The sequence below is a fragment of the Adhaeribacter soli genome, assembly GCF_008727925.1.
GTDB lineage: Bacteria > Bacteroidota > Bacteroidia > Cytophagales > Hymenobacteraceae > Adhaeribacter_A > Adhaeribacter_A soli.
On the sequence record NZ_VTWT01000006.1, the window covers coordinates 288,357 to 346,027 of the forward strand.

Here is a 57,671-nt window from a genome sequence, read left to right on the forward strand (position 1 = left end):
TGGGAGTTTACCCGGTTTTTGATTTACTTTAAAGGATAAAGTTATTTACAAAAGACTGAAGATGAGTATTTTAAGGTTTAGCTGCTAATCCTTGAAACCTTCATTTTATGTCTTCCGTAAGTAAAAGATTTTTGAGTAGTGAAAAGCTTATTTCAGTGGCGTAAGCAGTAGGTGAAGGGTTTTTCGGTTTATTTTATATTAGCTTATGTTTATTGCCCTGAGTACGTTTACAATTGCCAACAACATGGCCCCCGAAGTAAAAAAAGCTTTTCAGGAAAGGCCGCATCTGGTAGATAATGCCCCAGGCTATCGGAAAATGGAAGTGCTCTGCCCCCAGGACGCTCCCAACGAAATCTGGCTCATTACTTACTGGACCGACGAAGAAAGTTACCAGGTCTGGCATAAAAACCACCTCCGCGAATCCCACTCCAATATCCCGAAAGGGCTGAAACTTGTTCCCCGCAGCGCCAAAGTTCGTTTCTTCACGCATATAGCCGATTAATTTAAAGCGTAGCAGAAATGGCGAATAAAAGAACTGCCGAATTGGTGTACGCTAACGCGGCCGGCATTGTAGCCGCAGCGGTAGAAATGCATTATAAAAAAGTGCCGGAGCTAACGGTACGGTATGGCCCGGCCGGAAAAGAAAAATGCCTGCAGGATGCCCGTTACCATTTGTCTTACCTGGCAGAAGCGATCTTATCTGAAAGCCCTTTATTGTTCCGCGACTACGTAGGCTGGGCACAGCAAATGCTGCAGGCCCGGAACATTCCGGCGAAAGACCTGGCCGTGAACCTGAACTGCCTGAAAGAAGCTCTGGCGCAACGCCTGCCCATTGAAAGTTTTGTGGTGGCCGCCAAATACCTGAACGGAGCCCTGAACCAGCTGGAAGAAGAACCGGCCAGTACCTTATCTTTCCTGGAAGTAGATAACGGCCTGAAAACGGTAGCGGAAGCCTATATAAAACTGCTGCTGCAAGGCAAACGCCACCTTGCCAGCGAACTGATCCTGAAAACGGTGGAAAAGGGTACTCCGGTCAAAGATATTTACAACCAGGTTTTCCGGCCGGCCCAGTACGAAATTGGCAGGTTATGGCAGTTAAATCAGATCTCGGTAGCCCAGGAGCATTACTGCACCGCTGCCACCCAGCTTATTATGTCGCAGCTGTACCGCCTGGTTTTCAATACCGAACGCAACGGCTACCGCCTGGTGGCTTCTTGTGTGGCCGGCGACATGCACGAGATCGGGATCCGGATGGTAGCTGATTTCTTTGAAATGGAAGGCTGGGACACATTTTATTTAGGTGCTAACACCCCCGTTGAAAGTATTCTTCGTACCTTGCGCGAGCAGGAAGCCAACCTGTTGCTGGTTTCAGCCACCATGGCCTATCACGTGCGGGCTGTAGCCGATCTTATTCAGGCGATCCGTCGCGATGCCGTTCTCTATAATGTAAAAGTGATGGTAGGCGGGTATCCGTTCAACACGGCTCCGGAACTCTGGAAAGCCATTGGCGCCGATGCGTACGCCAAAGATGCGGCCGAGGCTTTGGAAAAAGCTGCTAACTTGGTGCGGGCATAATTAAAATGTGGGTGTTTAAATAAAAGAAGAACTTGCAGTCGGAATTAATTTTAAGGTGCGATCTGCACGGCATGATCAGGCAGGTGGTTTCCAATACCACAGCCTTCGATACCGCCACATTTTTAAACAATTCCATTATGCATTGCCTGGCAGTTGGTTCTATCGATCAGGGATTGCATTTACTGCACGATGTACAACATTTTGGCCGCGCCGACAATCGTTACCTCGATTTTCTGCTGGACGGGACCGACACCTGCTTTTTGTTTTCGGGAGCCCTGTTGCAGCATACCATTATGCTGGTTGGCACCACCCACTCAGGAATTACCGTGCTGCCGGACGTAACTATTCCGGAAACCAGCAAAGCCCAGCAGTACGATCAGAATCTGAAATTACACCAGGCCCTGCTGGAAACCCAGAACCTGGAACTGCTTGAGGAAATGAGCCGGCTAAACAACGAACTCATCAATACCAAGCGAGAGCTGATCCGGAAAAATCTGGAACTGGAACGACTTCAGCGGGTAAAGTAATGGGTAGGGTTTTAGGCCAGAAATTCAGCAGCCAACCTTTTGGTTCAATTCCGGGCTGTTTACAGTTTTACCTCGATCTGCTTATTTCGCTTCAATAGTTCCTGCAACTATGTTTCCTGGTTTTCCAGGGAAAGGTAAATATCGTCGAACTTGTTGTATTACAGTACAAAGCCTTGTGCGCCCAGCGCCGGTTTCATACCCCTTAATATTTTATTTTTCTTTCGATTTTCCGGATTTGGTCAATTCGTATGCTACCTTAAATTGGGCCGGAATAATTATATAAGTGCCAAGAACCAAGGCGGTAACCTGTATGGAACCATTCCCGGAAAAGGGTTAGATTCGTGATAAAACGCAGGATCGTAATTGTACAGCTTGCTCCATTTCCGGTTGTTCTGAAAAATATTCAGCAAGGCTCAAAGCAGCATTATTAAAGCGGTGCCCCAGATCACAACGGCAGTCCGCCAGCTTTTTGCCGATCTAAATTCCATAGCGTCTGAACCCTTCATAGGGAAAGATAAGTAAAAACCGTTTTAAGGGAAAAACAGCTTTATGTTTGGCCATTGCCGAAAGAGAATCGTAAGGGATGTGTTCCAGGCTTTGAAGTGGACCGATGGTAACGGAATAAGCTTTTTCCAAGCTTACCTAATCTAAGGAAATCATTATAAGACCTGCAAAGCGGCCTATGGCAGAGAAAGGAAATACGATCTGGACGATCGGGCATTCGAACCGGACAAAGGAAGAATTTTTAGAAGCGCTGCTATCCTTCGGGATCGAAGGACTGGTTGATGTTCGTCGGTTTCCCGGTTCGAGGAAACACCCGCAATTTAGTGCGGAGGCTTTGCAGGAATATTTACCTCAGGCTGGAATTACCTATTATCCCTGCCTCGAACTTGGTGGCCGGCGCAAACCGGTGGAGGGCTCCACGAATACTGTCTGGAAAAGCAAATCTTTCCAAGCCTATGCCGATTACAGCCAGACACCGGATTTTCAGAGAGCCATTCATCAGTTAACAGACTTAGCGACTGAAAAGCGAGTTGCCTACATGTGTTCCGAAGCGGTGTGGTGGCGGTGTCACCGGGCCATAATTTCCGATTATCTGAAAGAACGAAACTGGCAGGTTATGCATATCATGGAGGCCGGCGTCGCCAAAGAACATCCCTTTACCACAGTTTACCGGGAAACCCATCAAACGTAGCATCGCTTCCTTTTGAAAGTACCCTGGATATATTACTAGGAGTTATCTCATAAATCAAAATTTCTCTATAGCTCTGTAGCGTAGGGTTTAAACCCTACGCTACAGAGCTATAGAGAAATTCTTTAGCCGAAAGGCAATTTCAAAAATGCACTGGGTATTTTTGAAATGACCTCTAATAAGGGAAAAACAAATCTGATCCTGATATACCGGAACCCTCCAGTGCATTTTCCAGATCAAATCCAGAAAAAGGCTGTTGCTTCTATTCAATTGATAATCTCCATCCTGTTTTTATCGGCAGGAGAACAAATGCAGAAGAAAGAGGTTATCAATAGATATCAAATTTTTATTTGTTTCAATTTACGGCTATTTACGGCTATCAACTTGAAGATTAATTCACCGGTTTTCCGGATCAAAACCATACCGAATTACAACTAACCATGGCGCCTAAACTGACAGATTATGCCTTGATCGGGAATTCGCGGGCGGCAGCGCTGGTGAGCAACCGGGGGGCTATTGACTGGTGCTGCCTGCCGGAGTTCGATTCGCCCAGTATTTTTGCCTCAATTTTGGATCAGAAAAGGGGTGGCTATTTTGCAATTCAGCCGGTTTCAGAATTCCGGTCCACCCAAAATTACCTAACAGATACCAACGTAGTAGAAACCCGTTTTACTTGCGGAACGGGAGAGGCAAGGCTACTGGATTGCTTTGTCGCCTTAACGGAAGAAGCTAAAACAAAAACGCTATTCCCCGACCATGAAATCCTCCGGGTAATAGAAGGGATAGCCGGCGAAATTAATTTCCGGATGGAATACGTACCCCGAACGTACTACGGAAAAAATGCCGCCGAACTCCGTGATTTCGGAAAGTTAGGGATCCGGGTTTACTTCAAGGAAAATATTTACACCCTGCTGAGCACCCTGGAGGAAGGGAAGCTTTTGGTAGCAGATTCCAGGCGCGCGGCATTTGCCGAATTCACGGTTAAGGCAGGGGAGAAGGTGATTTTTTCCTTAAGTTATTCCAACCAAAGCCCTGCTATTCTTCCGGAGTTAAAAGAAACCGCCCTGAACCGCCTGGACCACACCCGGGCTTATTGGGAAGAATGGATCGGCAGGTGTCAGTACAAGGGCCTTTATGAAGAGTGGGTGAAAAGAAGCGCCCTTACCCTTAAGCTGTTAACGCACGCTCCTTCCGGCGCTATTATTGCCGCACCCACCACCTCGTTGCCCGAAAAGCCGGGTGGGGAACGGAACTGGGATTACCGGTATTGCTGGTTACGCGATGCCTCTTTCACTACCCGGGTCCTGGTTAAACTGGGGTATGAGGAAGAAGCCCAGGCGTATATGGATTGGATCCTGCACGCTACCCAACTAACCCGGCCGGAACTGCAGGTAGTGTATTCCGTTTTCGGCCATGCCCGCTTAAAAGAAGAAGAACTTACCTGGCTGCAGGGATATGAAAATTCCAAACCGGTCCGGGTCGGTAACGGGGCGCACCAGCAATTTCAGTTAGATGTTTATGGCGAAGTATTGGATGCCGTTTTTGCCTATGCGCCGCTCGTTAAATCTTTCGGCAACGATACGAAGAGATTCCTGCTGGGATTGGGGGAAATTATTTGCCGGCAGTGGGACCAGCCCGACAACGGCATCTGGGAAGAGCGTTCCGCCAATACGCACCATACCCATTCAAAAGTAATGGCCTGGGTGGGGCTGGACCGGCTTATAAAACTGGCGGAAGTTTACCACTGGAAACGGGCGCCGCTGCAAAAGTTTCAGGACGTAGCCGCAAAAATTTACCGGGAAGTTGAACAACACGGCTTTAATCCGGAGCTCGGCTCCTACACCCGCGAATTTAACGGTACCGATCTGGACGCCTGCCTGCTGGTATTACCTTTGGTAGAATATTGTGATCCTGCTTCTCCCAGAATGATGTCTACCACCAGACTAATAAAGGAGAAGCTATCGAAAAATAATCTGGTTTACCGTTACAAGAACATCGATGATGGCCTGTCTGGCAGTGAAGGAGCCTTCGGGATCTGTAATTTCTGGCTGGCGGAAAGCCTGGCTAAATCCGGGGCTTTAGCGGAGGCGGTGGAAGTTTTCGAAGCTACGCTCAAACTGGCCAGCCCGGCAGGATTGTTATCGGAAGAAATGTCGCCGGAAACCGGGGAGCTGCTTGGCAACTATCCGCAAGGGTTTACGCACATTGGCCTTATTAATGCCGCCTTTACTATAAACGAAGCCTACCTAAACGAAGAAAAACGGAAATGAACTTCGGCTACCTGATCTTATGGGGATTTGCAGCTACCATGGTATTAACCGTGATAATGGCCGGTTCCCGCCCCCTGGGCTTTACCAGAATAGACCTGCCTTTTTTACTTGGTACCATGTTTACGGCTAACCGGAACAAAGCTCCCTGGCTGGGTTTTCTGGTGCACATTGTAATAGGTTGGATATTTGCCTTTATCTACGGCGCTGCTTTCGAAAGTTCCGGTCTGGCTACCTGGTGGTTCGGAATCGCCATCAGCCTTGTGCACGTGGCGGTTGTTTTGTCGATAGGCCTGGAGATCGTGGCCTATTTTCATCCCCGAATGGCCCGACCCTACCAGGGACCAACCCCCACCAAACAACTGGAGCCGCCTGGTTTTTTCGCACTGAACTATGGCCGCGGAACACCGCTGGTAACCATAATCGGGCATTTGATCTATGGAGGCATTTTAGGGGCGTTCTACGTTTTATAAGCAGATTGTAGAGCCAGACTGGTTAACCATTTCTCCTTTCAACCTTACTGGAATTTAAATGCAAATTCTTAATTTCAATTTTAGCGCTTTAATAAGTTAAAATTTCAAAATCTTATTTTGCGTAATCGTCTTTATTTTCAGGAAGCAATAGTTGAAAAAAAAGCCCTTCGAAGGTGAAGGGCTTTTCATTTGGAATTATCTTGGTCTTGGCTTGCCGGTATTATGAATCAATTCCATTATCTGTACCGTTTTCTCACTGTCTGGGGGAAGATCGCCCACGATTGAAATCAGAGCTTCGCGCATTTCCAGGGCATAGCTCATAAGAACGGCATCGCCTTCCGCAAATTCAGCAGGAGAAGTAACGGTGCAGATCCGGTGTTCCTCACAAATTACCGCGAAGCCTCCATCTGTTTCCTTTAAACCCCAGGGAGCTGGTGAATGGGCTAATTCTTCAGTTTCCTCCATTCCGGAGGCTGCATTGCTACTTAATTTTGTTACTGACATTTTGTTTATAGGTTAAGATTATGAGATGAATAAGCTAAATGTATTAAAACAAAATGTAAATGCAAGGTATATGGGTAATAAAATTTGTTATCTAAAAAGGTGCCGTTTGGAAAAAGCCAATCAATCAGTTCTAACGGCTTGTTTTAGGGAGTTTGGAAGCGAAGAATTGAATTCCGGGAAAGATAAAATATTATCACTATTTAAACTCCTTGCTACCACTTTTTATCTCATGTAGCTTTGGTCCTTCGGAGAAAAATATTTAAAATATTAGTTAAGTATTTAACTATTTTTTCTTTACCTTTGTTGTGTCATCATGAAAGCTGAAATGCCGCAGGTAAAAAAAGAAAATCTGATCACGTTTGTAAGAGAAATGGCGCGGGTAAACCTGTTGCTGAAGGCATTTATGCGCCAGAAGTTCAAGGAACACAACATCGATCTTACTTCCGAAATGATGCAGGTGATGATGACCTTGTGGCGGAAAGACGGCATCAATCAGCAGGAAATTGCCAACATTACCGTAAAAGACAAAGCCAGTCTCACGTACCTGATCGATAACCTGGCGCGGCGTGAGCTGGTGCAACGCACCGAAGATGAAAACGACCGGCGCAACAAACTCATCACGCTCACGGCCAAGGGCTGGGAGTTGAAAGAAATGGCCGCGCCCTGGATCGATGAAATGTTTGAGCTGGTGGGAAAAGATATTGCTTCTGAGATCGTAACCAAAGGCATCACGCTTTTAGAAACCATGGCCACGAATCTGGAAAATCAGCACGCGAATCTGGCGGAAGATTAGGTGAATATCCCGACTTTTTGAGCCTGAAACCCTGGCGTTTTTAAACCCAAAACTTTCATTCCACTTTACTCAACGAAGGAAAATTTCCTTCGGGCGGCTGGTGGGTTTTTATTTGATAAATTAGTTAAACAATTAACTGTTAAGTTCTTTATGAATTTTAAACCTTTTGTAGTCAGTTGTTTACTGGTGTTTTTTGCCGGCGCAGTATTTGCCCAGGAACCGGAAACCCGCAAACTGACCATCGATGAACTTTTTGCGTTGGCGGAACAGAACAGTCCGCAGTTGCAGGTTTCCAAAGCCGGAATGGAAATTGCCGACGAACGGAAAGCCCTGGCCCAAACCCAGAAGCGGCCCAACGTATCCGCTTCGGCCGCGGCCAGTTATATCGGCGACGTAGCCATTCTGAATCCTAATTTTTCGGAACTGCAGCACGTAAAGATGCCGCACTTTGGCAACTCGTTTACGGTGCAGGCCAGCCAGGTAATTTTTAAAGGCGGCGCGATTAACAAAACCATCGAAAAAGCCGGCCTGGAACAGGAAACCGCCCGCCTGAGTTTCGACAAAAATAGAGGCGATATTAAGCTTTTACTGGTGGCCCGTTATGCCGATCTGTACCGTTTGGCCAAACAGGAAGCGGTTTATAAAAAGCACATCGAACTTGCTAAAGTCCGGCTTAAAAATATTAATAATATGTTCCGGGAAGGCATGGTTACGCGCAATGATCTGATCCGGAGCGAACTGCAGATCACGAACCTGGAACAGGCACTGATCGAGATCAAAAACAACCTGGCCATAACCAATCAACAGTTGCGGGTAATTGCCGGTTTGCCTTCGGGAACGACGATTATGCCGGATTCCAACTTTCTGCAAACCAAACGTCCGGACCAAAGCTATGAGCAGTATCTGGAGCTGGCCTTGAGTAATTACCCGGAACTGAAGGCTTCGCAGGTAAATTCAGAAATTGCCCGCAAAAACCTGGAGATCAGCAAAGCGGAACGGTTGCCAACGGTAAGTTTACAGGCCGGAAATTCCCTGGCGCGGCCCATCGTAAGTGCAAGCCCGGCCATGGATCTTTATTCACGCGGCTGGAACGCAGGGGTAAGCATCAGCTATAATATTTCGTCGCTTTACAATTCCAAACATAGTATTGGCGTGGCCGATGCGCAGTTAAATCAGCAACAGCAACTGGTAACACTGCAGCGCCAGAACCTGGAAACTGACGTGAATACCGCTTTCATTAAGTATAACGAAGCCCAGCAGCGCAGCGCAAGTTTCGGCAAAGGCGTGCAACTGGCCAACGAAAATTACCGCATCGTTTCGAAAAAGTACCTGGAACAACTGGCCCTGATCACGGATATGCTGGACGCAAGCAACGCCAAACTGGATGCTGAACTCCAACTGACCAACGCCGACGCGACCATCATTTATACTTATTACCAGCTGCAACGCCTGGCCGGAAATTTATAAAAAACGCTAGGGTTTGGGGTTGAAAAAGTCGGGGTTAATATCGGAATCTGTTTCATAAATGGTTATTCACGACCAGTAAACAAGTCCCCCTTCGGAGGGGGTAGGGGGAGGTCTTCACGCATTCCAGAAAAAAACTCAAATACCTTGAAAATCCTCCCCCAACCCCTCCAAAGGGGGACAAAAACCGGACAAAATAAAATAAAGAATACGCTTTTTAAAAAAATAAAGAAATGTCGAATCATACTGCACCAGAAAAAGAAGTTAAGCAGAAAAAGAAGAAAACCGGCCCGCTGGTCACCAATATTTTGTTGCTGGGGGTTATCGCTTTTGGCTTGTATTGGGTGGCCAATCTGTTTTTCAATTTCAGCAATACTGAAGTAACCAACGACGCCCAGGTAGAGCAATTCATTACCCCGATCAACGCGCGGGTAGGCGGCTACATCGAAGAGATACGGTTTACCGAGCACCAGAGAGTGAAGAAAGGCGATACGCTGGTAGTTATCAATCCGAGCGAAATTAAGATCCAGCTGGCGCAGGCCGAGGCCGCTTATTTAGATGCCGTGGCGAGTAAAAATGTGACCAGTTCCAGCGTAAATACGGTGAGCAATAATGTAGCCGTATCGGAAGCGAATATTGCCGAAGCCCAGGCCCGTTTGTGGAATATGGAACAGAACTACAAGCGCTACGCCAACCTGCTGAAAGACGAAGCCGTTACGCGCCAGCAATTCGAGCAGGTAAAAACCGAGTTCGATGCCGCCAAAGCCCGCTACCACGGTTTGCTGAAAATGAAACAAACCACTCAGCTTTCTACCAAAGAAGTAAAATCCCGCTTAGCCGTGAACGAGGCCAATATTAAACGCGCGGAAGCAGCCTTGGAAATGGCTAAACTGAACCTGAAATACACCGTAATTACCGCGCCTTACGACGGGGTAGTGGGCCGGCGCACCATTCAGGAAGGACAACTGCTGCAGCCCGGACAAGCCTTAGTGGCCATTGTGCGCAGCGGACAGGTGTGGGTAGTGGCCAACTACAAAGAAACCCAGACCGCTAATTTAAGCATCGGGGAACCGGTAGAAATAAGCGTGGATGCGGTAAATGGTATCGTTTTTAAAGGAAAAATTACCGCCATTTCCGAAGCCACCGGCGCCAAATTTTCGGCCGTGCCAACCGATAATTCCACCGGTAATTTTGTGAAAATTCAGCAACGCATTCCCGTGCGTATCGAGTTTACCGAAGCCAATAAAAAAGCCGACCTGGAGAAACTCCGCGCCGGCATGAACGTGGAAGTAAAAGCAACCATATAAGATGTCAGAATTAAAAAAAGGCTTGTTTCACGACTGGGTTCCCAAGCCCGTCGGACTGCTGGTTTTATTTGTCTTAACCCTTACGGTTTTAACGTCCAACGGCCTCTACACCGCCAACATGACCGATATGGTCGGCGGCCTGGGCACCATGACCGAATACCTGACCATGGCCAATTACGCGGCAACCATCGGGATGGCAGCTGTTTTTCCGTTCCTGATGCAGCTTAAAGGCGCTTTCACCACCCGGCAGTTGCTTTTGGCTACGCTCAGCGGCCTGGCGTTCTTAACGGTTTTTTGTGCCCTTACCACTTCCCCGGAATTATTGATCCTGGCCAGTTTCCTGATGGGTTGTTTTAAAATGCTGGCCATGATCGAAGTCATTATCCCGATCATGATGCTGGTAAGTCCCAACGGCGACCGGCCGCGGTTTTATGCCATTTTTTATCCGTTCAGCATTTTAATGGGGCAACTTTCGGGCTACCTTTCTACCGAACTAGCGTATGATTTTGGCTGGCAATACATGTACTGGTTTATGCTGCCGCTGTTGCTCATATCGCTGCTTTGTGCGGTCGTTTTTTTTCACAACGGCCGCGCCACCGAAGCCCGGCCCGTGGGCCAGCTGGATTGGGTGAGTTTCTTCCAATGGTCGGGCGCGCTGATGCTGCTGAACTACGGGTTGGTTTTTGCCCGGGTAGAAGATTACTTTGATTCTGTAGCCATTCAGGGAGCATTTATTGGCTTTGCAATCTTGCTGCTGCTTTTCATCCGGCGACAACTGAATCTGGAAAAACCTTACCTGAACTTGCAAATGCTGAAGATCCGTAACGTGTGGTCCAGCCTGATCCTGATCTGTTTTCTGGGTTTATTTCTGGCCGCGGGTGCGGTGCAAACGGTGCTAACCACTTCGGTGCTGAAATACAGTCCGCAAACCAATTCCGAACTTAGTTTGTGGATGGTACCGGGAATTATTGTGGGTGGCATATTCTGCTTTCTCTGGTACCGGAAAAAGCTGCCGCTTAAGTACAACATCCTGCTGGGTTTTGCCGCATTTCTGGTGGCGCAAAGCTTGCTCTTATTCAGGATCCATCCGGGAATTGGCATGCAGGACCTTTACCTGATCAACGCGCTCCGGGGCTTTGGCATGGTAACGCTTTTTGCCACCATCGGCGTGTACATGGCCGATAAACTCGACCCCTTAACCATGTTCGCTTCTTCGGCTTTCCTGATGATTTTCCGTTCGTTTATCGGGGTGGCTTTTTCTTCGGCGCTGGTTTCTTACGGTTTGTACCACGGGCAGCTCGAAAACGTATTCCAGCTCGCCCAAAACATGGATGCATTAAACCCGAATGTAGCCGCGCGTTTGCAAAGTTCCGGAACCATGGGCTTGTATGGCACAGCTCAGATTCAAGCCATGCTTTTAAGCGCGCAGGAACTTTCCGGCTACATTATTGAGGCGGGTTTAATAATGATGTTGCTCGTAGTTTTATTCCGTTTCCGGCCGCTAAACCGGCGGAAGTTGGTAAAATGGCGCCGGCGTTTAAATGGTCTGGAGTTTCTGTTTCGGCCGTGGTCTTATAAAACGAGTCAGGCTTTAAAGTAGAAACGTTATTATTAAAAAGTTTCTAGTACACTGTCAATTTAAATTATAGAATTTGCTTGACGGGATTTGTAATCCCGTCTTATCCCGAGCCCTGGGATTTGTAATCCCACATTCTATAATTTAAACCGCATTCTATAATTTAAATTGACAGTGTACTAGTTTCTTCCGTTGCTGAATGAATACTGGCTAACCTCACCAGCTCATGGAGATAAAGTATCAGGGCAGATTTTCACTCTCCCTGATACAGCACTTGCTGAAGGTTTGTTAGCGATTGAATTATAGATGATTAGCATTGAAGAATAAATTAAAAGAACTAATGGCGTGTAGAGGTTGATTCTCCTTTAACTTCTCCATGGGTAAATTTTGACTTCTCCAATCTGGGGAAATATTACATTTGAATAAATTTACTCAGCTCCTTTTTTCGAAAAGTGGGGAAATTATTTCCGGAGGATTTTGAAGCCTACCTGACTTACTTCGCTAACTTTTCCAAGTACTCCTTTACTTCTTTCGTGTCATAATCCGCCATCCCATTGTGGCGAGTGGCTAACTTGCCATCCTTACCCAGGATGAATGTTGCAGGTATGGATTGGGTTTGAAAGACAGCAGGAATATTGCTCGCAGGCAGGTATACCGGAAACGTGAAGCCTTTTTTCGCTATGAATTTTTTTACTTTTTCCATGCCGTTCTGATCTACCGAAAGCATTACAAACGCAATGTTCTTATTGCCTTTTACCTTGTCGTACAAACGTTGAATGCCGGGCATTTCGGCTACGCAGGGCGGACACCAGGTTGCCCAGATATTCAGGAAGATAACCTTGTTTTTAAGGTTGCTGAATTGAACCGTATTTCCCTGCAGATCCTGTAATAAAAAGTCGTTGGCAGCCATTGCATCCGGGAAGGTTTCCGCTGAAACTTTATCATCCATGGCAGGTTGGTTTGCCGGGATTTCCGGAAGCGCTGGTTCCATGATTCCGGTTGCCAGCAAAACCCGCTGTACCTGGCCAATTGCTTCTGTATGGAGGCCGCTCAAGTAAAGAAAACCAAAAACCACCAGGGTATACACCCAGCCAGGAATGCTCTGAAAAGAAAATTTATTTTTAGTCATGATTTAATCGTTTTGAATGTATTTGTTAGAGCATGTTCAAATTTCATTTTTGCAAGCGAAAGTTTTCAGTACCGGGTTCTGAAGAAGGCTTTTTGGAGCAGCACAGCAGCGCTATGGTGCGGGAAAAAGACGAACGCAGGTTCCGGTAATGGAAGTTGGCAGCGCAAAGATGAATTTTAAACCTACTCTTAAGTATGCTGCAAAGGTATTGCCTTAAAACGCCGGTTATCGTGACCAAAGTTACTTGGCCGGAGTTTTAAAGCTTGGAATGTTACCGTTTTATAATTCAACCGTGGTAAATCCTTCCTGCTGCAGATCGAACATGTAGGTTAAGCCATTAGGGACAATGGTGGAACCTTCCATTAACGCTTCGGGGGCAATCTTAAACTTTTCCAGCGACATGCCGCAAACCGTAAACGTTACCCCGGCAGCTTTACCGGCTTCAAAAACCGCCTTCAGGTCGCTGTCTTTTTTAAAGGCCTCTACCGATTTCGAGCAAGCCATTACCACAATTTTACCGGCGTTGTATTTCGCTTCCTTTCGCATGGTTTGGGCGGTATTTACGGCTGCTTTCAGGTGGTCGGGCTGGCTGATCAGGATGCCGTAATTTTTTTTGCCGGTAGACTGAGCCTGGTTGGAAGAGGTGGAAGAAACGTTTAAGCCATTGGTCGAAGTGCAGGAACTAAACAATATAGATCCTGCCAGCACCATTATTGCTGATCCGGCGGCACTTCTCACATTTGGGGTTAGCGTTTTTTTACCGGCCAGGTACTGATCCAGGCCATAGGCCACCGCGCCATTCGCCATGAAGAAAACCAGCATTCCCATAATGGCAATGTTCTTGAAAAGCGGCCCCATGGTTGCGGCGCTGCCCATTTGAATGGTTATGGTAATTGGGATTAAGATCAGCATTAAAAGCAATGCGGCAAACCGGGTCTGAAAACCAGCCAGTAACGCAAGGCCACCGGCCACTAACCCAACTCCCGATAAAATAACGAGCAATTCCGGATTGGCCAGCGAAGTTGCCAGAAAGCCCATTTTCGCTTTTTCGAGTCGGGCAGCTGCCTGGGCTGTTTGGAATAAATGGTTTAAGCCTGCGGTAATAAAGATGAGGCTGCCCATTACGCGGAGCGCCAGGAAAGAGAATTTATTTAAAGTTGTTTGTTGCATGATTTCTAAAATTTAAAGTGTAAAAACGCTATGTTTTTGAATGAAAAAGTCAGGGTTTTAAAAGATTAGCGGAACACATAATCTACGTTTGGCACCTGTGAAAGCACCGGCGAAGGCAGATCAAGAACTTTAGCGCGTCCGTCGATTTTGGGCGCTACGGTACCTTTGGTTTTCAGGTATTCGGTTATGGCTTCGTGGGCGGTGTAATCCAGCACCTGTGGGTTCCTGGCGTTGGGCATCCGGCAAAGCATGTGGTCGGGTTCGCCCCGGCGTAAACAGGCCGCTACTTTGTATTCCTTTTTCAGATCCAGCTGCTTCCCGCCAATTTTAATGGATTGTACCCGCTGGCCCTTCGGTGCATTGGCATTAAAAGTCATTTCCATTCCGGAAAAACGAATCACCCAGCCACCGAAACGTTCCAAAGGCTTTTCGGAGAAGACGTTGTGCAGTTCCTTTTCCATCCAGTCGTGCAGTTGCTGGCCGGTAGCAAGGCCGGTTTTTACGTTCTCGTTCACCGGCAGCATGTTCCAGAGATCGCCGTAGGTGATGGCTGCTTTGCCTTTTGCATCCGGAATGATTGGATTGCCGAAGCGGAAACCGTTGGAAATGGCCACGTCGGCGCCGGTTTTCCAGCGCAATGCATCGGTTATCATGTTGTCCATGGCATTTTCCACTACCAGGTAGCGGTAAAGCGGTTCCGAAGTATAGCCCAGCACTTCCGCGATCTGGTTTTGGTAGGGCGCTAACTGGGTTTCTACTATTCGTTGCACTTCCGGATCGGCGGGATATTTTTCCGGGTCCACGTCGATCAGTTCGTAGCGTTGGCCCACAATTTTGCCGTCTTTCATATCCAGGTCCAGCCGGCCGACAAACGAAGCGAAAGCGCCGGGTTCCAACACCTGGGCGTATTTGCGTTTGATCGGTTTGCGGATGCGTTCGTGGGTGTCGTTACCGAGGATGAAATCAACCCCCTTGATGTATTCCTGGTCTGCCAAATGAATCTGCTTGGAAATGCCGATGTGCGTAACCAGGAACAGGACATCTACCTGTTGCTTTTTCTTCAGTTCCTGAATAAGCGCTTGCAGGTTGTCTTCTACCTGTTTAAAAATAAGGCCTTTGCTGAACGAAGGATTCTGCCGGATCGGAACTTCAGGATCATTGTACGAAATAAAGCCCAGCTTGACGCCGTTCGCTTCCTTTACAATGTAGGGCGGGTACAGCATCCGGGTGGTATTTTCGTCGTAAATGTTGGCGCAAACCACCGGTTTCCCGAAAGCTTGCAGCACTTTTTTCATTTTATCCGGACCGTACACCACTTCCCAGTTTCCCGGGATCAGGAAATCGTAGTCCATAGCTTGAATAATGGGCCCGAACGCTTCGCCTTCCGTAAGGGCGGCAATGGCACTGCCCTGGATCAGGTCGCCGCCATCCACGATAACCGTTCCGTTCGGGTTTTCGGCTTTTACCTGCTTAAAAATGGTTTGAATGCTGGCTATGCCGCCCCGTTTTTTGAACACGAATTTACCGTCTTCCACAAAGAATTCCTGGTGCGGTAACAGTTGCCCGTGGATGTCGGCGGTTTGGAGAATGGTAACGGTTTTTACGGCATTTTCGGTAGCGTTTTGAGTAGTTGCGGTGGCTTGGTTTTGCTTGCCACTCTGGCAGGAAGCCAGGAAAATACCGGCTGCCGGAAGCGCTGTGCGTGCTATTATCTTAAGGATAGGAATCATGTTTAACTGGTTAAAGGTTAGGGCTGAACGGTTAAATAGTTGTTGGCTTGCAATTGAAAAATGCGGAGGTAGCCGTTGGAAATTATGGTGGCCGGTGCCGGTAGTTTTTGCTTATCGGCCTGCAGTTTTTCCAGGGCCATGTCACAGACGGTAACTTTAAATTTTCCGTCTGATCTTTCGGTTACCAGTTGGTGCAACTCCGGATTTTCGGTTAGGCTTTTAGCCAGTTTTCCAATCACCACCACTTCAAAATTCCGGACCGGAATACCGGCTTCGGTAAGTTGCCGGTAGGTAAGCCAGGCACCTTTCAGGTGTTTATCTTCTTCGGCCAAAAAGGCGTAATTCCGGTGGTTCTTCAGGTCGTTCTTTTCCTGTTTGGTAAGTGGGGTAGGGGCTTGGGCGATGGTTTTGGTACTGCTAAACGTGAACAGAAAAACCACTAGCAAAGGCAGCACCCATGCAAAAGGTTGCTTCATTTGTTTTAATGCTTTAAGTGAAAATTGAGGAAAACAGCATGGCTGCCAGACACAGATCAGGTTGAAAGAATCGCCCGAAAACCAAGCAAAACTGCAAAGTAGTTTAGAAATGAAGCGGCCTCAAGGTGTTGAAACCCAGTAAATAAAAACAGGTTTCAGCAGCTTAAAAAGCCCTCCGGTTCAGACAGCAGAAAATGGAAAATTAAGCGAACCTTGGAGGATCAGGTTCTTCGGATGTAAAAAGGGAATGGTAATAAACTGGTTGAAACGGTGCTGTTTCAGGTTTGGTAAATAGTGGTAATACCGCCAGGGAAAGAGCTAACGGGGGCGGCGCTAATTTGCTGAGGCAGACCTTCACTTCAGGAGCAGGTTGGTCGGTTTCGCCGGAAGCTGGTAAGGAAAGTTGCTGTTCGGAATTTTGTGGTTTCTGAGCAGCCAGCAAAGTAGCCCGGGTTTCCGAACGAACACATTCCTTTTTAAAAACCACGTACCCGGTGCTGGCCGGGGCAACCTGCAAGAGGGCCCAGGCGCCAAGATGGATCAGTAACATCAATCCGGATAATATGCGCAGGTGGTCTTTCAAATGACGGTGGTTTTCTGCTTCAAAAGTATAGCGTTTGCTTTAGTAAGTATGTGATAAAGGTTACACACACTGAAAAGGGCATTCGTTTCTTTGTAACGATTTAACAAGCCCGAAAGTATTTTTTGTTTTCTGAAACACTGTTCCTAAAACAATAGGCTTTACAATGCTGAAAGTAGTTTTTGCAAAACTGCAAAAATTCCGGCAGGGCCTTGGTGACTTTTATCACTGAAACTGGCAGGAGAATTCCGGTAATTACGCTTTTTATATATTAAACGAGAAACGCATGAAAAATCTGCTCTTATATTTTCTGGTTGCCTTCACTTTTGCCTTTAGCAGCTGCGTCCAGAACCCTTCGGCTACAAACCACAACCTGACCGCTCCCGCAGTAAAAAACCTGGTCCAAACCAACCCGGAAGTAATTATTCTGGATGTGCGGACACCGGAAGAGTATGCCGCGGGTCACGTGGCCGGGGCCGTGAACCTGGATTATTACGCCCCCGATTTTGCGGAGCAACTCGACAAACTCGACCGCCAGAAAACCTATCTACTGTACTGTGCTTCCGGCAACCGGAGCGGAAAAGCGGCAGCTATTTTTAAGGAAAAGCACTTTCCAAAATTTTATAATTCCACCGCCGGCTTTACCGGTTTAAAAGCCGAAGGCGTTCCGACCAATTAAACCGTGCCTGAATCAAAAAACAAAATTTTAAGATTAACCCTTTTCTGGGTGTTCATTATCCTGGTTTTGCTTACGGAAATTATTAGTGCTCCCCTGGCCTTGCTGGCCGGCATTTTATTGGGATTAACTTTAGGAAATCCGTACCCGAAGCAGCTGGGAAAGTTTACGAAGTATGCGCTGCAGGTTTCGGTAGTGGGGCTGGGCTTTGGCATTAACCTGAACCAGGTAGCAGCCACGGGCTTGTCCGGCTTTTTTTATACGGCCATTTCCCTGGCGGCTACCATGGTTCTTGGTTGGTTTTTAGCGAAGGTCTTTGGGGTAGAAAAAAAGCTAAACCATTTGATTTCGGCAGGTACCGCTATTTGCGGCGGCAGCGCCATTGCGGCCGTGGCACCGGCCCTGAAAGCTTCGGAAAAAGAAATCTCGGTGGCCCTGGGCATTGTGTTCATTCTGAATGCGCTGGCCTTGTTTATTTTCCCGGTTATCGGCAAACAGCTGCAACTTTCGCAGGAACAGTTTGGGGTGTGGGCAGCCATCGCCATTCACGATACCAGTTCGGTAGTGGGAGCCGCTACTAACTTCGGCCAGGAAGCGCTGGAAATTGCCACTACTTTAAAACTAACCCGGGCTTTATGGATCATGCCCATGGTGCTGCTAACCGGTTATCTGTACAGAGCGGAAGGCAAAAGTGCCGCTTTCCCGAAATTTATCTTGTTTTTCGTGGCCGCTTCGATAGTCAATACCTTTTTGCCGGACTTGGAAACCGTTTACCACATCTTAACGACCCTCGCCCGGAAAGGCCTGATCGTCAGTTTGTTTTTAACCGGCACCGGCATCAGCTTGTCCTTGCTGAAAACCATCAGTTTCCGGCCATTTTTGCAAGGCGTTTTGCTTTGGGTGCTGGTAGCAACCGGTTCGCTGGTGGCAATTCTGTATCTGATCCCGTAGAGAGCAACCTGAATTAATTGAAGCAAGGAAGCGGATGGCAAACCGCAATATGCCAGAGCAGTTTTTTGGTGCAGGCGATTCGTGTTTCCTTTAAAATATTTAAGTTGCCAGGCAGAGAAAAACAGGCGATTATCAGGGCAACATTTGCGGGCGGATAAAACATTTCAGAAGTTTCATACCTCTGACTTTTCAGGGGCAATTGATTTTAGTTTGCATTCAAAAGCCCGCCTTTAATTAATAAGGGCGGGCTTTTGAATGCATAATTGTGCAGTTATTTTTTAGTGAATTACCCTGCCATTTTCCCGTATTAATGCGGAAGTTTGTTCTGAATCAGGCCGTAAAAATAAGTGCCGGCAATGCCGCCGAAGATCGCCACTAAAATAGGCCAGTAGCCGTGCCCCAGGTTCACGAACAGCGGCCCCGGACAAGCCCCGACCAGGGCCCAACCCAACCCGAAAATGGTACCGCCAACTAGGTAACGGGTAATGGATCTTTCTTTGTTTGTAAAAATGATCGGGTTGCCTTGGACATCTTTTAACTTGTATTTTTTAATGGTATAAGTAAGCACGGCTGCCAGCGTAACTGCGGTGCCAATTATGCCATACATGTGGAAGGACTGGAAGCGAAACATTTCCTGGATGCGGTACCACGAAATGGCTTCCGATTTGCTCATGACAATGCCGAACAGAATGCCGGCTACAATATATTTCAGAAATTTCATCGTTGCTTTTGTTTAATTATAATTACGGTCGAAAGCCTTAAAAAATGAAGGGCAGGAAAAGGTGCGTCATCAGCAAGCCACCAATGAAAAAGCCGACAACGGCTATTAAGGAAGGCAGCTGCAGGTTAGATAATCCGCTGATAGCATGGCCCGACGTACAGCCCCCGGCATAGCGGGTACCGAAACCGATCAGGAAGCCGCCGCCCAATAAGATCAGAAATCCTTTCAGACTGAACAGCGCTTCCAGGCTGAACAATTCTTCCGGCTGCATGCCTTGCGGCGCTGCAAAACCTATTTGAGCCAGATCCTGAATTGTAGCCTGCGAAATTTGTACGGCCTCGCCGTTGCTCAGGTATTCCGACGCTATAAATCCACCAATAATGGAGCCCACCAGAAACATCAAATTCCAGATCTGGGTTTTCCAGTTGAAATCGAAAAATTTTACGGTCCGTCCGGCCCCACAGGCCGCGCAAATGGTCCGGAAGTTCGACGAAAATCCGAATGATTTCCCGAAGAATAATAGAATGGCCATTACCAGGACGATCACGATTCCGGATGTGTACCAGGGCCAGGGTTGTTTTAGTATTTCAAGCATTTTGAGTGCGGGTTTGTTTTTTTGTTTAGTCGTATTTCTAAAGTTTCAGGTGGTTTTCTTTTGCTGGTTTTTTAACCACCCCCAACCCCTCCTTGAAAAGGAGGGGAGCTGATTTCTGCTATATTTTAATAGTTTCGGTTTTAAGCAGGCGGTAGAAATGGTATGGTTTACAGCAGAAAAAGTCAAATAAAAGCAATGCTGTAAAAGCTCCCCTCCTTTTCAAGGAGGGGTTGGGGGTGGTTACTAATTTAAAGCAATTACCACGGCCAGGAAGCAATGCCACCGGCTAAGTTATACACTTTAAATCCCTGTTCGGCCATTAATTTACAAGCTGAATCGGAACGGCTGCCGCTGCGGCAGAATACGAAATATTCCTTGCTTTTATCGAGCTTGTTCAGGTTGGCCTGCAATTCACCGGTCATGATATCGAGGTTGCGGGAGCCTGGGATGGTGCCGCCCTTAAATTCATCGGCTGTGCGTACATCCAGCAATTCGGCCTGGGCTGCCTGGGTGAATTTTTCTTTGAAGGCTTTACCGTCCAGGTTTTCGTAATTTTTCGGGGTTGCCTTAAATAAATTGAACATGCTATTTTCTTATTTTAAATTAACATATCTAATCTGTTCTCCCGGCTGGGGGTACTGCATTTTAAGTCAGTTTGAGAGCCCAACCGGAAGTCCAGCATTTTTTTGCCCTTCAGCCTAGCGTTTTTTAGCCGCTTTGGAAAGACGATACTAAGTTCGGCAGAAAGGAAAGGGTGTTCAGTGACTTTGGTTACACCGGCAATTTTTATAACAATATTTCTTTCAGGATAATATAAATGCCCATAAACAAGACAAACCAACCAAAGCCGGTCTTTAGCTTATCTCCGTGGATGCGATGGGATAGGGCTGAACCTGCAAAGATTCCAATTACCGAAAGCGAAGAAAAAATTAGCAGGAAGCTCCAGTCGATGTTGTAATTGAAAATATCGCCTACAAATCCGAACAGAGAATTAGCCGCAATAATAAGCAGGGAAGTACCTACCGCCATCCGCATATCCAGTTTGCTGAAAAGCACCAGTGCCGGAATAATCAGGAAACCGCCCCCGGCGCCTACCATACCAGAAATAAGCCCCACGCCAATTCCCTGGCCTAGTAATGCCGGTATATTGGGGGTAGGTGTTTCTTCATCGCTAGCCGCGTATTTCTTTTTGCGGATCATGCTGATAGAGGCGAAAACCATTAGTACCGCAAATAAAGTCATCAGCAATAAGCCTTTTGTTAATTCAAACGTGCCAAAATTTGCAATATGCTCCGGAATTGCCGGCACGATGAACCGGCGCGTAAGAAAAACGGTAATTAAAGAAGGTATACCAAAAATCAGGGCCGTCCGGAAACTCACCAGTTCTTTCTGATAGAATTTATAACTGCCTACCAAACTCGTAGTGCCTACTACAAACAGCGAATAGGCCATGGAGATCACCGGATTCAGGCGCATCAGGTAAACCAGAATGGGCACCGTAAGGATAGAGCCGCCGCTTCCGGTCAGGCCCAGAGATAAGCCTATGAGCAAAGCGGCAACGTAACCAAGTATTTCGAGAATTTCCATAGGGTTTGAATGAATTACCCTGCAAAGTTACCGCAACCGTTTGCGGCAGTCAGTGACTATTATCACGCTGCTTTTTTTGAAAATAAAAACTCAAAAAAATAGCCCCGAAGGGCCATATTTCTAAACCTTTTCAAGGTCGTGAACTTCGATGTAATTGCGGTGAAGGGTAAGAGCTCCGGTTTGTTCCAGTTTTTTAAGTAGGCGGCTGATCACTTCCCGGCTGCTGTTCAGATCGTCGGCGATTTGCTGGTGCGAGAGTTTTATTTCGGGGCCGCTTACCTGTACGTGGCGTTTCAGGTAAAACAGCAGGCGTTCATCCAGGCTCTTAAAAACAATGCTATCGAGGGTTTGCAGTAGTTCTTCGAAGCGGTCCCGGTAGGAAGCGATCACGAAATGGTGCCAGGTTTTGTACTTGGCCAGCCATTGCTCGGAAAGTTGCTGCGGAATTAAAACCACATCGGAAGGCTGCACGGCTTTGGCTTTTACCTGGCTGGTTTCGGACCGGGCAGTACACATGATGGAAAGCGCACAGGCGTTGCCGGGCTCCAGGTAATACATTAAAAATTCGTTCCCATCGTCGTCTTCCCGGTACACTTTCAGCAAACCCTTCAGCAACAAAATATTAGACCGGATGTATTGTCCGGTTTCGATCACTGAATCGCCGGCCTCCAGGTGTTTTACCACGCTTTCCTGCGAAATAGTATCCAGTAAGGGTTGTTCGAACTGCGGGAATTGTTTGTGGATTGCTTCTTTGTTTGGGTTTTCCATTCGGATTTTTATTTTGAAGATACGAATGTTTTGGAACCTTCGGCTTAAAATAAAAACCCAAGCCGGCCCTTTTTAAAAGAACCGGCCTGGGTTTTTGGGCCTTAAAGCTACCGTTTTACTTTTTAAAATTGTTTACCGCTTCGCTTAGGTCCAGGACCTTGGTATCAGGCAAGGCTTTTTCCAGAATACTGCTTCCGGCAGCTGAGCGGTAACCGCCGGCGCAATGTACCACTACCGGTTTATCGGCAGGCACTTCCTTTGCTCTTTCCCGCAACTCCGGCAGCGGTATGGTTAAGGCGTTTTCGAAGAATTTACCGGTTTTCGTTTCCGATTCGTTCCGGATATCCACGATGGTGTAGTTGTCCGGGTTTTGGAGGAAGGCGTTCAGGTCAATTTCCGGGGTGATAGCAGCGGCTGCTTCGGTTTGTACAAAGGCGCCTTTTATCAGTTGCTCGTACCCGATCTTGGAAGCTTTTTTGATCAGATCATCCAAATCCGCTTCGTTTTCGGCAATCAGGTAAAACTTCTCTTTCGGCGAAACAATGCTGCCCAGCCAGGTTTCGAATTTACCGCCGTTCTGAATGTTGATGGCTCCCGGCAAATGACCTTTTTTGAACGTTTTCTCGTTGCGGGCATCTACCACCAGTGCGCCGGCTTCGGGCTTAAAGTTTAAACCTAAACGGTTTACGCCGGCAATACTGGTTTCGTAAGCCGGAGCGCCCTGCTTGTTCAGGCTTACATCGTAGCCAAAGTATTTCGGAATAAACGGCTGGTCGGACGTGATCAGTTTTACGAAAGCATCTTCCGTCATTTCGGCCAGGGCATAATTGCCGATCTTCTCGGCACCAATGGTGCTGCTGTTAGCATTAGAAAGCGATTTGCCGCAAAGCGAACCTGATCCGTGGGCCGGATAAACCAAAACATCATCAGCTAATTTCATCAGTTTTTCCCGGGTGCTTTGGTACAACTGACGGGCCAGTTCTTCGCGTTTAGCCGTAATACTACCGGCATTTTCGCGCAAATCCGGCCGGCCAACGTCGCCGATAAACAGCGTATCGCCGGTGAAAACCGCTTTATCTTTGCCTTCGTGTTCCAGCACAATGCTGATGCCATCGGGCGAGTGACCCGGTGTGTGCAGCGCCTTCAGTTTAATTTTACCGAATTCCAATAATGCGCCTTCGTCGAAAGCCTGGTGCGGATAATCGGCGCCTACCAGGCTATGCGTGTAAATGGTCGCTCCGGTTTTCCGCTGAATTTCCAGGTGTGAGCTTACAAAGTCGGCATGCGGATGCGTTTCGATTACGCCGATAATTTTAGCGCTGTGTTGTTTGGCAAAATCGTAATACGGTTGCGGGTTCCGGGCCGGGTCGATCAGGACCACTTCTTTCGCACATTCACTTAAAATGGCATAGGCATAGTGGGCTAAACCCTTGTCTTCAAACTGTTCGATTTTCATATCTTTTATTTTTTAGTTTCCGGTTTCCGGTAGCTTTTAAAGGCTTCCGGTTAATTATATTACAAAGGTACGGCGGTGAAAAAGGGCTTACAGTGACCTTTATCACATTGGTGATTTTGGAAAATTTGTGGCCTCCTGTGGCGCGCAGGGTTGTTTCATTCTAAACTAAATGCGTTTTTTTGGATATTTTTATCCGAAAACTTCCTGCCGCGGATTTATTGATCCCTGGACTGTGGCATGAAAATGGTCCATGCGGGTTAATAAACCCGCAACAGGATACTTCCGGATCGATAGATCCGAAAGAGCAAACAGCTTATTAACTTAGACCAGAAACCTAAACCAGCATTCTTGAGAATAAAACAGCCCTGCTTTGGAGCGGGAGGGAGTGTTTATCTGGATAATGGGTGCATTTCCAGGTGAGCCATCAGGTAAGCAAAAAAATTTATGACCTTGGCTGAAACCTCTGTGAAATCTACCGGGATCATTCCTTTGAATTTGGTATTCACTTGTCTAAGGTTTGCAAGTATTTGCAATTTTTGTTAAACTACCTGGCAAAGGTGGCAAACGGATCAAGCCCGTTCAGTGACAAGAGTTACAGAAGGAAAGGAGTTATTGATTTGCCGCATGAAGCGATAAAACTCAGGGTGTTCTTAGGGTCTGTGAAAAAGTATTTAAGAAAAATAGTAAAGGAGGTGTCTCGTCCTGAAATAAGTTGACGTGTTTTAGACGAAATTACTTTTAAATTTTAGACCTCCAATGCTTTAGTATTGGAGGTTTTCTTTTTCCACTTTTTTACCTGAAGTTTACTTTGCCGGTGCATCTGCTCGGGTGTGAGATAATGGCATGAAAGATGCGGTCTTTGGCTGTTGTAAATGCCTACTGATTCGCTGATCACAGCCACTGCTTCCAGGTGATGGGCAAAACCCCGCTCCAAGTCGAACTCATCTTTTAAGATGCCATTCACCCGCTCAGCTACCGCATTCTGGTAAGGATCATATTTTTCAGTCATGCTCGGCTTTATCTGCGCCCGCTTCAGCAGCAGCTGGTATTCCTCAGAGCAGTACTGCAGGCCCCGGTCGGAATGATGGATCAGCTCATAGCCATTCTTCCTTCTTCCAAAGGCCAATCTTAAAGCCACCACCGGGCCGTCTGCCCGCAAATCTGCCCATGATCTTTTTGGAATAAGCATCCGTTACCAGCGAAAGGTAGCTTTGGCCGCTAAAGGCAGGAATATAGGTGATGTCTGAAACCCAAACCTGCTCGGGGCGGTGGAGGGTAAGGGCTTCCACCAGGTTGCGGTGCTTTTTCATCCAATGCTTTGAATCGGTGGTTCTATGATAGCTTTTCTTTGGCTTTACCAAAAGGCTCATGTCCCGGAGGATGGAAAAGTGCTTGTCGCGGCCCACCTTCATGGTCTGGCGCTGCTCACTGAGCAAGTAGTGGAGCTTACGGGTGCCTAGGCGCGGCATGCGCAGGCGAATCTGCTGCACCATCTCTACTACCTTCTCTTTGAGGGCCTGTCCCTGCCGGGTCCGTTGCTGGCTTTGGAAATAGGCTTGACCGGAATAGCCAAACAATCTGCAGGCTTGAGCAAGGCTCATGGCTTTCTCTTTACGGAGCTGGCAGACTGTTTGGGCAAAGGATTTTTTCGGATCTGGATGCCCATCTGGCCATCGGCTACGGCAATGGTAGTGTCCAGTTGTTTAGCTTTAAGCTCGGCTTTCTGGAGCTGTATTTGGGTCGCGGCCAGCTGCGCTTCGAGCGCTTTGATGCGCTGGTTTGGTGTCTGAGACATTGCTGTTGTGTTTAACTGCCAAGTTAAGCGACCGTGCTTACGAAGCCAAACCAAAACTGTGCTCCGGCCCTGGATACCGTACTTCCGCTGGGCTTGTTTGTAAGTCAGATCTCCCCGCACTACCTCCGCCACAACGGCCAGTTTAAAGCCTAAGTTGTAATCCCGCTGACTGCGCTTACTTTTTTTCTCTGCTAGTTTTTCCATGAAAAGCTGTTTTTTATGTCAGCCTATTTTAGGATAAGACACAGTCTTAAATAAAGGCGCAAATCTGATTTATTTACGATGGCATATTCAATCGTCTGACTGGTATTTAATGGGTTATAATCGTAAATATTGGAAAAACAAACCGGTTTTAACAATTGTTTAAGGTTGCAGCTCTTTCAGATACCGTTTCCGACTTTATCCGTCCAATACTTTAAAGCGGAACTATTAGCGTTTTTCATACGGCAGAATCCAAGATTTCAGGCCTTGGGAGTTATAGGTTTTTAAGTAAAATTAACTTTTCAGGGAATTAAATGTTTTTTGATTTTCCGCGGCATATACGTTCCAGGATCTGTGATGCAGTAGTTTATCCTTACTGCGATCGCAAGTTACTTTTCACAGCAGCTATTAATTGTTTTCAAATGCAATACATCAGGTATTTCAGCCAAATAAGCCGGCACGACCTCGAAAAGGTTGGCGGTAAAAATGCCTCTTTGGGCGAAATGTTTAATCAGCTTGCTGCCGCCGGCATAAAAGTGCCCGATGGTTTTGCGACCACTGCAGAAGCTTACCAAACATTTCTGGATCGGAATAATTTACGTGAACCCCTGGAAAATATTTTTGCAAACCTGGATTTGGAACAATTTAGTAATCTCGGGGAAGTAGGGCAGCAGGCGCGCAATTTATTGCTCAATTCCCCATTTTCAGCTGAACTCGGGGAGGAGATCCAAAAGGGGTATGATTTACTAATGGAAAAGTATGGGAACGAAATTTCTTTAGCGGTAAGGAGCAGTGCTACTGCCGAAGATCTGCCAAATGTCAGTTTTGCCGGGCAACAGGAAACTTTTCTGAATGTGAGGGGCCACGATAATCTGCTTCGCGCGTGTCAGGCCTGCTTTGCTTCCCTTTTCACGGATCGTGCTATAAAATACCGGGTTGATAATGGTTTCGAGCATATGAAAGTAGCGCTTTCGATTGGCGTACAAATTATGGTTCGTGCCGATCTGGCTAGCTCCGGCGTAATATTTACCTTAGATCCCGAAACCGGTTTCGACAAAGTGGTAGTAATATCCGGAACCTGGGGTTTAGGCGAAAACGTGGTGCAGGGTTCCGTAATTGCCGATGAGTTTATTGTTTTCAAACCTACGCTGGAAACTGCTAAGCAGCCCGTTATCAGCCGTCGTTTAGGTTCCAAAGCAAAGACCATGATCTATACCGAAAATAATGCAAATGCGTTAAAGAATCCGCGCGAAGCAGTATTAAACCTGGATACGCCCCTGGAAAAACGCAAACAATTTATTTTGAGGGATAATGAGGTTCTGCAGCTGGCCAGGTGGGCAGTTATTATTGAAAACCATTATGGCCGGCCAATGGATATTGAATGGGCAAAAGATGGAAATACCGGTGAGTTTTTTATAGTACAGGCCAGACCGGAAACAGTGCAGAGTCAGCGGAAAAACCGGGCCGAGTTCGTTCATTATACGCTTAAAGAAAAAGGAAAAGTTCTGTGCTCCGGGGTGGGTTTGAGTAACCGGATCGTGTCTGGTACTGCCCGTATTTTAAATTCTCCTTCCTACAGCGAAAAACTTCAGCCCGGCGAGGTGCTGGTAACGCACCGCACGGATCCGGATTGGGATCCGATCCTCAAGAAAGCCGCTGCCATAATCACCGACCAGGGTGGCCGCACCAGCCATGCAGCCATTGTGGCCCGGGAGGTGGGCGCGGTGGCGGTAGTTGGCACCGGAAATGCCACCAGCACCATTCAGGACGGACAAATTGTAACCGTTTCTACGGCAGAAGGTGAAGCAGGATTTGTGTATGAAGGTGCTTTGAAATGGATTGAAACCAAAACCGATCTTGGCCAGATTCCGAAAACCAAAACGAGGGTAATGCTCATTCTCGGCGATCCTGCTCAAGCGTTTAAATATTCTTTTCTGCCTTCCGATGGGGTAGGTCTTCTGCGCATGGAATTTATCATTACCAGTGCCGTACAGATTCACCCGATGGCGCTTAAGAATTTTGATAAATTGCAAGACCTGGAAGTTAAAAAAAAGATCGAAGAACTTACGTATAATTACCCTGACAAGGAAGATTATTTGGTACAGAAACTAGCCGAAGCTACTGCCATGATTGCGGCTGCTTTTTACCCAAAGGATGTAATTGTGCGAATGAGCGATTTTAAAACAAACGAGTACGCCAACCTGATTGGTGGTAAACAATTCGAGCCCGACGAAGAAAACCCGATGATCGGTTTCCGGGGGGCTTCCCGCTATTATCACCCGCAATACCAAGGCGGTTTTGAACTGGAATGCCGGGCCATGAAGATGGTACGCGAAGCTATGGGACTTACCAATGTGAAATTGATGATTCCGTTTTGCCGGACCGTAAAAGAAGGTATAAAAGTAACGGAGCTAATGGCAGGGTTCGGGTTGAAAAGGGGGGAGAATGATCTGGAAATTTACGTAATGGTGGAAATCCCGAGCAATGCACTCCTGGCCGAAGAATTCGCGCAGCATTTCGATGGTTTTTCGATTGGCTCCAACGACCTGACCCAACTGACCTTAGGCGCCGATCGCGATTCCTGCCTGCTTTCAGATATTTTCAGTCCCTTCGATCCGGCGGTGCAGCAAATGATCGTAATGACCCTGCAAAAGGCTAAGAAAACCGGCACTAAAACCGGCCTCTGCGGGCAGGCGCCTTCCGATTATCCGGATTATGCCGCCTTCCTGGTTGAAAATGGCATCGGCAGCGTTTCCTTTAACCCAGATGCTTTATTTACCGGGATCAAAAATATTTACGAAGCGGAAAAGAAACTGGAACAGCAGCGAAGCAATAATTCACTGGATAAATCTGAGGAAAGTCATGACTTTCCGGGTTGAGTTTCAGGTAATTTACCAAATTTATAGCTGAGCAGCAATTCAGTGTTTTATTTTAGGATCAAAAATATAGCGTTTTTCAGGCAGAATGAACGAAAATGGATTGCCGGATTTTGGCTTCTGTAAAGGATTTGTTTAATGGGGATTGTGGCTGAAAATTACCATTTTTCTTTAAATATAAGCACTGAAGTGTATCTTTTAACTTTGCAGATATGAATCCAAATAATACGAATGGCAGCAAGTGCGGTCTTATATTAATTTCGATTTAATTGTAGATTTTAGCAGGATTCTTCAGTTTAAAATCATTTAATGCCTTCTCCCTGATTATGGTAAAGTGCTGCATAGAGCTCTCCCCGCTGCAGCAGTTCTTTATGTTTGCCTTCTTCGGCAATTACGCCATCATTTACAACTAATATATTGTCAGCTTTGGTCAGGTTGCAAAGCCGGTGCGTGATGGTAATAACCGTTCGGCCTTTCATGAGATTTTCCAGCGCATCCATCACATTTTTTTCAACTTCGGTATCAAGCGAGGCAGTAGGTTCGTCCAGGATCAGGATCGGGGAGTTGCGCACCACCGCCCGGGCAATGCCAATGCGCTGGCGTTCGCCGCCTGAAAGCGTTAGCCCTCTTTCGCCTACCAACGTATTGTAGCCTTGAGGCAAGTGGCTTATAAATTCGTGGGCATTGGCTTTTTGGGCGGCAGAGATAATTTCTTTTTCTGTTGCTTCGGGCCGGCCATAAGCAATATTTTCCTGGATGGATCCATAAAAGAGAACGGTTTCCTGCAGCACAAAACTGATCTGCATGCGCAGTCCTTCTAAATTATAGTCTTTTATATCCACCCCGTCTATCAGAATTCTGCCGGCATCCGGCTCATAAAAACGGGGAATTAGGCTGGCAATGGTGGTTTTACCACTTCCGGTAGGGCCACAAATACCGATGTGTTGCCCGGCAGCGATCGAAAAACTGATGTCGCGCAGTACTGGGCTATCAGGAGTATAGGCGAAGGCTACATTTTCGAACACAATGTTCCCTTTTAGTCGGCCGGGATCGAAGGCCCCCGGTTTCTGTTTGATGATGGCATCGGTTTCCAGGATCTGCTGGATGCGTTCCAAAGCCACTAAAGCCTGCGCAATGTTGGTGGTCATCTTTGCAAGGTCCTTTACCGGGCTGAAAAATTTATTCAGGTAAGAAAGAAATACGGTTAAAGATCCGATTGTCATAGCACCTGCTATAACTAGGTTTGCGCCGCGCCAGAGTACAAAAGCGGTGCAGACAGAAATAACCAGGGTAATAACCGGCGAAATGATGGATTTTACTTTTCGGGCTTTCAGTGCGGCCGTAATCGTTTCAAAACTAACCCGTTTTAATCGGTCTTCTTCTAGGTCCTGGCGGCCGAAAGCGTTTATGGCCCGCACCGATTCTAAACCCTGCTGTAGTACCGCTACCATTTCGGCCTGGTCTTTCCTTACTTCGTGGGTGGCCTTTTTTACGGCCGTTTTAAACCGGATCACAAACAACAGCAGGAACGGCGAAATGCCCACCAGCATAAGGGTAAAGTCCCAGTTGAGGTAAAACATTAATCCCAGCATGCCCATAATGGTCAGCGCATCTATGAGAATGCTCAGCAAGGTTTCGGAAGCAAAATCCTGGATGGTAGAAACATCGGAAGTAATGGTGCTGAGCAGTTTGCCTACCTGGTGCGTGTCGTAATAGGAAAGGGAAAGCCGGAGCAGGTGGTGGTACATTTTCCGCCGAAGATCGTTGGCCACATACTGGGCTACGCTTTCGGTAAAATAATTATTGGTATAACTGGCAAGGCCGCCTAAAATAGTAAACACGATCATGGCAATGGCGGCCAGCGCAGCCAGATACATTTTGTGTTCATTTAGCGATATCCCCTTAATCCAGGCCAGCCAAGCGGGCAAGCGGTGGTCGGCGATCACATTATCTATAATTACCTTAAGCGGCCAGGGGGTTGCCAGGCTCATGGCCGTTTCGGCCAGCATGGCGGCAAAAATGATGAGGAGCCATTTATAGTAAGGTTTTACCAGGCCAAATACCAGCGTGGTCAGGTTCCGGACAGGAGGCAGGGGTTCCGCTTCCGGTTTGGGGGTATTTTGTCTGTTTGGGGAGTTTTTACTCATAAAACCTACCGTTTTTATTGAAATGGCCGGTTGCCTTGTTAGCAATGGGGATTTGCGATTTCAAGCGATTGTTTGTGTATACGTTTTTTATAGGAGCCTGGCATATCAATTAAATTTCCGGCAATTCATTTTGGGGCCTTCACCAATCAGAAATTAAGGCATTGGCAGGTTAAAAATTTGAAATCAGGAATTGGGGGCTACGCAAGCAGAATTGTATGAACCCGGTTTATCATTTAAATTGATAGACAGAACTTTATTTCCCCGAAAGATTTGCGAACCTAGCTCGGGCAGCAGTAAAAATGCTATGGTTTCAGGCTGAAAAAATGCTTAATTTAGGTATCTACCTTCCTTTATCAGCGCTTTTTTTTAAATTTCTTAAAGCTGGAAGCCCGGAAAAACCAGCGTTTGAGAAGTTCGGCGGTAAGGCCGTATAGCAGCACAATCCCCGCGATGGCCAAAGCTTCATTAACGTGGGCAATGGTAAGACTAAGTGAGGCAGCAAACGGAGAAAACGGCAACCAAACGGTAAATGCTACTGCCAGCACGGCAATCAGGAAAAGTAACCGGCCGGGCCTGCTTTTATAGATGGGTTTCCGGGTCCGGATAATGAAAATGATGATCAGTTCGGTAATGATCGACTCCAGAAACCAGCCGGTCTGAAAAGGGGTGTCTCGGAGGTTAAAATAAGTATGCAGGGTTAAGAAGGTTGCAAAATCGAAGAGGGAACTGTGCAGGCCGAAAACCAGCATGAACCGCTGAATTAACCGGATATTCCATTTCAGCGGTTTGGTTAATTGTTCTTTGTCTACCCGGTCGTAAGCCACGGCCAGGTAAGGAAAATCGGTTATGAGGTTGGTAAGCAGGATTTGTTGGGGAAGCATGGGCAGAAAGGGTAGCAGCAGCGAGGCGCCGGCTACGCTGAACATGTTGCCGAAGGTAGCGCCGGTGGTGGCAAAAATATATTTCATGGAATTGGAAAAGGATTTCCGCCCTTCATGCACGCCATCGGCTAGCACTGCCAGGTCTTTTTCCAGCAACACGAAATCGGCAGCTTCTTTGGCAACATCTACGGCATTGTTCGTAGAAATTCCGGTATCGGCGGCATGGATTGCGGCTACATCGTTTATGCCATCACCCAGGTATGCCACCCGGAATTTTGATTTTTTCAGGGCCTGTACGATCTGCTCTTTCTGGTAAGGTTCTATTTCGGCAAATACTTCGGTCTTCCTGGCTTTTACCACCAACGCTTCCGGCGACATACTGGTCAGTTCCGGGCCGCTAATAAGTTTTAAAGGGTTAATACCTAGTGTTTTGGCTATATGCATGGCCGCATACCGGTTGTCGCCGGTAATGATCTTTACCTTTATGCCCATTTTTTCCAGCCGGTCTATAGAAGTTATTACGTTTTCTTTCAGGCGGTCCTGCAGAAGGATAAACCCGGTAAAAACCAGGTCTTGTTCATCTTGCTGCGTAATATCGCTTTTGGGAGTAGCTATACAGGCAAGCCCCAGCACCCGGAGGCCTTCCCGGCTATAGCTTTCCAGTTTTTCCTGAAATTGCCGGCGTTGCCTTTCTTCCAGTGGTTGCTGCCTGCCAGTTGCGTCTTCATAGAAGCTGCAAACTTCCAGAACATTGCGCAAAGCGCCCTTGGTAATGAGCAGGTATTCTTCTTTATGTTTAACCAAAATGGTAAGGCGTTTCCGGATAAAGTCGTAGGGAATCTCATCGGCTTTTTCGTACCCGGCAGCATCTTCCTGCATGGCCATTACTGCTTCGTCTATCGGGTTGGTGAAACCGTTCTGAAAAGTAGCATTCAGGTAGGCCAATAATTTTACCTTTGCGGAAGACTTTCCGGCTGGATCTACCATATCAAAGACCTCAACGGAGCCTTCGGTTATAGTGCCCGTTTTATCGGTGCAGAGCACATTTACTTCGCCAAAGTTAAAAATGGAGGAAAGCCGTTTTACGATCACTTTTTTATCGCGCATGCGCCGGGCGCCGGCCGACATGGCAAAAGTCATGATGGCTGGCAGCAGTTCGGGCGCCATGCCAATGGCCAAAGCCAGCGAAAACATGAGCGAGGTGAAAAAGGGCTTGTGAAAATACAGGTTCGTAACCAATATAAAAGCCGAAAGCAGCACCGTGATGCGGAGCAAAAAATAGCCAAAGCTTTTAAGGCCGGTTTCGAAGGCGGTAGGAGCGAACTGGGTAAGGCTGTGGGCCATTTGCCCGAAAATGGTATTGTTTCCGGTATAAACAGCCAAACCCCTGGCGGTGCCGCTTACAATGCTGGTTCCCTGCCACAGGCAATTGCTTTTCTGACTCAATGCGGTTTCTTCTGGAAGAATGCCGGTCGCCTTGGCTACGGGAAATGTTTCTCCGGTCAGGGTGCTTTCGTTTACGTGCAGTTCGTTGCTTTCTAAAATGCGGCAATCGGCCGGGATCAGGTCGCCGGCGTTAAGCTCCACCACATCGCCGGGCACCACTTCATGCACCGGCACCGTTACCGCTTGCCCTTCCCGGATAACCTTGTGCTTAACTTCGATGATCTGCAGCAGTTTTTCCACCGCGCGGCCGGCGTTTAGTTCCTGGATAAAACTCAGCAGGCCGGTAATAAGGAGAATGAAAAAAACGATAAGCGCATCGGACGTTTCGCCCAAAATAGCAGATAAAACCACCACAATAATCAGCAAAAGCATAAGCGGATTGCTGAATTGCCGGAGAAGCAATTTTAATTCGCGCCGGAACCTGCTTTGGATATTGGCACTGCTCTTTTGTGTAGCTACCCTTTGCCTGGCCGTGGCGGCAGAGAGGCCCATGGCACCGGAGTGAAGTTGTGCAAAAAGTTGCTCTGGGCTGTCGGAGGAAAGATTCACAGCTACATATATTTATTTTTTCGGTGAATGCTGAAACCGGGATAGTAGATGGATTTATCAAGCCATGATCTGCACTTGGTTTTTCTGGTTTTTTGTCTGCTGATCAGGGGTTCTTTATGCATACCTGCAGCAGCTTCAACCTTTTTTTCAAAAAGCAGCATTCATGAAATATTTTTCGCTCAATTCCTGCTGTTTCTTAAGAACAAATAGTTTTTCTTTTAGTTATTAACCACAAGAAGCATCACTAAACTCATCTTCGGAATAAAAAACACAGCGGAAATTCCCCGAAAAAATTTTGAGGACTGGAGGATTCTGACGTGATCTATTATACTTTTTTTCTTAAAACTATACCGTTTCTGCCAATGGAAATACCGGAAAACATGCAGGCCATGGTGCTGGAGAAGCAGGGGCAGCCACTGGTTTTTAAAACGGTTCCGGTACCTGTGCCGTCGGCCCGGCAGGTATTAGTAAAAGTGCTGGCCTGCGGAGTTTGCCGCACCGATCTGCACGTGCTGGATGGCGAGCTTACCGACCCGAAACTCCCCCTGATCCCAGGACATGAGATCATTGGAAAAGTGGTGTGCAAAGGTCCGGAAGCAAGCGGATTGCAGGAAGGCGATTTTGTGGGAATACCCTGGCTTGGCTATACTTGTGGCACCTGCAAATATTGCCGGAAAAACCAGGAAAACCTGTGCGAAAACGCCAGGTTCACCGGTTATACCCTGGATGGCGGTTACGCCGGATACACCGTTGCCGATGCGCGTTATTGTTTCCCGATTGATGCTGCGTTTGCCAATGCCTCTTCAGCGCCCTGGCTTTGCGCCGGACTGATTGGTTACCGTTCATTTAAATTGACGGGCGAACAAACGGAAAGTTTAGGGATTTATGGTTTTGGGGCTGCCGCGCATATCGTTATTCAGCTGGCAATTTATCGTCAAAAGAAAGTCTTTGCTTTCACCCGCGTTGGGGATGTTGCCACGCAAAGTTTTGCTTTAAAGCTGGGGGCTGTATGGGCCGGCAATGCTTCTGAAACCCCGCCGCAATTGTTGGATGCCGCCATTATTTTTGCGCCGGTAGGCAGCCTGGTTCCCAAAGCATTGAAAGACGTAGATAAAGGCGGAACGGTAGTTTGCGGCGGCATCCACATGAGCGATATTCCGGGGTTTCCTTATATAGACTTATGGGGAGAGCGCATGATCCGTTCCGTAGCCAACTTAACCCGGCAGGACGGGGTGGAATTCCTGGCGCTGGCGCCCAAAATACCGGTAAAAACGGAAACGCATTTATTCCCGCTTTCACAGGCCAACGAGGCTTTGGAAGCTTTACGGAACGGCAAATTTCAGGGCGCTGCGGTGCTGGTAATGGAGTAATTTAATGGAAGGTGTATTTAATTCCGTAAGAAGCATCCTTCAGGTCTTTAGCGGGCCTCTCAAGCGCTTTGCTTAAGCCGAAATAGAATTATGGTTCCAGCCGTAAAACTGCTAATAAATTCAACTGCTAATAAATTCAACTGCAAATAAATTCATTTGGTCTTACTTTGTAGCGCCCGCTTTTGGCAGCCGGCACTGGCTAAGCCGCCTTGATGTTTTACGTAAGGTATTTTTTGCATGCACCGGTCTTTTTAGTTTTTAGCAGAAAAATCATAGCGTTACTGAGCTACCCAGCCGCCGTCTACTACCAGAGCATGGCCGGTGGTAAACGAGCTTGCATCGGAGCAAAGCCAGATAGCGGCTTCGGCAATTTCTTCGGGGTTTCCGCTGCGCCCAATCGGTTCGCCGCTGATCATGGCTTCTTTGGTAGTCCTGTTTTTTTCCACGAAACGGTCGATCATGGCGGTCTGGATAACGCCAGGGCAGACAGCATTTACCCGCAAACCGGTTTTGGCGTATTCCAGGGCAGCCGTTTTGGTCAGGCCGATAACGCCGTGCTTAGATGCTGTATAAATTGGGATACCAGGAAAACCAATCAAGCCGGCAATGGAGGAACAGTTCACAATGGCGCCTTTGCCGGTTTTAAGCATTTCCGGAATCTCGTACTTCATGCAGAGCCATACGCCTTTCAGGTTTATGCCGATCACCTTGTCGAAATTTTCTTCGGTAACGTCAGCGGTAGGTGCTGATTCGCCTTCGATGCCGGCGTTGTTGAATGCATAATCGAGGCGGCCGAAAGTTTTTACCGTTTCCGCTACCATATTCTTTACATCGGCATCTTTCGAAACATCGCATTTAATGAAAATGGCTTCGCCGCCGGCAGCTTTAATGGTATTCACGGTTTCCGGATCTTCTTTCCAGTCTGCTACGGCCACTTTGGCGCCGCGCTGCGCAAACATAATAGCGGTAGCGCGGCCAATACCGAAACTGGCGCCGGTTACAAGGGCTACTTTATTTTCGTATGGTTTTTCCATGATGGTTCAGGTTTCGTGTAAGAGCACAGTATGAAGAACAATTTTAATTCCGAACTGTTTTTGTGATAAGCTTAAAATGTTAGGAATAATATGTAAAGTGTCCTGTTCAGGAGCCCATTTTAATTGTATTTTCCGGAATCCCGCTGTTTTCTTTCGGTTCTAAATCGGGATATAGATTTTTCCTGTAAAAACCTGCTTTCTGGAGCTATTAACTTAAAAACCTGCTGAGCTGAAAATATTCTGCTGTTTCGCTACTTTATCAATTTAGCAGGGTGGTAAACAGACCAGTACATTCAACTCCCGCACCCATTCATTTCTGGCAGTTCCGTTTTTTTTTTCAAATTTTTTACAGCCCGGCCCAACGGTTCATTTAAAAAACAGGAAGAGTAATGAAGAACACAACCCCAGTTCCACCGGGCATTGCCTCACCCGATAAGGTCGAAACCCGCCTTGGCACACTCAACTTTTTCGACGGCTTCCCTGACGATGAAAGCGTGAAAAAATTGTACGACAGTCTCGACTTCCAACGTGGGGTCCAGGCGTATTTGCTGGGATTGCCGGCGGTTAGCCAGGTTGCCGCGCGCAAGGCGCTAACCCAATGGGGACCTGCAAACACCACTATGCTCATCTGGGAGAACATGATCACTCCCCGTACCGTTGCCCTGACGGCAAACAACAATACGCCTTACTTTTTTATGTGGATCGATCTCAAAGAGGGGCCGCTCGTGATAGAAGTCCCTCCTAAAGTACTCGGCGTCATTGATGATATGTGGTGTCGCTGGGTAGTGGATGTAGGCTTCCTGGGAGTTGACAAAGGTGAAGGGGGCAAGTACCTTTTCGTTCCTCCGGGCTACGAAGAAGAGGTACCCGAAGGCTACATAGTAGTTAAGCCCAGAACGTTCGGGATGTACATGTTTTGGCGGAGTTTCCTAAACGAAAAAGGAGACCCTAAACCCCAGGTACACCTCATTAAGCAAACGGCACGCGTTTACCCGTTCTCCAGGGCCGATAAACCTCCAACGCTTACCTTCATCGACGCGACCGACAAGCCCTTTTGCCAGGTACCCCCGGCAGACTACACCTTCTGGGAATACCTGAACGAGGTTGTGCAGGAAGAGCCCTCTAACTCACTCGATACGGTAACTCTAGGCTTCTTTCGATCGATAGGCAGCAAAAGGGGAGTGCCTTTCGCTCCGGATGAGCGAATGAAAGCCATTCTCAGGGAAGCGGCAGCGGTAGGCCATGCAACTGCAAGAGCAATCACCTACCGGTTGCGGGAAAAAGACGCTTACTTTTATGAGAATAGCGCGTGGCGAAGCTTCTTCGCCGGCGGCTATGAGTTCCTGGATAATGGCGCCCTTATTCTTGACGCCTACGTGCAGAATTTCTTTCACGTCACGGGCATATCCCCGGCCGAGGAGCAGAAAATGATAGGCCAGGGTTCGCAGTACGCGGAGGCTTATGTAGATGCAGACGGCAGGCCGTTCGATGGTTCCAAAAACTATAAGCTCCACCTGCCGCCCAACATCCCCGTCAACAATTTCTGGTCAGCAATTATCCACGATACCCAGACCCGTTCCCAATTGCAGACCGACCAGCACTGGCCGGCGGTAAGCAGCCAGGACAAGAATTTCCGCCTGAACGAGGATGGCTCTGCTGATGTCTATTTCGGGCCGCAGCCACCTGCAGGCAAGGAAAACAACTGGATACAGACTATTCCCGGCAAAGGATGGTTCATCATGCTGCGCTTGTACGGTCCTCTGGAGCCGTGGTTTAATAAGACTTGGCGTCCGGGAGAGATCGAACTGGTTAAATAGCGGGAAGGTGGCGTACAGACCATAGCTGCCAGGCTGGGAAAGAGCTAATTACCTTTTGCCTTAGTAAACAAATTTTATAAAATAAACCGGAAGAGCAAATGAAAAATACTACCCCAATTCCGCCGGGCATTGCCTCTCCTGACAAGGTCGATACCCGCCTTGGCACACTCAATTTTTTTGACGGCTTTCCCGACGATGAAAGCGTGAAAAAATTGTATGACAACCTGGACTACCAGCGGGCGGTCCAGGCATATTTGCTGGCCTTGGCTGCCGTAAGCCAGGTAGGCATGAAAAAGGCACTCCTTCAGTGGGGGCCCGCAAACTTTACCCTCCTGATCTGGGAAAACAGGATCACGCCCAAAACAATTTTCTGGATGACCCAAAACGTTACCCCCTACAGCAATGTTTGGATCGATCTTAATGCGGGTCCGCTGGTTGTTGTGATCCCTCCTAAGGTACTTGGCATCATAAATGATATCTGGGCTCACTGGATTTCGGATGTGGGATTTACCGGACCAGATAAAGGGGATGGCGGTAAATACCTGTTGCTTCCCCCGGGCTATGCAGATGAAATACCCGAAGGCTACATCGTGGTAAGGCCAAAAACCTTCGGGATGTTTATCTTTTGGCGCAGTTTCCTGGACGAGAAAGGAGACCCCAAACCCGGGGTTGAGGTAATCAGACAGATGACGCAGATCTACCCGCTCACCCAGGCCGATAATCCACCAAAGCTAAACTTCGTGGATGTAACCGACAAGTACTTTTGCCTGGTACAGCCGGCAGACTACGCCTTCTGGGAGTACCTGAACGAGATAGTGCAGGCGGAGCCCTCCGACTCACTCGACCCGGTTACACTTGGCTTCTTCCGTTCTATTGGCATCAGCAAAGGTAAGCCCTTTTCCCCAGACGACCGTATGAAAGCCATTCTCAGGGAAGCGGCAGCGGTTGGTGATGCTACCGCCCGGGCTCTTACCTTCCGGATGCGGGAAAAGGAAGCATACCTCTACGGGAACAGCTCCTGGCGAAGCTTCTTCGTCGGTAATTATGCATTTTTAGAGGACGGCGTCCTCGTTCTTGACGCTTACACGCAGGCTTTTTTCATTGGCGGAGCGGGCACGACCCCGGCTATTGAGCAGAAGATGATAGGCCAGGGATCGCAGTACGTCGGGGCATTCGTGGATTCTGAGGGAAGGCCTTTCGATGGGGCCAAAACCTACAAGCTTCACCTTCCGCCCAACATCCCGGTAAAAAACTTCTGGTCGATCACGGTCTACGACAATCAGACCCGCTCTCAGCTACAAACCGACCAACCCTGGCCGGCTATAAACAGCCACGATAAAGGTTTTGGCCTGAACGAGGACGGCTCTGCCGATGTATACTTCGGGCCAGAGGCCCCGGCAGGGAAGGAGAATAACTGGATCCAAACTATCCCCGGCAAGGGTTGGAATACTGCTCTCCGCCTTTATGGACCACTGGAGCCTTGGTTCGAGAAAAACTGGCGTCCGGGAGAGATCGAACTGGTTAAATAGGTGCTTGGTGGTGCGGCGGCGAAGTGTCATCGCCGCTGAGTTCCGGAAAGTAACAGGGTGGGAGATTCCGGTATTTAGGAACAGCCTACCTGATAAATAATTTAAAGGAATTCAGGGAAAATGGATGGTAAAAAACCACCGGTTGACGATTTAGCGGTTGAACGCACCCTTTTTGCGGCGGAGCGTACCCTTATGGCCTGGATCCGGACTGCACTCTCCATGATCAGTTTCGGATTTACGATCTACAAGTTCCTGAATATTTTCCTGTTAGAGGCAAATAATACCATAATCAGGCCCCACGAACCGCGTAATGTGGGGCTTTTCCTTATTGGCCTGGGAAGCTTTGCGCTTGTCATAGCAGTTATTCAACATTTCAGATATATAAAAAGAATAAATCCAGACAAACGTTACAAGTTTTGGACTGACTTGTCGTTCCTCACGGCTAGCTTACTAATTATTCTTGGCTTTCTGATGTTCGGAAGCATAATTCTCAATACAGGTCCGTTTAGCTAAAAGTATTAAGCGAAAGAAATAAATTCAAACATCGTAAATGATACTGAACCTGTTTTAGTTAAGGCCATTTCTGCATTTACCTTAGTTTTTTAATTAGTTTTCTTCCTTACATCCAGGCGGCTATTGGCTACCTGGTTTTTACCTAAACCACTTACCCGATCATAAAAAACTGCTGTAGCTTTCAGGACCAGCAATTCTTTATTGAATTTACTTTCCGATACAGAACTTGCTGAAAATATTCTCCAGCAAATCGTCGGTCGTAATTTCACCCGTAATTTCGCCGAGCGCATGTAAAGAGCGGCGGATGTCGGAAGCTACCAGTTCGCTGCTGATGCCCAGCGCAATACCGTTCAGGACATCGTCTAAGGCGGCGTAGGTTTTTTCGAGGCTGGCCACGTGCCGGAGATTCGTTACGATGGTTTGGCTCCGGTCTTGTAAGCCGGCAGTTTTTACCTGCGAAAGAATAGCCTTTTTCAGTTCCGGAATGTTCTGGTGCCGGGAGGCTGAAATGCCTATCAGGTTCTCGAAACTGCCAAAGTCTATAAGTTTATCGGCAGCGGCATCGAGTTTATTGGCTACCAGCAATACGGGTTTTCCGGCAGTTTTCAGATCTTCTACTTCGGCTTTTAATTCTTCCGGTGAAGTCGTGTTTACATCGAAAAGGTAAAGCACCAGGGCCGCTTCTTCCACTTTCTGACGGGTGCGTTCTACGCCCAGGGCTTCCACTTTGTCTTCGGTTTCGCGGAGGCCGGCGGTGTCGATGAAGCGGAAACGGATGCCTTCGATGCTTACTTCGTCTTCAATGAAATCGCGGGTCGTGCCGGGAATGTCGGATACAATAGCTTTTTCTTCGTTCAGCAGCACGTTGAGCAAAGTAGATTTTCCGGCATTCGGTTTCCCGACAATTACGGTGGGCACCCCGTTCTTCAGTACGTTGCCCAGTTCGAAGCTTTGGAGTAAATGGCGGAGCAGTTTCTGGATTTCGTGAATTAAATTACGCAAGGCGGTGCGGTCGGCAAATTCTACGTCTTCTTCGGCAAAATCCAGTTCCAGTTCTATCATGGAAGCAAAATGCACGAGTTGAGCCCGCAGGTTTTTTATTTCCGCCGAAAAGCCGCCACGCATCTGCTTCATGGCAACCTCGTGACTTATGCGGGAGTTGGAAGAAATAAGGTCGGCTACGGCTTCGGCTTGCGCTAAATCCATTTGCCCGTTCAGAAAAGCACGCTTGGTAAATTCACCGGCTTCGGCCAGGCGGGCGCCTTCACGAAGCAGGATCTTGATGATCTCGGCTACAATGTATTCGGAACCGTGGCAGGAAATTTCTACTACGTTTTCTTTGGTGTAGGAGTGAGGCGCTACAAATAAGCTTACCAGCACTTCGTCGATCAGTCTTTCGCAGTCGCGGATGGTGCCGAAGTGAAGCGTATGGCTTGCTTGCTGCTCCAGGTTTTTGCCCCGGAAAACTTTATTCGTAATGGAAATGGCTTCCGGACCGGAAAGCCGGATAACGGCAATGGCGCCGGGACCTTGAGCAGTCGCCAGCGCCACAATGGTATCTTGAGAAAGGAAATTCAAACTAGTGATTAGGGATTAATGATTAGTGATTAGTAATTCCGGGTTTTTGGGGCCGTATTTGATTAACTGATCTTACGTAAATTCTTTGAGGTCCCCCTTTGGAGGGGGTAGGGGGAGGACAGGAGATTAAACTGATAAAAATTTTGATCAAATAATGTAATCCTCCCCCTGCCCCCTCCAAAGGGGGACTTTCATCTTTCCTGCCTTCGTCAGTTAATTAAGTATTAACCAGGGAAAATGCAGGTTAATTCAAATCCAGCATTTCCCGGTACGGAAATATTTTCCAAACCAACCTGATTCCAAGCCATGCAATTTTTAAGCTGGTGCCGGAAGTACTGGTTCAGGTTTTTCGGCCGGAAAGGTACGGTTTTACTTCTGAGCTTTGAATTCTTCGTAGGCCATTTTCTTGTGGTGGTCTTCGCCGTAGTAGCGCAACAGTTTCTCGAATTCCTTAGAGTCGTAGTAGCCCATTACCGGCGTGAGCATGTTGAATTTTTCGTCGAGGTAAATGGTGCTCGGGTAACCCATTTTGCCCTGCAACAGCTCCACGGCTAATTCATGGGCCTTGTATCTGGGGTTGAAACGGTACGTTTTGCCGTTCAGCACGATGTCTTCCTTCGATTCGGCATCCAGTTTTACGGCGTAGAAATTCTTGTTCACGTACTTGGCAACCTTTTCGTCGGCGAAGGTTGACTGGTCCATTTTCTTGCACCAGCCGCACCAGTCGGTATACACATCGATCACAATTTTGCGGGGCTGCTTTTTCGAAAGCTTTTCCGCCTCCTCGATCGAGATCCAGTTTATCGGGTCTTTCTCTTTTTTATCTTTATCGGAAAACCGGAAGGCTGCCAGCGTTAGCACCAGCAACAGCAAAGCGGGTAAATGGTATCGTTTCATAATCAGAAGTTAAGCTTTACAAATATAACGAAACAGGCATTAGGAACAATACCCAAACTTCAGAACAACTTCCCCTGATCTATTCAGGTAATTAGAGTCAATTCAGAGTGAGCTAAATTATTGCTACTCTTTACTTTACGATCAGGACCGGAATATCCACACTGTGCCTTACCGAATCGATCGTTTCGCCGTAGATCAGGTCTTTAACCATTTTATGCCCGTGCGAGCCCATTACCAGCAGGTCGGCATTGTACGCTTTTACCAGTTCCGGAATGCGCCTTTTCGGGTTGCCGAAACCTAACTGAATGGTAACCTGATAGCCCTGAAGGCGGAGTTGCTCGGCGTACTTATTCAGGTTCAGTTGGTCGCTGGAAGTTTCCTGGTCTTCAATGTCCTGGCCCATTACCAGGGCGCCGGCGCTTTCCACAATGTGAATCAGCAGGTATTCCGCTTCGTGGTGGCCAAACGTAACCGCATTCTTTATTGCCACCCGGTCCGATTTCGAAAAGTCTATCGGAACGGCAATGCGGGTGTAAGTCGGTTTTTTCAGGTTTAGCAAAGTTGCCGGTTCGCCATGGGGTGCCGGGGAAACCGGCTTTAAAATAGTGGATATAAAAGGTTGAAAAGTTATGTAAAGCAGAAGGAAAGCTGCTCCCGCCAGAACCGGTACTACGGTGGTCCAGATCAGGGTAGGATGTTCCGAGGTTTGAAGTAGTTCCACCACTGCCTCGTACACCAGTTTTCCGTTCAGCGCCACAATAATGGTGGTGCAAACCCAGGCGGCCACTTTAATAACCGGGCCAATGGCAAAGGTGCCCATCCGGGTTTTGCTGCTTACAAAGTGAATGAGGGGAATAACGGCAAAACCCAGCTGCATGCTCAAAATAACCTGGCTGAAAACCAGCATCTTTCCAGTTTCATCTTCCCCAAAATAATAGATCACGAACAATGCCGGCAACACCGCGATCAGGCGGGTGATCATGCGGCGGAGCCAGGGTTGGATGCGCAAGTTCAGATAACCTTCCATTACGATCTGCCCGGCCAGGGTTCCCGTTAAGGTAGAGCTTTGGCCGGCCGCGATCAGGGCCACGGCAAACAGAATAGGCGCCCACTTGGTGCCCAGCAACGGCGCCAGGAATTTATGGGCGTCCTGAATTTCCGATACCTCGAACATGCCGTTCCGGTAAAAAGCGGCGGCAGCCAGGATCAGGATGGCGGCATTCACGAACAACGCCAGGTTCAGGGCAATGGCCGAATCGATGAAGTTGAATTTCAGGGCTCGCCGGATACCTTCTTCGGTTCTCTCAAATTTCCGGGTTTGCACCAGCGAGGAGTGGAGGTAAAGGTTGTGGGGCATTACCGTTGCCCCGATGATACCTATGGCAATGTAAAGGGCGGTGTTGTTAGGCAGGTTGGGTACCAGGCCCTGAGCCAGCGCCGGAAGATCAGGTTTGGCAAAGATCATCTGCAGGAAAAAGGCGCCCCCGATAATGGTTATTAATACCAGAATAAAAGCTTCCATTTTCCGCATGCCTTTGTTTATCAGGAAAAGCAGCAGGAAGGTATCGAGTACGGTAAGGGCCACGCCCCAGAACAAGGGAATGTCGAAAAGCAGCTGTAAACCGATGGCCATGCCGAGCACTTCGGCCAGGTCGGTAGCCGCGATGGCAATTTCTGCCAGAAAGTAAAGCGGGTAATTCACCCAGCTCGGGTACGATTCCCGCGAAGCTTGGGCCAGGTCTTTGCCCCGCACTACGCCCAATCGAGCACTTAAACTTTGCAACAGCAAGGCAATTAGGTTCGACATCACCAGCACCCAGATCAGTTTGTAACCGAACTGGCTGCCGCCGGCAATATCCGTCGCCCAGTTGCCCGGGTCCATGTAACCCACGCTCACCAGGTAAGCCGGACCCATAAACGCCAGCAGTTTTCGAAAGAATCCCTTATGAGCAGTAGTGTCTACTGAGGAGTGGACTTCTTCTAAAGACCTCGAGGCATGTGTGTTTTCTCTGAACATTTTAAAATTATTCGGTGCTGAAAACTTAACTGTTTTTAAGGGCAAAACCCTACTGTTTTACCTTTACCGCGATACGAAAATATTCTTCGAAACTTCGGCCGAAACGGATAATTGTTTTTTATGGTCGATGCTGATCTCCAGAGAATTATCGTATTCCATTTTATCGGTTACTTTAAGTTTTGCGCCCAGGTAAATGCCCACTTTGTCGAGGTATTGCAGGAAGAGGGGTTGCGAATCTTTTACCCCCATTACCAGACCCGATTCCCCCGGCGCTAATTCGGAAAGCAGTACCTGTTGCTTCACCGCCATAAAGCCATCTTCGGTCGGGATCGGGTCGCCGTGCGGATCGTATTTCGGGTAACCCAGGAACTCGTCGAGGCGGCGGATGAGCAGGTCGGAGGTGATGTGTTCCAGTTCTTCGGCCACTTCGTGCACTTCATCCCAGTTAAACTTCAGCTTGTCTACCAGGAAAACTTCCCAGAGCCGGTGCTTCCGGACCAGCTGCAACGCCGTTTTCTGGCCGCTATTGGTTAAGGTAACGCCCCGGTACTTTACGTAATTGATGATCTCTTTTTCGTTCAGGCGGCGCAACATATCGCTTACCGAGGCCGCTTTGGTTTGCATTACTTCCGCAATCGCATTGGTAGTTACCGCCCCGTCGCCATCTTCCGAAAGCTTATAGATCGCCTTTATGTAATTCTCCTCGGTAAAGCTTAGCATTTTAATTGCTGATTGTTAATTGCTGATTGTTAATTGTTAATTGTTAATTGTTAATTGTTAATTGTTAATTGTTTTTTATTCTTACTACTCTATCATGGCTTGTGCCTGCCAACTAAACTTGCTGCGTTTTTTACCCAGTATTTCCCTTTAAACATTGAACAGCCTTGATAAACAGTAGGGTTTTGGCCTGAAAACTCCCTAAACATAATTCCTTCAATCAGCAATTAACAATCAACAATCAACAATTTAAATTACCAGCGAATGAGGGCGGAGGCCCAGGTGAATCCGGAGCCGAAGGCGGCTAAACAAACCAGGTCGCCTTTTTTGATCTTGCCTTCGCTGTAGGCTTCGCTTAAGGCGATTGGTACGGAAGCGGCGGTGGTATTGCCGTAGCGCTGGATGTTGCTGTATACTTTATCTTCAGGTAAGCCCATTTTTTGCTGAATGAAACTTGTAATCCGGAGGTTTGCCTGATGGGGGATAAGCATGTCAATATCACCGGGTTTATAGCCGTTTGCTTCAAGTGCTTCGTTAATTACTTCCGGGAATCGTTGCACGGCGTGTTTGAAAACCGTACTGCCGTTCATGTAAGGGTAAATGCTGCCTTCGTCGATCATCTGGTGGGTAAGGCGTTCTTTCTTGATGCTTCCCGGATCGATCACGGCCAGCTCTTCCGCAAATTCGCCCTGGGCGTGTAAGTGAGTGGAAAGAATGCCGGTTTCTTGGTTGTTGGCAGGGGTGAGGACTGCCGCGCCGGCGCCGTCGCCGAAGATCACCGAAACGGCCCGGCCGCGGGTCGAAAAATCCAGGCCGGAGGAATGGATCTCGGAACCTACTACCAGCACGTTGTTGTACATGCCGGTTTTAATGAACTGATCGCCTACCGACAAGGCATAGACAAAACCGGAGCACTGGTTCCGTACGTCCAGCGCCGGAATGTTGTTCAGGCCGAGTTCGCGCTGTAAGAGCACGCCCGAGCCAGGGAAGGTATAATCCGGGCTAAGAGTGGCAAAGATGATCATGTCTACGTCTTGCGGCTTCAGGCCGGCCATTTCCAGGGCTTTTACCGCGGCTTTGGCGCCCATGTTGGCCGTGGTATCCTTTCCTTCTTCAAAGTAGCGACGTTCCTTGATACCGGTCCGTTCCTGGATCCAGGCATCGGTGGTGTCCATGATCTTTTCGAGGTCGAAGTTGGTAACTACCTTTTCCGGTACATAATGCCCGATGCCGGCAATTTTAGAGTTTCGAAGCGCTTTCGTTTCCATATTGCAAGTATAGTTGATTTTATTGAAAGTTTAGATAAGTCTAAAAATAAATTTATATTGAATTATAAGCTTGCTGGTTAAGTGGTTATGGGTTTTTGCGTGAAAATTGATAGCAATTTCTGTTCTTCATTCGCCCAAAACACATCCTGTGGTATTTTTCCATCAGGGTAGAACGTGTCGGAGTATATCCGGGTTAACATCTTTTCTGCAGATTCCTTTTCGAAGTTAACCTGCAGGCCGGCGCGGTTTCTGTTAACAATTTCTTCCCATAGCGGGTTTTCCGGTATAATAACGACTAAACCGTTCGCCAGGTATTCGAACAGCTTGGTGGGGATGCAATTTTGCGTGCTCCGGTTCAGCCGGTAGGGCAGCAACCCGATCTTCGCTTTCCTGATTTGGGCTACGATCTCTGGGTGCGGTACCAGGGTATTTCCCCCGATCAGGGTAATGTAAGGTTTATCGCTTATGCGGTCTTTTAATTCCTGGTAAGTGGTTTCTTTGGGGCAATACCCTATTATGGTCAGCTTTACTTTGTTTTCCAGGCTATGTAGCCGTTCGATAAACGAAATTGCTTCCCAGATGCCATATACCGGGGAGATTGTGCCGGAATAAAGAAAATGCAGGTTGTCGGGTTGAAGTTGAACCGGGATTTTAGTTAAAACATTTTCACCGGCTGCCTGGTTATATTTATTCTCCAGTACGGTATAGTTTTTACCGATAAAAGGAAGTTCGGCTTCATAGGCTTTTTCGGCCAAAAAATAGTGGGAGATAAAAGGGCTCCCCAGTCTCTCGAGCAACCGGACGCCGTTGGCTAAAAACCAGCGCAAGGGTCTGGGGAAAGTTGGCTGAAACCGGATGTTGGCGTAATAGTTCTCCCGTACGTCGTATAAAATTACCGTTCTGAAAAATATCCTATAAAGAATCGTAACCGGCAGTAATTCATAGGTGCTGGCTATAATTACCTCCGGCTTTACTTGAAGCAATAATTTATAATAATTCCTTTGTGCGGCTATTCTTTTAAAACTCAGGCGGCGGAAGTTGAAAATAGGATGAAACCAGATATTATTGGATGTGCTAACGGCATTAGCAGCAAATCCGGCAATATGAATTTCCGTTTCGGGTAGTTTTGCCAGCGACTGTCCCAGCTTTTCAAACATACGGGTATCGTTTACCGGCTTCAGGACCGAGGCAATTAAGATCTTGGTTTTTTGCATCGGTCGAAATTTAATACTTTTGGCCTTAAATCCATTTAACGCTACTATGAGCTTGCAAACTATTATAGAAAATGCCTGGCAGGACCGGAGCCTGCTGCAGGATATAAATACCCAGGAAGCGATCCGCAACGTGCTGGAAGAACTGGACAAAGGCCGCATCCGGGTTGCCGAACCGGAAGGCAATGCCTGGAAAGTAAACGAATGGGTGAAGAAAGCGGTGCTGATGTATTTCCCGATCCAGAAAATGGAAACCATAGAAGTAGGGCCGTTCGAATTCCACGATAAAATTGCTTTAAAGAAAAACTACGCCCAACTCGGGGTGAGAGTAGTTCCTCATGCCATTGCCCGTTACGGTTCTTTTGTAGCCAAAGGCGTAATCATGATGCCTTCCTACGTAAACATTGGCGCTTACGTAGATGAAGGAACCATGGTAGATACCTGGGCTACGGTAGGTTCATGCGCCCAGGTGGGCAAGAATGTTCACCTGAGTGGCGGCGTAGGTTTGGGCGGCGTATTAGAGCCCGTGCAGGCCGCTCCGGTTATTATCGAAGACGGCGCGTTCATTGGTTCCAGAAGCATTCTGGTAGAAGGCGTACGGATTGGGAAAGAAGCTGTGATCGGGGCGAACGTTTGCATTACGGCCAGCACCAAAATTATCGACGTTACCGGCTCCGAGCCAAAAGAATTCAAAGGCTACGTGCCGGAGCGTTCGGTGGTAATTCCGGGTAGCTACGCCAAGAAATTTGCTGCCGGCGAATACCAGGTTCCTTGCGCCCTGATCATCGGTCAGCGGAAAGAAAGCACCGACCTGAAGACTTCGCTCAACGATGCTTTGCGCGAGCATGCGGTGGCGGTTTAAGATTGCTTTCGGAAGAAAATGCTATGAAAAAGGCTGCCAAAACTGGCAGCCTTTTTATTTAAGGGAAAATATCCATTTATAAGTTTTTTTCATTGCCGTCTGCTTTCGCTGACGATTTTATGGGGTAGACAACTGGCTAAAATAGTCTGGCCGGTTTTCAGGTGTTTCTGCTGATCTCAACTTCCCCGGTAAGTAGAATAACCATATGGCGACAAGGTGATAGGCACGTGATAATGCTGATCATCTTTGAGCTCAAACACTACTTCAATGAAGGGATAAAAGGTTGGCTGGTTTTTTTTCGCAAAATAAGGGTTCACGTGGTAGGTCATTTTGTAGATACCCGTTTTGGTTTTGCCGTCCTGTTTCAGAAAGTCTTTGATCCGGCCATTGTCATCGGTGAATTTTTCTTCCAGTACGGCCCAGTTTCCTTTAGGATCTTGTTTGGAGAGCGTAATTTTTACGTTTGGGGCAGGTTTGCCGTTGGTAATATCCAAAATATGGCTCGAAAGCTGATATTGAGTTTCCTGAGCCTGACAAATTCCGGTGGCTGCCAGTAAAATGGCCAGCATAAAAAGGTAATGCTTCATGGTAAGAGAATGGATTGTTTAAGGGTTAATAGTTAAAGCCTCTTTATGAACCTTAATTCGAAGTGAGGTAATTCGTTCTATTCAATCAAATATTCGGTTTCATAAATATTAGCCAAAGCATTAACCAACCAACAGCCAAATTGTTTTGATCTGGTTTAAAATATCAGCCTTAGAGCATGTTTAAAATTCATCCTTTGCGCTGCAAATTTCCATTACCGGAACCTGAGTTTGTCTTTTTCTCGCACCATAGCGCTGCTATGCTGCTCCAAAAAGCCTTCCACAGAACCCGGTACTGAAAATTTTCGCTTGCAAAAATGAAATTTAAACATGCTCTTACTTAGGTTTTGTTGGTAAAGGAGAACTAGCAATAAAAACAACCTTCCACCCCGGCCTGTCCCCTGACAGGCCGGAAGCACTGCCGCCATGCGCATTGTTCAGAAGCTTCCATAAAGCGGTTAATTAAGGTAAAATGTCTGGTGGGTTGGCTACCTGAAGGGAGCGGCGATAGTCCGGCCTGTCGGGGGACAGGCCGGGGGTAGAAAATGTTAGGCCAAAGCAAAAAGTCTGTTTCTGAAAACCGTCAGCTAAAGCAGACGGCAATGAATAATTAATTATAGATCGAGATACACCTTGGGTGATTAGAACCTAAAGGTTAAAGCAGCAAAGCTTATTCCCGGCCATCTCCGATTATCCTGAACACCACATTGCCGGTTTTTTGTCCGCTTTCCACGTATCTATGCGCTTCTACAATTTGATCCAGGTTGTAGTACCGGTCAATTACGGGACTGAACTTGCCGGCTTCGGCTAATGCTTTAAGGAAAAGCAGGTCTTCTTTTTTTAGAATCGGAATCGGAAACAAAATCTTTTTACCGCTTTTGAATGGTCCTATTAGTCCCTTCCAGAGGTTCTCTCCCTTTTTGCCCAATTCCGTAGAAATGTAAGTGCCTTCTGAAGTAAGCAGGGGTTTGCACTGTCCGAAAGAGCTTTTACCAACCGCATCAAAGATAAAACTGTAAGTCTGCCTGGTTTGGGTGAAGTCTTCCTTTTCATAATTAATGACCACATCCGCACCTAAGCTTTTTACCATGTCAACGCGCGCGGTATTGCAAACGGCCGTTACGTGGGCGCCGAAATGCTTCAGCAATTGCACGGCTGCCGAACCGATGGCGCCGGTTGCGCCGTAAACGAGCACGTTTTGCCCCCGGGTAACTTTCGCTGCCCGGATATTATTCAAAGCGTAGTGGGCGCCTTCGGTTAAGGGAGCAGCTTGTTCGTAGGTGAAATTTGCCGGAAGGGTGGTAAAAGTATCGTTTTCATTCAGCGTAAGGTATTCGGCGTGGCCGCCGAACTTTTTCGTGTTAAAGCCGAAAACCTTATCGCCCACTTTGAAGGAAGTTACCCTATTGCCAATGGCTTCCACCTGACCGGCAAACTCACAACCCAAGGCTAAATAATTCGGGTTAATGAGGCCGCTCCATAACCGGTTTAAAACGTATTCCGCGCTCCGGAAACCACAATCGGTCCGGTTAACGGTGGAAGCAAAGACCTTTATTAGTACTTCATTTTCCTTAGGTACCGGTTTGGTTACTTCTTTTATGCTTATAACTTCGGGAGGACCATATTGCGTGTTGACGGCTGCTTTCATAGGGCGGAAGAATAGGGAGCTGTTTAACGGCTTGGGGAAAGTGAAATGATAAGGCCGAAGTAACGGAATATTTTCGGGTTAACCATGCAATTTAAAAGTGTTATTTGCTGAACATGCCTTTGTTTGATCAGGGCCAATAAAAAAAGCACAGCGGAATGGCTGTGCTTTTTGTGTTAATAAAGAGAAAATGCTATCCTTTTCAGTAACAAAAGTGCTTTTTAGGCAATTGCTACCTCACCGGACTTTTTTTTAAAACGGTTGGCAACTACCAGGTCTTTGGTGCCGTGCGTCCAGGAATAGAAACCTTCGCCGGATTTTACGCCTTTGTGGCCGGCCTGTACCATGTTTACCAGCAGCGGGCAAGGAGCATATTTCGGGTTGCCGAAGCCATCATGCAGTACATTCAGAATAGAAAGGCAAACGTCCAGACCTATAAAATCGGCCAGCTGCAACGGACCCATCGGGTGCGCCATTCCTAGTTTCATAACCGTATCGATCTCTTCTACTCCGGCTACGCCTTCATATAAGGAATAAATGGCTTCGTTGATCATCGGCATTAAAATACGGTTGGCAATAAAGCCCGGATAGTCGTTTACTTCCGTCGGGGTTTTGCCTAGCTTCAGGGAAGTTTCCATGATGGCCCGGGTCGTTTCGTCGGAAGTGGAGTACCCGCGGATAATTTCCACCAGTTTCATTACCGGCACCGGGTTCATAAAGTGCATGCCGATCACTTTTTCCGGACGGCTGGTTACCGAAGCAATTTTAGTAATGGAAATAGAAGAAGTGTTCGAGGCAAGAATAGCTTCCGGTTTGGCATGTGCATCCAGGTCGCGGAAGATTTTCAGTTTCAGGTCTACGTTTTCCGTAGCGGCTTCTACCACCAGGTCCGCTTCTTTTACGCCATCGGCCAGACTGGTAAAGGTGGTGATATTGTTCAGGGTTTCCTGCTTCTGGGCTTCGGTTAAATTGCCTTTTGCCACGATCCGATCCAGGTTTTTGGAAATAGTGGAAAGGGCTTTGTCTAAAGCAGCCTGCGAAATGTCGATTAAAGCCACTTTGTAATTACTCTGAGCAAACACGTGGGCAATACCGTTGCCCATGGTGCCAGAGCCAATAACTGCTACCTGATTCATGTATGAGAAAGTTAAAATATGTTTCGGAAGGTAAAACTACTTTAAATTGAGTAAAGTTTTAAGGTTTCCGGACCGAAAATGATGCAATAATCTGAAATTTTTTAACAAGGCAGAAAACCCCCTAAACGGTAGGGGAAGGGCCAAAAAAAGGAATGGAAAGTAACATTTCCGCTGGTTAATTGTTGCAGTTGGGCATCCCGATAAGGTTCAATATAAATCTTTTGCAATATTTCTGCGTACAAAACATCATTACAAGAAAAAACTGGTTTAACGGCCTTAAATCAGCTTTCGGGCCGTAAAATTTAAATCCGCTAAACCGGTGGTTTCAAATTAAAGTACAAAGATTTAAAACTAAACAAACGTGTAACCATGGGAAATCTGCTTTATATAATTGCGGTAATTCTGGTAATTTTTTGGCTCATTGGCTTCCTGGGCTTTCCTAACGAAGTTGGTGGCATCATTCACATATTGCTTGTAATTGCAATTATAGCCGTAGTGCTCCGGCTCATCCGCCGGGCCTGACCTTTGCGTAATACTTTACATTAATACAAATTTCTAACTCTAAACTTAATAAAACTATGGGAAATTTATTGTATATCATCGCTTTAGTGCTGGTAATTCTGTGGCTCATCGGCTTTCTGGGCTTTCCAAACCAGGTAGGTGGCATCATCCACATTTTATTAGTGCTTGCCGTTATTGCGGTAATCCTGCGCCTGATACGCGGAAATGCTTAACGCATTTTTAATATAAAAAAGAAGCCAGCCTGAAATTTTCAGGCCGGCTTCTTTTTATGGGCTTCTTTATCAGATCAGAATAAGTTGATGATCAAGCCGCCCCGGAAGATGGGGTTGGAATAAAGCGAGCGGGAATTCTGGTTCAGGTCTATTAAAAGCATCAGGTCGAAGCCAACCCGGTCGGAAACCATTTGCCGGTAACCGGCGCCTGTCAGTAAAGCCGCCACGTTGTTGCTGAAATCCTTAATGTCGCTCAGCTTTTCGTATTCCACGTGGGCAAAAAACTCCTTATAGACCATCGCCTGGGCAAAAGCTTTTCCGCCAAGCAAAGTGGCATCATAAGGGCCGCTGCTGAAATAAAAATAGCTCATGCCTAAACCCGCCGAAAACCGCTCGGAGATCCGGTAACCCAGAATAGGAGATACCTGTACATTGCTGGTCTGATTGCCGAACGATAAGCCGAAACCGCCGCCGGTAAACAGTTTTTTCCGGAAAGGAGTCTCATCCTTTTCTTTGATTTTTACCTTTTCTTTTACTACCGTATCGGCCGGCGCTTTTTTAACGGCCGGTGGCGGGGGAGGCGTAACGATTACCGGTTGCGGAACAGAAGCCGGCGGCATACCGGTATTCAGTTCCTGCTTCTGGTATGTTGAGTCGGTAACCTGGGCTTGGGCCGTTGTGGCAAATAAGCAAAGGGCCATAACCAGCAGGCCAGCCGCTTTCCAGGTAAGTTGCGAATTAGAGTTCATCCGTTTCAGGCAGTTTCAGAACAAAACGATTTGGTACGTATAATCTTGTAAAGCCCCCTTATACCGCGTAATATTTCTGGCGGAGCGCCTTGATGTTTTCATCGGCCAGGTATTCTTCGTAGCTCATCCGCTTATCGATAATGCCTTTCGGCGTAAGCTCGATAATCCGGTTGGCAATGGTTTCCACGAACTGCATGTCGTGCGAGGCGAATAGTACCGTACCCTGGAAATCTTTCAGGCCGTTGTTCAGCGCGGTGATCGATTCCAGATCAAGGTGGTTGGTAGGCTCATCGAGTACCAGCACGTTGCCGCTTTGCAGCATCATACGGCTCAGCATGCAGCGCACTTTTTCTCCTCCAGAAAGTACGTTTGCTTTTTTCAATGATTCTTCGCCCGAGAAAAGCATACGGCCCAGGAAGCCCCGGATAAAGCTTTCATCTTTTTCCGCGGAATATTGGCGGAGCCAGTCTACCAGGTTCAGGTCGGTGTTAAAGTACTCGGCATTGTCTTTCGGGAAAAAAGCGGACGTAATGGTTGTTCCCCATTTATATTCCCCTTTATCGGCCTTCATTTCATCCATTATGATTTTGAAGAAAGCCGAAGCCGCTAAGTCATTCCGGCCCAGAATAGCAATTTTATCGTTTTTCTCTACCGTAAAAGTTACGTCCTTGAAGAGCAATTCGCCATCTACGCTTTTTTCAATATCGGTTACTTCCAGCAACTGGTTTCCCGCCTCGCGTTCCTGCTTGAACTGAATGTAAGGGTATTTCCGCGAAGAAGGTTTAATATCTTCCAGGGTAAGTTTATTCAGCAATTTCTGACGCGAAGTAGCCTGTTTCGATTTGGAAGCGTTGGCCGAGAAACGACGGATGAATTCTTCGAGTTCTTTCCGTTTGTCGTCGGTTTTCTTGTTCGCATCGGTGCGCTGTTTCAAAGCCAGCTGGCTCGATTCGTACCAGAAAGAGTAGTTACCGGCAAACATCTGGATCTTGCCAAAATCGATATCGGCTACGTGCGTGCAAACCGCATCCAGGAAGTGACGGTCGTGGGAAACCACAATTACCGTATTATTAAAGTTGTCAAGGAAGTTTTCCAGCCACAGGATCGATTCCGAATCAAGGTGGTTGGTAGGCTCATCGAGCAGCAGAATGTCCGGGTTGCCGAATAAAGCCTGGGCCAGTAAAACCCGCACTTTTTCCGAACCGCTCAGATCTTTCATTAAAGAGTAGTGCAGGTCTTCTTTAATGCCTAAGCCGCTCAGCAATTCAGCTGCTTCGTATTCTGCGTTCCAGCCTTCCAGGTCGGCAAATTCGCCTTCCAGTTCCGAAGCCCGGATGCCGTCTTCTTCCGAAAAATCTGGTTTGGCATAAATAGCCTCTTTTTCCTGTATAATTTCGAATAAGCGCTGATGGCCTTTTATTACTGTTTGTAAAACCGGCATTTCGTCGAACTCGAAATGGTTCTGCTTTAAGATGGCCATGCGCATGCCAGCCGGAATTTCCACCGTGCCGGTACGCGGATCGATCTCGCCGGAAAGGATCTTCAGGAAGGTGGATTTACCCGCACCATTAGCCCCGATGAGGCCGTAGCAGTTGCCTGGGGTAAATTTAATGGTAACGTCTTCGAATAAAGTGCGTTTGCCGTAAGCCAAACTCACGTTGGAAGTACTGATCATATATAATAAAGAAAAATAGTATCGGATTCGGCCGCAAAAGTACAGAATTAAAACGGCTTTCGCGAACCGCATTCCTTTTAAAACGGCAAGTTGTTAAGGAATAGTTCCAGGCGTAAAATGCTGGTCATTAGGCAATAATTTGAGCTGAAAGGAAAAAAAAGAAAGGAAAGCACAACACTCGCACTAAAAAATAAGTATAGTAAAAGAGAAATATTCCTGAGCGTTTGGCTTTGGAAAACGTAAATAAAGTTTAACTCATTTTCTTAACGATAAAATTATGGCTTTAAATTCTGTTTCAATTGAAAAAACCGGGGGCTGGTACGGGTTTCTGAATGGACTGGCTCTTATTGCCTATGCCCTTATTCTGCAGATCACCCACCTGGCTGATGTGCCCATTCTGAGGTTCGGCTTCCTGGTCATATCCGTAATCTTTATCTGCATGTCTATTTCCAGTTTAAAACAGGCAAGAGGCGGCATGGTCCGATACTTGCAGGGGATAGCCGTTGGCTCGGTTACTTCCATTGTGGCTACGGTTATGTTTGCCTTTTTTACCGTGATCAATATTCAGTTCTTCGGTTCCAACATCATCGAAATTCTTCAGAGTGAGAATACGATGGGTGAACATCTGACCCTGACCTCAGTCTTTTTAGTAATTACCATGATTGGTATTCCGGGCGGGGTCTTAACTTCCTTCATTGTCATGCAGTACTTTAAACGACCAGATCATAAGTTTTCCCAATAAAAAATCTGAATAAATTAAACTATCCATTCCCTTATAAAAAGCAGGCTTTTAACAGGCCTGCTTTTTTTTGCCCGGCAAGTATTGGATTGATAATGAAGAAATAACGGTAAAATGCAAATCAATTAAAAGTGGCTTTCGTTATATAGTTATAAAAAATCGCTTAGTAAATAATAAAAACATTTGTTTAATAATATTATTGCGTTTTATAATTATGAAAAAAGTTTTACTTGCCTTGTTTTTTGCTTCCGGTTTCCTGCAGGTTCAGGCCCAGGAAACGTCGTCTCCGATCGAATTTAATCAGCTTGCCTTCAAACCAGCTGCCGATTCCGTTTCTGCCGATTCGCTGGCAGCGGCACCCATCGAAATTGTTATTCCGGATATTCCGGCCATTGTAAACCGCAAAACCGTGGAAGAAGAAAGCCGGGATCTGCAACGCAACCTGCTTTTGAACGAAGCGCAATACGAGCAAGTAAAAGAAATAAATAAAGAACGCCGCCAGATGATCGATGCCGTGATCAGCATGTACCCGCATGAACCGAAGAAACGCAACGACCGGATTATAGAACTGGAAAAGCAGTATGATCAGGAATTTGCTACGGTATTAAATAGTAATCAGCTGAACGAATACCTTGCGCTGCACAACCGGCAGGAAGATGCTCCGGTAAAACCAAAAACGCCTGAGGGCCCTTCGTTTAACAGCCAGATCCACACATTTATTGAACGCGCCCTTACCCAGGTAGATACCAGCAGGGTAGAAGTGGTTAATATTTCGGTCCGGAACGCGTTGCCGAAACTTGAATCCGCTTTAGGCGGCCGCACCTTTAAGAAAACGCTAACGCCTGTTGAGATAAAGCAGGAAGATTTGAATCAGCTGGAAGTAAAAGAGGAAGTTGCTTTATCTGAAAACGAAGAACCCGGGAAACAATCCAATAAAGCTGCAACTGATAAAAAACTAAACCTGGCCATAGCTGCGGAAGATAAATAGTTCAATGGCGGTTTGGCAACTCCGGCTTCCGGTCAGCAACCGTAAACACCTGGAAAGAAGCATCTGGATATTTGTATCCAGACCAAAGCCTTGGAAGTTTGTGATTCCGGAAAATACAAAATTATTTACCTTTTCAGCTTTTGCGATTATTAAGGGCCTTTTTCCTCAGGAAGGAAATGTATTAATATTCGATGTCCTGCAACAATTCTAGTGGATCTATTCATTGCCGTCTGCTTTAGCTGACGGATCCGTTAGCTAAAGCAGACGGCAATGAATTGGTGAAAAGGTTAGTTTCCGGCCTGAAATTATTATCTTTTTGTTTAAGGCTTCGTCAGATAAGAAAGGTTGGAACTGCACTGGTAAACGGTGCAGTTTTATTTTTTTACCGGCACCTCAAAACGCACTTCTTTTACAAAGCCCAGTCCGTTAACGGTAACCAGTAATTTGTTGGCGCCGGAAAGGTGGCTTTTATCCTGGCATTGCAAACCAGGCTCCACGTAGTACGTGTAAATATTTTCGTTTTTATCTGTCAGGCTGTTGGCTTCGGGAATGCCGAATAATTCTTTGGCGTCCCGGAAGGTGGTGCCAGCCAGTTCGCCGCGCATTTTTTCCAGTTCCGGTAACAGGTTTTTACGCTCGCCTTTGCAGCCGTATGGGTCCGCTTTCCAGGCGGCCGAATCGAAATTATTTTCCGGGGTCGATTTGCCACAGCCTGGTAAAAAAGAAAGAAATAGTATAAAGATCGTGGTTCTCAGGAAGATAACTGGTAAAAAAAGCTTTTTTTTTCGTGAATATACTTTCAAAAAAGAAACGAATTTCATAATTTCAATTGTTCAAGGGGCTAATTTATAAAAACCAGTTAACGTATGCACAAATTTACTTTTATTATTGCAGGTTTATTTTTTCTCAACACTTCCTCGCCTGCCGTTAGCAATTCCTCTTTGGAGAATGATCGTAAAATAAGCGTAGAGTCGGCCCGGATCGCCACTTTTGAGCTTAATATGAATAACACCTATAACGGGGCGCATCTCCAGGATTCCGGCCTTGATTATGAAATATTCCGCAAAGCGCTGATCGGCTATTATAATTTAAAAAGAACCAGCCCTGTAACCATTAAGAAATCCGTTCTCAGCATCATCGATTTCAACAAAGCCAGCTCCGAAAACCGTTTGTGGATCATCGATATCAAATCGAAA

Annotated in this window: 50 protein-coding genes and 1 pseudogene (1 of these 51 only partly in view); 23 read left to right on the forward strand and 28 right to left on the reverse strand. The window is 47.2% G+C overall.

Annotated features, from left to right (window positions below):
* Positions 1-205 precede the first annotated feature (205 nt).
* The 6 genes from F0P94_RS12480 (at position 206) to F0P94_RS12505 (ending at position 6,034) form a co-directional block, all read left to right on the forward strand.
* On the forward strand, positions 206-502 hold the full coding sequence (locus F0P94_RS12480) for an antibiotic biosynthesis monooxygenase family protein (protein WP_150904218.1): 297 nt from the start codon (positions 206-208) through the stop codon (positions 500-502).
* Between the two features lie 17 nt (positions 503-519).
* Positions 520-1,575: a cobalamin-dependent protein gene (locus F0P94_RS12485; RefSeq protein ID WP_150904219.1), complete on the forward strand. Its 1,056-nt coding sequence runs from the start codon at positions 520-522 to the stop codon at positions 1,573-1,575.
* A 32-nt stretch (positions 1,576-1,607) separates the two neighbouring features.
* On the forward strand, positions 1,608-2,102 hold the full coding sequence (locus F0P94_RS12490; RefSeq protein WP_150904220.1) for a hypothetical protein: 495 nt from the start codon (positions 1,608-1,610) through the stop codon (positions 2,100-2,102).
* Positions 2,103-2,784: 682 nt separating this feature from the next.
* On the forward strand, positions 2,785-3,297 hold the full coding sequence (locus F0P94_RS12495; RefSeq protein WP_150904221.1) for a DUF488 domain-containing protein: 513 nt from the start codon (positions 2,785-2,787) through the stop codon (positions 3,295-3,297).
* 437 nt (positions 3,298-3,734) lie between these two features.
* Positions 3,735-5,564: a glycoside hydrolase family 15 protein gene (locus tag F0P94_RS12500; protein WP_150904222.1), complete on the forward strand. Its 1,830-nt coding sequence runs from the start codon at positions 3,735-3,737 to the stop codon at positions 5,562-5,564.
* Entirely contained in the window at positions 5,561-6,034 is a 474-nt protein-coding gene (locus F0P94_RS12505) for a hypothetical protein (protein ID WP_150904223.1), read from the forward strand. The genes F0P94_RS12500 and F0P94_RS12505 overlap by 4 nt, the downstream gene beginning before the upstream one ends.
* A gap of 195 nt (positions 6,035-6,229) precedes the next feature.
* Here F0P94_RS12505 and F0P94_RS12510 read toward each other — a convergent pair whose 3' ends face one another.
* Positions 6,230-6,538 (reverse strand): hypothetical protein, encoded by a 309-nt coding sequence (locus F0P94_RS12510; RefSeq protein ID WP_150904224.1) that lies wholly within the window; start codon positions 6,536-6,538, stop codon positions 6,230-6,232.
* Between the two features lie 313 nt (positions 6,539-6,851).
* On the opposite strand from F0P94_RS12510, the gene F0P94_RS12515 reads away from it, so the two are divergent.
* From F0P94_RS12515 to F0P94_RS12530, 4 genes are all read left to right on the forward strand, one after another.
* Positions 6,852-7,331, forward strand: coding sequence for a MarR family winged helix-turn-helix transcriptional regulator (locus tag F0P94_RS12515; RefSeq protein WP_150904225.1), 480 nt, complete (start codon positions 6,852-6,854; stop codon positions 7,329-7,331).
* Between the two features lie 150 nt (positions 7,332-7,481).
* Complete coding sequence (locus F0P94_RS12520; protein WP_150904226.1) at positions 7,482-8,798, forward strand: TolC family protein; 1,317 nt, start codon at positions 7,482-7,484, stop codon at positions 8,796-8,798.
* Between the two features lie 230 nt (positions 8,799-9,028).
* Positions 9,029-10,102, forward strand: a complete 1,074-nt coding sequence (locus F0P94_RS12525; RefSeq protein WP_150904227.1) for an HlyD family secretion protein — start codon at positions 9,029-9,031, stop codon at positions 10,100-10,102.
* A 1-nt stretch (position 10,103) separates the two neighbouring features.
* Complete coding sequence (locus F0P94_RS12530; protein WP_150904228.1) at positions 10,104-11,702, forward strand: MFS transporter; 1,599 nt, start codon at positions 10,104-10,106, stop codon at positions 11,700-11,702.
* Between the two features lie 469 nt (positions 11,703-12,171).
* Here F0P94_RS12530 and F0P94_RS12535 read toward each other — a convergent pair whose 3' ends face one another.
* The 5 genes from F0P94_RS12535 to F0P94_RS12555 form a co-directional block, all read right to left on the reverse strand.
* Positions 12,172-12,807 (reverse strand): TlpA family protein disulfide reductase, encoded by a 636-nt coding sequence (locus tag F0P94_RS12535; protein ID WP_150904229.1) that lies wholly within the window; start codon positions 12,805-12,807, stop codon positions 12,172-12,174.
* 279 nt (positions 12,808-13,086) lie between these two features.
* Entirely contained in the window at positions 13,087-13,977 is an 891-nt protein-coding gene (locus tag F0P94_RS12540) for a DoxX family membrane protein (RefSeq protein WP_150904230.1), read from the reverse strand.
* Positions 13,978-14,042: 65 nt separating this feature from the next.
* Positions 14,043-15,707 carry a bifunctional metallophosphatase/5'-nucleotidase gene (locus F0P94_RS12545; RefSeq protein ID WP_150904231.1) on the reverse strand — a complete coding sequence of 555 codons (1,665 nt, stop codon included), beginning with the start codon at positions 15,705-15,707 and terminating at the stop codon, positions 14,043-14,045.
* A gap of 17 nt (positions 15,708-15,724) precedes the next feature.
* Positions 15,725-16,183 (reverse strand): hypothetical protein, encoded by a 459-nt coding sequence (locus F0P94_RS12550; RefSeq protein ID WP_150904232.1) that lies wholly within the window; start codon positions 16,181-16,183, stop codon positions 15,725-15,727.
* A 202-nt stretch (positions 16,184-16,385) separates the two neighbouring features.
* Positions 16,386-16,733 carry a hypothetical protein gene (locus F0P94_RS12555; protein WP_191907033.1) on the reverse strand — a complete coding sequence of 116 codons (348 nt, stop codon included), beginning with the start codon at positions 16,731-16,733 and terminating at the stop codon, positions 16,386-16,388.
* Positions 16,734-17,049: 316 nt separating this feature from the next.
* On the opposite strand from F0P94_RS12555, the gene F0P94_RS12560 reads away from it, so the two are divergent.
* Positions 17,050-17,442: a rhodanese-like domain-containing protein gene (locus F0P94_RS12560; RefSeq protein ID WP_150904234.1), complete on the forward strand. Its 393-nt coding sequence runs from the start codon at positions 17,050-17,052 to the stop codon at positions 17,440-17,442.
* A gap of 3 nt (positions 17,443-17,445) precedes the next feature.
* On the forward strand, positions 17,446-18,390 hold the full coding sequence (locus tag F0P94_RS12565; RefSeq protein WP_150904235.1) for a YeiH family protein: 945 nt from the start codon (positions 17,446-17,448) through the stop codon (positions 18,388-18,390).
* Positions 18,391-18,697: 307 nt separating this feature from the next.
* Here the strand turns inward: F0P94_RS12565 and F0P94_RS12570 are convergent, their stop codons facing one another.
* From F0P94_RS12570 to F0P94_RS12600, 7 genes and pseudogenes are all read right to left on the reverse strand, one after another.
* Positions 18,698-19,111, reverse strand: a complete 414-nt coding sequence (locus F0P94_RS12570; RefSeq protein WP_150904236.1) for a YeeE/YedE family protein — start codon at positions 19,109-19,111, stop codon at positions 18,698-18,700.
* A gap of 37 nt (positions 19,112-19,148) precedes the next feature.
* Entirely contained in the window at positions 19,149-19,706 is a 558-nt protein-coding gene (locus tag F0P94_RS12575; protein ID WP_150904237.1) for a YeeE/YedE family protein, read from the reverse strand.
* A gap of 257 nt (positions 19,707-19,963) precedes the next feature.
* Entirely contained in the window at positions 19,964-20,290 is a 327-nt protein-coding gene (locus F0P94_RS12580) for a rhodanese-like domain-containing protein (protein WP_150904238.1), read from the reverse strand.
* Positions 20,291-20,492: 202 nt separating this feature from the next.
* The gene (locus tag F0P94_RS12585; protein WP_150904239.1) at positions 20,493-21,293 is read right to left on the reverse strand and encodes a sulfite exporter TauE/SafE family protein; all 801 of its coding nucleotides are present in this window, start codon (positions 21,291-21,293) and stop codon (positions 20,493-20,495) included.
* 120 nt (positions 21,294-21,413) lie between these two features.
* Positions 21,414-22,061 (reverse strand): Crp/Fnr family transcriptional regulator, encoded by a 648-nt coding sequence (locus tag F0P94_RS12590; protein WP_150904240.1) that lies wholly within the window; start codon positions 22,059-22,061, stop codon positions 21,414-21,416.
* 115 nt (positions 22,062-22,176) lie between these two features.
* Positions 22,177-23,517: an MBL fold metallo-hydrolase gene (locus F0P94_RS12595; RefSeq protein ID WP_150904241.1), complete on the reverse strand. Its 1,341-nt coding sequence runs from the start codon at positions 23,515-23,517 to the stop codon at positions 22,177-22,179.
* Positions 23,518-24,262: 745 nt separating this feature from the next.
* Positions 24,263-25,516 (reverse strand): annotated as a pseudogene (locus F0P94_RS12600) (IS3 family transposase).
* 419 nt (positions 25,517-25,935) lie between these two features.
* Between F0P94_RS12600 and ppsA the strand changes: the two are divergent.
* Positions 25,936-28,392 (forward strand): phosphoenolpyruvate synthase, encoded by a 2,457-nt coding sequence (gene ppsA / locus F0P94_RS12605; RefSeq protein WP_150904242.1) that lies wholly within the window; start codon positions 25,936-25,938, stop codon positions 28,390-28,392.
* Between the two features lie 299 nt (positions 28,393-28,691).
* Here ppsA and F0P94_RS12610 read toward each other — a convergent pair whose 3' ends face one another.
* Together F0P94_RS12610 and mgtA are read right to left on the reverse strand one after the other, a co-directional pair.
* Positions 28,692-30,536: an ABC transporter ATP-binding protein gene (locus tag F0P94_RS12610; protein ID WP_150904243.1), complete on the reverse strand. Its 1,845-nt coding sequence runs from the start codon at positions 30,534-30,536 to the stop codon at positions 28,692-28,694.
* Positions 30,537-30,889: 353 nt separating this feature from the next.
* On the reverse strand, positions 30,890-33,355 hold the full coding sequence (mgtA, locus tag F0P94_RS12615; protein ID WP_150904313.1) for a magnesium-translocating P-type ATPase: 2,466 nt from the start codon (positions 33,353-33,355) through the stop codon (positions 30,890-30,892).
* Between the two features lie 419 nt (positions 33,356-33,774).
* On the opposite strand from mgtA, the gene F0P94_RS12620 reads away from it, so the two are divergent.
* Complete coding sequence (locus tag F0P94_RS12620; RefSeq protein ID WP_225307205.1) at positions 33,775-34,782, forward strand: zinc-dependent alcohol dehydrogenase family protein; 1,008 nt, start codon at positions 33,775-33,777, stop codon at positions 34,780-34,782.
* 278 nt (positions 34,783-35,060) lie between these two features.
* Here the strand turns inward: F0P94_RS12620 and F0P94_RS12625 are convergent, their stop codons facing one another.
* Positions 35,061-35,816 carry an SDR family oxidoreductase gene (locus tag F0P94_RS12625; protein ID WP_150904244.1) on the reverse strand — a complete coding sequence of 252 codons (756 nt, stop codon included), beginning with the start codon at positions 35,814-35,816 and terminating at the stop codon, positions 35,061-35,063.
* A 620-nt stretch (positions 35,817-36,436) separates the two neighbouring features.
* On the opposite strand from F0P94_RS12625, the gene F0P94_RS12630 reads away from it, so the two are divergent.
* The 3 genes from F0P94_RS12630 to F0P94_RS12640 all read left to right on the forward strand — a co-directional run bounded on the left by F0P94_RS12630 (position 36,437) and on the right by F0P94_RS12640 (position 39,675).
* On the forward strand, positions 36,437-37,633 hold the full coding sequence (locus F0P94_RS12630) for a DUF1254 domain-containing protein (RefSeq protein ID WP_394349684.1): 1,197 nt from the start codon (positions 36,437-36,439) through the stop codon (positions 37,631-37,633).
* A 98-nt stretch (positions 37,634-37,731) separates the two neighbouring features.
* The gene (locus F0P94_RS12635; protein WP_150904246.1) at positions 37,732-39,162 is read left to right on the forward strand and encodes a DUF1254 domain-containing protein; all 1,431 of its coding nucleotides are present in this window, start codon (positions 37,732-37,734) and stop codon (positions 39,160-39,162) included.
* A gap of 120 nt (positions 39,163-39,282) precedes the next feature.
* On the forward strand, positions 39,283-39,675 hold the full coding sequence (locus F0P94_RS12640; protein WP_150904247.1) for a YidH family protein: 393 nt from the start codon (positions 39,283-39,285) through the stop codon (positions 39,673-39,675).
* 207 nt (positions 39,676-39,882) lie between these two features.
* On the opposite strand, the gene mnmE is transcribed toward F0P94_RS12640, so the two are convergent.
* The 6 genes from mnmE to F0P94_RS12670 form a co-directional block, all read right to left on the reverse strand.
* Entirely contained in the window at positions 39,883-41,253 is a 1,371-nt protein-coding gene (gene mnmE / locus F0P94_RS12645) for a tRNA uridine-5-carboxymethylaminomethyl(34) synthesis GTPase MnmE (RefSeq protein WP_394349683.1), read from the reverse strand.
* Positions 41,254-41,622: 369 nt separating this feature from the next.
* Entirely contained in the window at positions 41,623-42,150 is a 528-nt protein-coding gene (locus F0P94_RS12650; RefSeq protein WP_150904249.1) for a thioredoxin family protein, read from the reverse strand.
* Between the two features lie 130 nt (positions 42,151-42,280).
* A complete protein-coding gene (locus tag F0P94_RS12655) occupies positions 42,281-44,167 on the reverse strand; it encodes an Nramp family divalent metal transporter (protein WP_150904250.1) in 1,887 nt (628 codons plus the stop codon).
* A gap of 63 nt (positions 44,168-44,230) precedes the next feature.
* Complete coding sequence (locus F0P94_RS12660) at positions 44,231-44,887, reverse strand: metal-dependent transcriptional regulator (protein ID WP_150904251.1); 657 nt, start codon at positions 44,885-44,887, stop codon at positions 44,231-44,233.
* Positions 44,888-45,138: 251 nt separating this feature from the next.
* Positions 45,139-46,152 (reverse strand): 3-oxoacyl-ACP synthase III family protein, encoded by a 1,014-nt coding sequence (locus F0P94_RS12665; RefSeq protein ID WP_150904252.1) that lies wholly within the window; start codon positions 46,150-46,152, stop codon positions 45,139-45,141.
* A gap of 77 nt (positions 46,153-46,229) precedes the next feature.
* On the reverse strand, positions 46,230-47,366 hold the full coding sequence (locus F0P94_RS12670) for a glycosyltransferase (protein ID WP_191907034.1): 1,137 nt from the start codon (positions 47,364-47,366) through the stop codon (positions 46,230-46,232).
* Positions 47,367-47,412: 46 nt separating this feature from the next.
* Between F0P94_RS12670 and F0P94_RS12675 the strand changes: the two genes are divergently transcribed.
* Entirely contained in the window at positions 47,413-48,225 is an 813-nt protein-coding gene (locus F0P94_RS12675; RefSeq protein ID WP_150904254.1) for a 2,3,4,5-tetrahydropyridine-2,6-dicarboxylate N-succinyltransferase, read from the forward strand.
* 176 nt (positions 48,226-48,401) lie between these two features.
* Here the strand turns inward: F0P94_RS12675 and uraH are convergent, their stop codons facing one another.
* The 3 genes from uraH to F0P94_RS12690 form a co-directional block, all read right to left on the reverse strand.
* Positions 48,402-48,812, reverse strand: coding sequence for a hydroxyisourate hydrolase (gene uraH, locus F0P94_RS12680; RefSeq protein ID WP_150904255.1), 411 nt, complete (start codon positions 48,810-48,812; stop codon positions 48,402-48,404).
* Positions 48,813-49,479: 667 nt separating this feature from the next.
* Positions 49,480-50,457 carry an NAD(P)-dependent alcohol dehydrogenase gene (locus F0P94_RS12685; RefSeq protein ID WP_150904256.1) on the reverse strand — a complete coding sequence of 326 codons (978 nt, stop codon included), beginning with the start codon at positions 50,455-50,457 and terminating at the stop codon, positions 49,480-49,482.
* Between the two features lie 218 nt (positions 50,458-50,675).
* Positions 50,676-51,590, reverse strand: coding sequence for a 3-hydroxybutyryl-CoA dehydrogenase (locus F0P94_RS12690; protein WP_150904257.1), 915 nt, complete (start codon positions 51,588-51,590; stop codon positions 50,676-50,678).
* A gap of 369 nt (positions 51,591-51,959) precedes the next feature.
* On the opposite strand from F0P94_RS12690, the gene F0P94_RS12695 reads away from it, so the two are divergent.
* Positions 51,960-52,112 (forward strand): lmo0937 family membrane protein, encoded by a 153-nt coding sequence (locus F0P94_RS12695; RefSeq protein WP_150904258.1) that lies wholly within the window; start codon positions 51,960-51,962, stop codon positions 52,110-52,112.
* 56 nt (positions 52,113-52,168) lie between these two features.
* Positions 52,169-52,324, forward strand: a complete 156-nt coding sequence (locus F0P94_RS12700; RefSeq protein WP_150904259.1) for a lmo0937 family membrane protein — start codon at positions 52,169-52,171, stop codon at positions 52,322-52,324.
* Between the two features lie 74 nt (positions 52,325-52,398).
* Here the strand turns inward: F0P94_RS12700 and F0P94_RS12705 are convergent, their stop codons facing one another.
* Together F0P94_RS12705 and F0P94_RS12710 are read right to left on the reverse strand one after the other, a co-directional pair.
* On the reverse strand, positions 52,399-53,073 hold the full coding sequence (locus tag F0P94_RS12705) for a hypothetical protein (RefSeq protein WP_150904260.1): 675 nt from the start codon (positions 53,071-53,073) through the stop codon (positions 52,399-52,401).
* A 58-nt stretch (positions 53,074-53,131) separates the two neighbouring features.
* Positions 53,132-54,748: an ABC-F family ATP-binding cassette domain-containing protein gene (locus F0P94_RS12710; RefSeq protein WP_150904261.1), complete on the reverse strand. Its 1,617-nt coding sequence runs from the start codon at positions 54,746-54,748 to the stop codon at positions 53,132-53,134.
* A 277-nt stretch (positions 54,749-55,025) separates the two neighbouring features.
* Between F0P94_RS12710 and F0P94_RS12715 the strand changes: the two genes are divergently transcribed.
* On the forward strand, positions 55,026-55,490 hold the full coding sequence (locus F0P94_RS12715) for a hypothetical protein (RefSeq protein WP_150904262.1): 465 nt from the start codon (positions 55,026-55,028) through the stop codon (positions 55,488-55,490).
* A gap of 211 nt (positions 55,491-55,701) precedes the next feature.
* Complete coding sequence (locus F0P94_RS12720) at positions 55,702-56,475, forward strand: hypothetical protein (protein WP_150904263.1); 774 nt, start codon at positions 55,702-55,704, stop codon at positions 56,473-56,475.
* 374 nt (positions 56,476-56,849) lie between these two features.
* Here the strand turns inward: F0P94_RS12720 and F0P94_RS12725 are convergent, their stop codons facing one another.
* Positions 56,850-57,278 carry a hypothetical protein gene (locus F0P94_RS12725; protein ID WP_150904264.1) on the reverse strand — a complete coding sequence of 143 codons (429 nt, stop codon included), beginning with the start codon at positions 57,276-57,278 and terminating at the stop codon, positions 56,850-56,852.
* 63 nt (positions 57,279-57,341) lie between these two features.
* Here F0P94_RS12725 and F0P94_RS12730 point away from each other — a divergent pair, with 63 nt between their 5' ends.
* Positions 57,342-57,671: the 5' portion of a murein L,D-transpeptidase catalytic domain family protein gene (locus F0P94_RS12730; RefSeq protein ID WP_150904265.1), read on the forward strand. 447 nt of this gene lie beyond the right edge of the window; 330 of the gene's 777 nt are visible here — the first part of the coding sequence; its start codon is at positions 57,342-57,344; its stop codon lies beyond the right edge, outside the window.

Excerpts from the sequence above, each read along its gene's own strand:
- F0P94_RS12710 (WP_150904261.1), bottom strand. The coding sequence starts at position 54,748 with ATGATCAGTACTTCCAACGTGAGTTTGGCTTACGGCAAACGCACTTTA.
- mgtA (WP_150904313.1), bottom strand. The coding sequence starts at position 33,355 with ATGGGCCTCTCTGCCGCCACGGCCAGGCAAAGGGTAGCTACACAAAAG.
- F0P94_RS12510 (WP_150904224.1), bottom strand. The coding sequence starts at position 6,538 with ATGTCAGTAACAAAATTAAGTAGCAATGCAGCCTCCGGAATGGAGGAA.
- F0P94_RS12580 (WP_150904238.1), bottom strand. The coding sequence starts at position 20,290 with ATGTTCAATTTATTTAAGGCAACCCCGAAAAATTACGAAAACCTGGAC.
- F0P94_RS12560 (WP_150904234.1), top strand. The coding sequence starts at position 17,050 with ATGAAAAATCTGCTCTTATATTTTCTGGTTGCCTTCACTTTTGCCTTT.
- F0P94_RS12595 (WP_150904241.1), bottom strand. The coding sequence starts at position 23,517 with ATGAAAATCGAACAGTTTGAAGACAAGGGTTTAGCCCACTATGCCTAT.
- F0P94_RS12630 (WP_394349684.1), top strand. The coding sequence starts at position 36,437 with ATGCTCATCTGGGAGAACATGATCACTCCCCGTACCGTTGCCCTGACG.
- F0P94_RS12495 (WP_150904221.1), top strand. The coding sequence starts at position 2,785 with ATGGCAGAGAAAGGAAATACGATCTGGACGATCGGGCATTCGAACCGG.
- F0P94_RS12655 (WP_150904250.1), bottom strand. The coding sequence starts at position 44,167 with ATGTTCAGAGAAAACACACATGCCTCGAGGTCTTTAGAAGAAGTCCAC.
- F0P94_RS12705 (WP_150904260.1), bottom strand. The coding sequence starts at position 53,073 with ATGAACTCTAATTCGCAACTTACCTGGAAAGCGGCTGGCCTGCTGGTT.
- F0P94_RS12625 (WP_150904244.1), bottom strand. The coding sequence starts at position 35,816 with ATGGAAAAACCATACGAAAATAAAGTAGCCCTTGTAACCGGCGCCAGT.
- F0P94_RS12530 (WP_150904228.1), top strand. The coding sequence starts at position 10,104 with ATGTCAGAATTAAAAAAAGGCTTGTTTCACGACTGGGTTCCCAAGCCC.
- F0P94_RS12550 (WP_150904232.1), bottom strand. The coding sequence starts at position 16,183 with ATGAAGCAACCTTTTGCATGGGTGCTGCCTTTGCTAGTGGTTTTTCTG.
- F0P94_RS12665 (WP_150904252.1), bottom strand. The coding sequence starts at position 46,152 with ATGGAAACGAAAGCGCTTCGAAACTCTAAAATTGCCGGCATCGGGCAT.
- F0P94_RS12520 (WP_150904226.1), top strand. The coding sequence starts at position 7,482 with ATGAATTTTAAACCTTTTGTAGTCAGTTGTTTACTGGTGTTTTTTGCC.
- F0P94_RS12620 (WP_225307205.1), top strand. The coding sequence starts at position 33,775 with ATGGAAATACCGGAAAACATGCAGGCCATGGTGCTGGAGAAGCAGGGG.
- F0P94_RS12525 (WP_150904227.1), top strand. The coding sequence starts at position 9,029 with ATGTCGAATCATACTGCACCAGAAAAAGAAGTTAAGCAGAAAAAGAAG.
- F0P94_RS12670 (WP_191907034.1), bottom strand. The coding sequence starts at position 47,366 with ATGCAAAAAACCAAGATCTTAATTGCCTCGGTCCTGAAGCCGGTAAAC.
- F0P94_RS12570 (WP_150904236.1), bottom strand. The coding sequence starts at position 19,111 with ATGAAATTTCTGAAATATATTGTAGCCGGCATTCTGTTCGGCATTGTC.
- F0P94_RS12485 (WP_150904219.1), top strand. The coding sequence starts at position 520 with ATGGCGAATAAAAGAACTGCCGAATTGGTGTACGCTAACGCGGCCGGC.
- F0P94_RS12695 (WP_150904258.1), top strand. The coding sequence starts at position 51,960 with ATGGGAAATCTGCTTTATATAATTGCGGTAATTCTGGTAATTTTTTGG.
- F0P94_RS12720 (WP_150904263.1), top strand. The coding sequence starts at position 55,702 with ATGAAAAAAGTTTTACTTGCCTTGTTTTTTGCTTCCGGTTTCCTGCAG.
- F0P94_RS12505 (WP_150904223.1), top strand. The coding sequence starts at position 5,561 with ATGAACTTCGGCTACCTGATCTTATGGGGATTTGCAGCTACCATGGTA.
- F0P94_RS12640 (WP_150904247.1), top strand. The coding sequence starts at position 39,283 with ATGGATGGTAAAAAACCACCGGTTGACGATTTAGCGGTTGAACGCACC.
- F0P94_RS12675 (WP_150904254.1), top strand. The coding sequence starts at position 47,413 with ATGAGCTTGCAAACTATTATAGAAAATGCCTGGCAGGACCGGAGCCTG.
- F0P94_RS12545 (WP_150904231.1), bottom strand. The coding sequence starts at position 15,707 with ATGATTCCTATCCTTAAGATAATAGCACGCACAGCGCTTCCGGCAGCC.
- F0P94_RS12540 (WP_150904230.1), bottom strand. The coding sequence starts at position 13,977 with ATGCAACAAACAACTTTAAATAAATTCTCTTTCCTGGCGCTCCGCGTA.
- F0P94_RS12555 (WP_191907033.1), bottom strand. The coding sequence starts at position 16,733 with ATGTTACTGATCCATCTTGGCGCCTGGGCCCTCTTGCAGGTTGCCCCG.
- F0P94_RS12500 (WP_150904222.1), top strand. The coding sequence starts at position 3,735 with ATGGCGCCTAAACTGACAGATTATGCCTTGATCGGGAATTCGCGGGCG.
- F0P94_RS12515 (WP_150904225.1), top strand. The coding sequence starts at position 6,852 with ATGAAAGCTGAAATGCCGCAGGTAAAAAAAGAAAATCTGATCACGTTT.
- F0P94_RS12685 (WP_150904256.1), bottom strand. The coding sequence starts at position 50,457 with ATGAAAGCAGCCGTCAACACGCAATATGGTCCTCCCGAAGTTATAAGC.
- F0P94_RS12635 (WP_150904246.1), top strand. The coding sequence starts at position 37,732 with ATGAAAAATACTACCCCAATTCCGCCGGGCATTGCCTCTCCTGACAAG.
- F0P94_RS12585 (WP_150904239.1), bottom strand. The coding sequence starts at position 21,293 with ATGGAAATTCTCGAAATACTTGGTTACGTTGCCGCTTTGCTCATAGGC.
- F0P94_RS12660 (WP_150904251.1), bottom strand. The coding sequence starts at position 44,887 with ATGCTAAGCTTTACCGAGGAGAATTACATAAAGGCGATCTATAAGCTT.
- uraH (WP_150904255.1), bottom strand. The coding sequence starts at position 48,812 with ATGAAGCATTACCTTTTTATGCTGGCCATTTTACTGGCAGCCACCGGA.
- F0P94_RS12575 (WP_150904237.1), bottom strand. The coding sequence starts at position 19,706 with ATGCTTGAAATACTAAAACAACCCTGGCCCTGGTACACATCCGGAATC.
- ppsA (WP_150904242.1), top strand. The coding sequence starts at position 25,936 with ATGCAATACATCAGGTATTTCAGCCAAATAAGCCGGCACGACCTCGAA.
- F0P94_RS12690 (WP_150904257.1), bottom strand. The coding sequence starts at position 51,590 with ATGAATCAGGTAGCAGTTATTGGCTCTGGCACCATGGGCAACGGTATT.
- F0P94_RS12535 (WP_150904229.1), bottom strand. The coding sequence starts at position 12,807 with ATGACTAAAAATAAATTTTCTTTTCAGAGCATTCCTGGCTGGGTGTAT.
- F0P94_RS12590 (WP_150904240.1), bottom strand. The coding sequence starts at position 22,061 with ATGGAAAACCCAAACAAAGAAGCAATCCACAAACAATTCCCGCAGTTC.
- F0P94_RS12480 (WP_150904218.1), top strand. The coding sequence starts at position 206 with ATGTTTATTGCCCTGAGTACGTTTACAATTGCCAACAACATGGCCCCC.
- F0P94_RS12610 (WP_150904243.1), bottom strand. The coding sequence starts at position 30,536 with ATGAGTAAAAACTCCCCAAACAGACAAAATACCCCCAAACCGGAAGCG.
- F0P94_RS12715 (WP_150904262.1), top strand. The coding sequence starts at position 55,026 with ATGGCTTTAAATTCTGTTTCAATTGAAAAAACCGGGGGCTGGTACGGG.
- F0P94_RS12650 (WP_150904249.1), bottom strand. The coding sequence starts at position 42,150 with ATGAAACGATACCATTTACCCGCTTTGCTGTTGCTGGTGCTAACGCTG.
- F0P94_RS12700 (WP_150904259.1), top strand. The coding sequence starts at position 52,169 with ATGGGAAATTTATTGTATATCATCGCTTTAGTGCTGGTAATTCTGTGG.